This is a genomic window from Candidatus Solirubrobacter pratensis, from assembly GCF_000425945.1.
GTDB lineage: Bacteria > Actinomycetota > Thermoleophilia > Solirubrobacterales > Solirubrobacteraceae > Solirubrobacter > Solirubrobacter pratensis.
Map to the genome: position 1 here is coordinate 112,881 of NZ_KE384481.1, position 57,671 is coordinate 170,551.

Below are 57,671 nucleotides of genomic sequence, written 5' to 3' on the forward strand. Positions count from 1 at the left end.
GCGCACCTTCGCGTGGCCGAGCCGCAGCGGCCGCTTGTACGGGCGCGCCTTGCGGCCGCCGACGCGGACCATCGTGACGGCCACGCGCGAGGCGTCGCGCGCGCGCAGCGTCAGCTTCCCGCGGCGCAGCTTCGCCTTCGTCCGCGGCGCTCGCCGGTCGGCGGCCCGCGCCGGCGCGCTCGACGCGCTGCGCGAGCCGGCGGCGCTGACGTCCACGCCCGCCGGCGCGAGGTCGTAGAGCTTCGCCGCGCCGGTCTTCGCGTCGCCGATCAGCGGCGTCACCTCGAGCTGCCCCGTTCCCGCCGCGTGGACGGTCAGCGGCTCCGTCGTGGTGGTGACGAAGACCGTGCGGTCCGGCTCGCGGATCACGTCGACCAGGCCGGCCTTCTCGGCCTCGTCCAGCGTCATCGGCGCGGCCGCGGCGCGGGCACGGACGCGCGCGGCGCCCGCATAGGCCTCGGCCTGCTTGGAGATCGCCACCGACTTCGCGTCCTCGTCCTTGGTGACGACGAACTGCGACGCGTTCAGCGGGCACGGATTGGCCCACAGTCCGGCGCCATAGGCGGGATCGCGGCCGTCGGTGATGAACCCCTGCGTCGCCTGCTGCAGCACGTCGCTCTCCATCTCGCCCATGTGCCTGGTGTTGCAGAAGTTGTACGTCGGGACCTTCGCACCCAACTGCGGGTCGCCCTTGCGCGCCGACTGGCGCTGCGAGAACAGCGGCACGGTGCCGTCGCCATTGACCCACGAGTACTGCACGCGGTCCGAGCCGCTCCACGCGCGCACGTGGCCGAGCGTCGGCAGGCCGGAGCCGATGAACGTCCGCCAGTCCACGCCGTTGCGCTTGAAGCCGTCGATGTGCTCGGCATGGTTGCGCGCGATCGTCGTCGCCAACGCGCCGTTGCCGCCGAACGCGCGGATCGCGTCGACCGCCTGCGCGACGCTCGTGACCGGCTTCTCGTCGATCTCGAGCCAGCTCCGCAGCAGCTCGGGCGCGTGCTCGAACCATGCCTGCGGCGGGAACAGGTAGTACAGGCCGGCGAGGTTGCGCGTGAAGACGCGGAAGATGTCGTTATTGACCGCCCAGTCGAGGCCCGGCGTCGGGTCGGGCGTCTCGTAGCCGTAGGCCATCGCGAACCACGCCTTCGGCGCGCCCCACCACGGCGAGCCGAAGTTCGCCACGCGGGCGACCTTCTGCGCGCGGTCCGGGTCGTCGATGTACCAGCGCGAGAGCAGCCCGCCGTAGGAGTGGCTGACGATCGCCACCTTCGAGACGCCGTGTAGCGCGCGCACCTTGTCGATCAGCTGGTCGAGCCGCTCGATCGACTGGTCCGGGCCCTTGCGGAAGTCCCAGCCGAACTGGTACGCGTGGCCGGCCGCGATGCGCTGGATCCAGGCCCATGAGGCCTTATGGATGTCCTGGCCGGCGGCCTCCTGCAGCACCGCGCCGGACGGGCCGGAGGACTTCGCGCACGCGTGGTCGTAGAGCGGGCTGACGCCCTCACGTCCCAGCGCCATCTCGTAGAACTGCGCGTTGTTGGTGATCGCGCTCGGCCACAGGTTGCCGATGCCGAACGGCGTCGTGCACTCCAGCACCGAGGCGCCGAAGCCCGGCACCATGATCACCGGGGTGACACCGCACTGGTCGGGCTGGGTCGCCGCCAGGCCGCACGTCTGGTCGCCGTCGCCGAAGCCGAACGCGAGGCTGCGCGCGACGCGCACGGCCGGGTGGGCGGCCTTGTTCGCCTGCACCCAGTCCTGGCCGCCGTGCGAGTAGCGCACCTTGGCGTCCAGCGCCTGCGAGACGTCGGAGAGGAGCTGGTCGTGCGAGAGCCCGGCGTAGACGGTCTTGTGCGCGGCCTCCATGCCGACGGCCCGCTCGGCAGGCACGACGGTGTCGGCGTCGGAGCCGACCAGCGACCAGTCGGTGCCTCCGGCGCCCTGCGGGTTCGCCGCCGCGGTCGAGCCCGCGTGATCGGTCCCGAGCGTCACGACGTCCTCGACCTTCAGCGACGGCCGCTGGTGCAACGCCGAGCGGATCACGAGGCCGCCGCCGCCTTCAGCGACGACGTCGACCGGCTTGCCCTTGTAGTGCTCGGCGATGTAGGTCGCGAGGCCCTCGGCGGCCCGAGCGCCGTCCAACCGGTGCGAGCAGTCGGCGCCGAAGCCGATCGTCTCCATCCCCGGCACCGGCCCGAGCCGCTCGGAGCCCGACCGGATCGTGTACTCGGCGAGGAACGCCGACAGGTCGTCGAAGGCGCCGCACGAGCCGCGCTCCGGCCCCGCGACGAGCAGCACCGGCTTGGACAGGTCGTCGGTGCGAGCGTGCGCCGCCGGGGCGGCCCCGAGCAGGGCCGCCGCAGCGGCGAGCGCGATCACGGCGCGCCTCATCGACGGCCTCCCTTCTTGATCTTGATGGGCTTGGACTTGTGCGGGGCGAGGTTCGGGCGGCGCGTCGCCTTCACGCGCACCCGGGCCGCGCGGCCCACGCTGTTGTCGGCGCGCAGCCCGCGGACGGCGACGCGCACCGTCGTGTCGCGCCCGGCGGGCACGCGCAGCCCGGTCCGGCGCGGCGAGAACGTGAGCCGCCGCCCGTCCGAGGTCGTGACCACCGCGTTGTACCCGCTCGCCCCGGCGACCGCCTGCCAGCGCACGAGCAGGCGCCCGCCGGCGCGGCGGGCGCGCAGCAGCCGCGGCGCGCCCAGCGAGCGGTCCTTCGGCGCGACGTATGTCGCGACCGTGACCTCGGCCCGCGGCCGGCCGTCCTGCTGCACCATCGCGACGATCTCGCGCCGGCCCGCGCCGCCGCGGGCGGGCGCGAACTTCAGCTTGCCGCAGGCGACCTTGCGCTCGCCCTTCACAGCCTGCTTGCAGCGGCCGTCCTTGGCCACACCGAGCACGTGCGCCGTCTTCGGCCCGCGCTCGACGAACGTGACCTTCTGACCGGGCTGCGGCGCGAACGCGTAGCCCAGCGTGCGCTTGTAGCCCGTGCCGGTCACGCCCGCGCCGATCGCCGGCTCCGGCTGCGCGAGCGCGTGCTCGACCTCGGTGATGCGCGCCGAGCCGGCACGCGGCTCGACGCGCCACTCGCCCGCCGCCGGGGAGGCCACGAATACCGTGGTGGTGTTCTCGCTCGGGCGCTCGGCGATCATGTGCGACCCCTTGACGATCTCGCCGCCGGCGCGGTCGGGCACCGCGATGCGCCGGCCGTGCGGGCCGACGAGGTCGAACTTCGGCGGCGCGCCGTCGCCGTGGACGCGGAACGTCGCCGCGGGCTGATCCGCCGGGATGGCGACGACCTGCACGCCGCCAGGCGCCTGCGCGCTGCGCGCGAGCACCCACTTGCCGATCGAGCACGAGCCGACCATCAGGTCGAGGTCGCGGTTGGCCCACGTGTAGCCGGCGCCGCCTGACACCTTCACAGGCCGCATCTCCCAGTGCATGCGCCACGGGGCCCACACGTGCCAGTCCTTGTCCTTGACCAGCATGGGGATCGAGACGACCTTCACCGAGACGCACGCGGCGGCGCCGATCGTCGACGCGACGGCGTGGCCCTCGAGGCACGCGAGCCAGTCGACGCACACCTCCAGGTCGCCCTGGACGTTGAAGCGCGACGGGCTGCGCGTCTCGACCCAGCCGTCGAGCTTGCCGAGGATGCGCGCGGAGTCGCCGAACTCGATCCCGCCCTCCATGCCGAACTCGATCAGCCCCGAGCCCCAGTACGTGAAGTACGAGCTCGCGACCTGCTTGTCGAACAGGCTCAGCCGGCCGTCGGCGCGGATGAACCAGGGCGTGCCGTTCCATGCGTCCGAGTAGTGCATGTCGGCGTCGATGCGGACGGCCGCGACGCCGTTGACGCTCGGGCCGAGCGCGATCGCCGCGCCGCCCTTGACCTGGAACGGCGGCGGCTCGAGGCAGACGCCGAGGCGCACGCTCTCGAGGAAGATGCCGGGCGCCAGGGGCACGGCCGTGCCGAGGCGGTCGACGTAGGCGCCGGCGTGGCTGAGCCGGCCGGCGCGCAGGCCGCCCCACATGCCGAGCTCGGTCTTGGACGCGGTCGGCAGCACGATCGCGATCGCGCCGTCCCAGCGGTCCTCGAGGTTGTCGGAGCGGCACTCGAGGTACGGCTGCGGCTTGCCCGGGCCGATGCTCGGCGCCTGGCAGGGCGCGACGGCGCTGGAGCCGGCCGCGGCGAAGCTGAGGCAGACCGACTTGACGCCGAGCTTGCCGATGTAGGCGTTGTTGACCTGGATCTTGATGCCGTCGACGTGGACGCCATCGTTGTCGACATTGATCGCCACGTCGCCGGTGACGCCGCCCGCGCCGCTGTCGGGGCCGGACTTGAACACCTCGGGCAGCGCGATGTGCAGCGCGAAGACAGAGCGGTAGGCGCCGCCCTCGGTCGGAGGGCGCCGCAGCCGCAGCGCCGCGTAGCCCTCGACCTTCATGCCGAACAGCTTCTGGCCGGCGCCGGAGAGGTCGACCTTCTTGAGCTCCTTCTCGTCGCCGGCGCCGCCCTCGGGCAGCTCCCACTTCAGGCCGCCCGTGTAGACGGTGACGCCGGAGATGACGATCTTGGCGTTCTGGACCTCGAGCTCGCCGCCCTTCTTGTCGGGCGTCGGCGCGCGCAGGATCGTCTTGGAGCCGCCGATCGTCGGGATCGGCAGGCCGTTGAGCCTGATCGGCGCGTTCGACTCGTAGATCGCGGCGTCCTGCGTGCCGATGTTGGCCAGGCAGTCGCCGGTCGCCTCGATCACTCCGAAGCGCACGACGCGCTCGCAGTCGCGGACCGTGAACGATCGCGTGGCGGGCGAGCGGTCGGTATTGCCGGCCGGGTCGGTCGCGCGCACCTCGAGCGTGTGCTGGCCGCCGGCCAGCTTCGGCGCCTTCCAGCTCTGGGCGCAGTCGGTCCACGCCTTGAGGTCGACGTTCTCCTTGGTCGTGTTGTCGAAGCGGCACTCGTAGGTCGTGCTCGGCTCGGAGGCCGAGAAGGCGAACGTCGGCTCGGTGTCCGGGGTCTCACCGCCGGCCGCCGGCCCGTCGGCGATCTGCGTGTCGGGTGCGTCGGCGTCGACCTTGAAGGCGCGCTCGGAGGGCGTGGAGTCCAGCCGGCCCTCGGGGCTCTTCGCGCGCACCCTGAGCACGTAGTCGCCGGAGCGCAGCGTGGGCGCGGTGAACGGCGAGGAGCAGCCGGTGTAGGTGGGCACGGAGCTGCTCGGGCCGTCGATGCGGCACTCGAACGTCGAGCCCGTCGTCGTCGAGGAGAACGTGAACGACGGGGTCGTGTCGCTCGTCAGGCCGTCCGGGCCGGACTCGAGCGTCGTGTCGATGAACGCCGTGTCGACGGTGAACCCGCGCGACGGCGGGTCCGTCTCGACGTTGCCGGCCTCGTCGGTCGCGCGGACCGAGAAGACGTAGTCGCCGTCGGCGAGCTGGATGCTGTACGGCGACGCGCACGGCTTCCAGTCACTGACCGGGGCGACCTTGCACTCGAAGCTCGCGCCCGGCTCGCCGCGGAACGTGAACGTCGGCGTCGCGTCGGTCGTGGTGCCGCTCGGGCCGCCGGTGACGTCGGTCCCGTCGGCCGCGAACGCGGGCGAGGCGAGTGCCAGGACGGCGGCGACGGTGGCCATCAGGATGCGCATCAGCGGTTCCTTCCGCTCGTGATTGCCGCCGGACCCGCGACGTTGTCCGCGCGCAGCCCGACCACCCGGACCGCCACCACTCCGCGGGCGTCCGGGACGCGCACGACGCGATCGTCCGCGTCGCGCAGGAAGAACAGGCGGCGGCCATCCTCGAGGGCGACGCGCACGCCGTAACGGGCCGCGCCCTTGGCGGGCCGCCAGGTGATGGTGGCGCCCTTGGCCGCGGCGGCGATGCCCGCCCGAGCCGCGCCCGCGCGCGTCTTCGCCCCGCCCAACGCGCGCACCTCGACCTTCACGCCCCGGGGCGTCCCTGGGCGCGCGGCCCCGCGCGCCTTGAACGTCGCGACGGTGATCCGCTTGCGCGGCAGGCCGTCCTGCTCGACGAGCGCGACGATGCGGCGGCGCCCGCCGGGGCCGCGCGACGGCGTGAACGTCACGCTGCCGCTGCGGGTCGCCGTCGCGATCGAGCGCGAGACGCCACGGCCGCGCTCCTCGAACGTCACGCGCTGGCCCTTCACCGCGGCGACGCGGTAGCTCAGGCGCTTGCCGCGCAGCCTCGCCGACACCTTCGGCGCCGGGCGCATGCCCGCCGTCTTGAGCTCCACGACCGGCTCCCCGGTCACCGTCCAGCGGCCGCCGCGCGGGTGCACGAGCAGCACGTAGGTGGTGTCGAGGGCGTCGTTGGTCCAGGTCAGGGAGTCGCCCCTGCCGCCCGGCCCGCGCAGGCCGACCTTCGGCGCGTGGCCGATGCCGCGCGCCGAGACCAGGACGGCACGCTGGCCGCCCTCGACGCGCACGACCCGCTCGCCCACGGCGGAGGCGCTCGCGACCGCCCGCCACGGCTTGAGATCGCAGGCCCCGGCGAAGACCTTCAGGTCGTCGCCCCACTTGTAACCCGCGCCGACGTAGCCGAGGTCCTTGCCCTTGAAGGCCAGGCCGCCGCAGATCGCCATGCCGTACGTCGAGACGACGCCCTTGACCTTCGGGCAGATGTCGCTGAACGAGATCGGCAGCGTGTCGGCCACCGTGAACTTGCCGGCGAAGCAGCCGGTCGCGTCGAAGTCGGCGTTGAAGCGGTCGCTCGTGAACCACCCGTCGACGCCCGCGTCGACGGTGACCGCCGCGTCGAGGTCGCCGCCCGGCACCGGCCCCTTCAGCCCGAGCGAGAAGTTCACGCGGCCGCCGAAGTCGACCGTGCCCGACGATGAGTAGCCGACGCGCACGTTCGTGAACTTGAGCGGCTTGCCGACATTGAGCTCGGCCTCCGGCGCGAGGACCTTCAGCGTCCACGGATCGGTCGCCTTCTCGCCCTCCTCGTAGAGGACGCCGGCGTTCGGGATCTTCAGCCCCGGGCCCTTGTCCCCCGGCAGCGCGGTCAGCGCGATCCGGCCCTCGACCTTCGCGGGCGGGCCCGCGCAGACCGCGATGTCGATCTTCTGCACCTTGATGCCGGCGCCGATCGAGACGCCCTCGCCGGCTGCCGTCAGCACGCCCTTGGCGTAGTTGAAGCCTCGGTCGGCAAAGCCGAGGCCCACCTGCGTGATCGTCAGCTTGTCCGGCGTCGGGAGGACGATCTTCTCGGCGCCGCCGTCCCACTTCAGGCCCGGCGAGCCCTGGTTGCACGACGGCTTGGCGTCGTTGTTGCGCTCGCCGTTGTAGGTGGCGAAGAAGTTGTGGACCTCGACCTTGCCGACGAACGCCAGCGGCGCTTTGACGGTGATGCCGCCGAGCTGGATTCCGCGGTCGTTGTCGGCGGTCAGCGTGACGGTGCCGGTGAGGCCGTGGCCCTCGGCGTCGCTGAGCAGCTTCGGCAGCTCGACGGTGCCGGTGAGGATCGTCTTGCCGCCCTTGGCCAGCTCCAGCTTCGCGGTGCCGGTGAGCGGGAAGCCCTGCACGTCGGCGCCGTCGTCGCCTTCCAGGTCGAGCGCCGCCTCGCTGTCGGCGGGCTTCTCGTCCTCCTTGGAGAAGGTCGAGAGGTTGAGGTTGGCGAGCGTGACGCGGTCGCCCTCGGGAATCGACCAGTTCAGCCCGCCCTTGTAGAGGACGATGCCTCCGATCCGCAGCTGCGTCCTGCCGAACACGAGCTTGCGCTTGGCCACGTCGATCGCGAGCTGCTGGCCCTTGTAGGCGTTGAAGGTGATGCCGTTGACCTTCATCGTCCCGTTGTCCGAGACGTACTTGCCGTCCTGCTTGACGAAGCAGTCGGCGATCGCGGTCACCGCCCCGATCTCGAGCTTGGAGGTGCAGTCGCGCACCTCCACGTCGCGGCCTGCGGGCGTCGGGTCCACGTTGCCGCCCGCGTCGGTGGCGCGCGCCTGGATCGTGTGCGCGCCCGGCTCCAACGCCGGTGTCGTGTAGGCCTCGCCACAGGTGGCCCACTCGCCGTCGTCGATCTTGCACTGAAACGTCGAGCGCGCGCGGCTGGAGGACACGGCATAGGTGGGCGAACGCTCCTTGATCGCGCCCTCCGGCCCGTCGAGCGACGTCTCCGGCGGCGAGGCGGCGAGCTTGACCAGCCGCGTGGCGGTGCCCGTGTTGCCGGCGCCGTCGGTCGCGCGCACGACGACCGAGTACTGCCCGTTGGGCAGGTCGGGCGTGCTCCACGGCGACGTGCACGGCTGCGGCTCGCCGCTGTCCTGGGCGCACCTGAGCTCGACGCCGGGCTCCGGCGAGGAGAACGTCACCGAGGCGGTGGTCGCGTCGACCTTCGCGTCATCGGCGCCGTCGATCGTCACCTGCGGGGCGACGGTGTCGACGGTGAAGGAGCGGAACGCGCTCGCGCCCGACGCGTCGCGAACGCGGAACAGGTGCCCGCCGTCGGTCAGCTCCGGCGCCGTGAACTCGTCTGCGCACGCCTGCCACGCGGCGTCATCGACGCGGCACTGCAGCGCGCCGTCGCCGGACACCGCGAACGTCGGCGTCGGGTCGTTGGTCAGGCCGGAAGGCCCGGCCAGGATGGCGATCGCCGCCGCCAGCTGCGCGATCATCGACGGACCTCCTTTGCCCTCAGGGTCACGGTCAGGCGCTTGGTCAGCGCCGGCTTGGTGGTGACGCGCACGGACTGCGTTCCGCGCTTGCCGCCGACCCGGATCCGGACCTTCATGGTCCGGCCGGAGAACTTCGCGCTGCGGCCCGCGAGGGCGACCTTGCCCATGCACTTCGCCGCGCACTTCAGGCGCAGCGTGACCGCGCCCTTGACGACCTTCAGCTCGCGACCCGCGTCCAGCAGGCGAGCGGTGCGCGGATCGGGGATGAGGACGACGTCGTCGCCGCGGACCGGTCCGCCGCCGAGGTCGAGCGTCGGGAACACGGCCATTCGGCCGACCCGCTCCACCTGGTTGCGCGTCGCCTGCGGCAGCTCGAGGCGGACGGTCACGGTCTCGCCGGGCTGAGCCGAGAAGGGCGTGCGGGCGAGCGTGATCGCGTCGCGCGGCACCACCTTGGCGATGCCGGCCCTCACCCTCTCCATCGCCAGCCCGACCGTGCCGTTGCAGGCGGGGCCGGACGCCGGGCAGGAGACGGCCAGCGCCGCCGCGCCGTCGGTCCCGAGCGCCAGCGCGGAGCCGCCGGCCGCCGCCGCCGAGGCGGCGCCGCTCGGCCGCACCACGCGCCCGGTGACGCCGTCGATCACCGTCACCGGCGGCGCGGTGTCGACGCGGAACGTCCACACGGCGGGCGACGGGTCGACGTTGTCCGCGGCGTCGATCGCGCGCGCCTGGAAGCGGTGCTCCCCGTCCGCCAGCGCGTCGGTCGTCCACGGCGACGTACACGGCGTCCAGGCGCCGTCGTCCAGCCGGCACTCGAAGCGCGAGCCGGGCTCGCCGGCGCGCAGCGCGAAGCCCGCGCGGTTGACGTTGGTGACCTGCTTCGGCCCGGACGCGATCACGGTGTTGGGCGCGACCGTGTCGACGGTGAACGTCCGCGTGGCGGGCGTCTCGTCGGCGCCGAACGCGTCCACCGCCCGCACCTCGAGCTGATACGTCCGGTCGGCCAGCGGGCCCGGGCGGAAGTCGCTGTCGCACGCCTCCCACGCGGCGGGGACGAAGCGGCACTCGTACGTGATCCCGTGGTCCTTGGAGGCCACCAGCTCCAGGCGCGGCTCCGGCCCGTTGGTGGGGCCGGTCGGGCCGCCGTAGATCGCCGTGTTCGGCTTGGCGCCCTCGATCGGGCGCGCCGTCACCGAGGCCGTGGTCTCGCCGAGGTCGGCGATGCCGGTCGAGGTCACGCCCGCGGCGGGCGCGGCGGTCGCCGTCGTGATCGCGACCCGCTCGCCGTTGCGGTGGGTGATGCCGAAGTGCAGCTCGCCCATGCCGTGGCCGGCGATGCTGAACGGCCCGTCCCACTTCCCCGCCACCGGGTCGGCGGTCGTGAGGCCGGTCGTCGAGCCCGCGTCGTAGTCCCACGCGGCGCCGGAGTCGGCGACGATCGGGCCGGCGTCGCGCGCGACGCCGTTGGCGTTGCGGACGGTGACGGTGAAGCCGTTCTGGTCGAGCGGCTGCACCTCGGCCTTGTCGGGCTCGAGCCTGACCGTCAGCGGGATCGTGCCGTCAGGGCCGAAGGCGCCGAGCGAGCCGCGCGTCGCCTCGCCGTGCGCAGGCACGCCGACGGCCCAGCCGATCGCCGGCTCCGGGTCGGTCGCGTCGCAGGCGCAGGTGTCGTCCAGCGGCTGCCCGAGCCGGGCGAGCACGTCGCCGCCGGCCTGGTGGCGCGCGCCCGGGGTGAGCGGCAGCAGCGCCGCGACCGTGCCGGTGACGTCGCAGCCCGCCATCGCCGTGCCGGCGTCGTGCACCGGATGGCCCGGCTTGCAGCGGGCGGCGCGGTACACGATCGCGTCGCGCGCGGCGTCGCCGCCGTTGACGAGCGCGACGTCGGTCCGATACCAGGCGGCACCGGCGACGTACTGGTCGGTCTGGCGGACCTGGACGCCGGTGTCGCCGAGCGCGACGACCGTCACCAGCGTCGCAAGATCGCCGTCCTGCGACACGTCCTGGCGGACCGGCGTGTACGGCGTGACGCCATCGACGTGCTCCGGCGGGCCGTAGACCTTGCCGCCGAGCGCGACGAACGTGCCGCAGGCGCCGCCGCCGGCGGCGAACAGCTCCTTGCCACGCACCGCGCTGCAGCGCAGGTTCTTGTCGACGCCGAGGAAGTCGAGCGGCTGCGTCCCGGCCGTCAGGACGCCCTTGATCGCGACGACCTCGCGCTCGTAGGTGACCGCGTTGGAGCCGTCGTCCTCGACGGTGAGCTTGACGACGAAGCTGCCCTCGTCGGCGTACATGTGGCTCGGCTTGATCTCGTTCGAGCCCTCCCCATCGCCGAAGTCCCAGCGATAGGTCAGGATCTCGCCGTCGGAGTCGGTCGAGCCGGAGCCGTCGAACGCGAGCGCGAGCGGACCCGTGATGCGCGCCGACGCGTCGGCGACCGGCGGCTTGTCGAACCAGTCGTAGACGTCGCCGGACTCGTCGCCGTTGCCGTCGGCGAAGTCGTCGATCATGTTGGCGGAGGTCGTGTCGAACGCGATCCGGCGGCCGTCGGCGCTCATCGAGACGCCGAACAGGCCGGCCAGCGGCGACGACGCCACGGCCGAGACGCGGTCGCGCAGCAGGTCGGTGCGGCGCAGGTCGCCGCGCGGGTCGTCCGGCTCGCTGTCGGCGTCGAGCTCCCACAGGCCGTAGAGCACGAAGCGGCCCTCGTCGTCGATCGCCTGCACGGTGGGGTGCGTAGGGACGCCGTCCTGCGGCGTGTCGCCGTGGGCGACGAGGCGGGCGGGCTCGTTCCGCCTGCGGGCGTACAAATCCTCGCCGGCGACGCCGTTGTGGTCGGCGAACCCCGCGATCACGTCGTCGGCGGCGCTCTGCCAGGTGGCGGTGGCGCCATCGCCGCTCAGGCGGGCGGTGGCGATGTGGCCGCCGGTGCCGGCGGCCGGATCGTCGTGCGCCGAGGTCACGAGCGTCGCGCCGCCGGCCGTCATGTCGATCCGGTAGAGCTGCTCGCCCTCGCCGTGATAGGCCTCCGCGACGTTCGGCGCGGTGCTGCCGAACAGCACGGTCGCGCCGTCGGCCGAGAGCAGGCCGCCGGTCGCGGCGCCGCCGGCCGGGTCGGCCTTGCCCCACGCGTGGTCGACGAGCCGGGTCGCGCCGGCGTCGTTCCAGTAGAGGTGGCCGCTGGAGAGGTACAGCACGCGCGTGCCGTCGGCCGAGACCTGCGGGTGCGCGGCGTCGGCGGCGAGCTTCGCGCCCTCGCGGTAGACGGCGCCGCCGGCGGTGTAGACGACGGTCGAGCCGTCGCGCGAGATGGCGTGCTCGGCGGCCTCGCCGACGTGCACGACGCGGGTCGACTTCTCCTGCACGTCGCGCACGACGAGCGCGGGCCTGGTCACGCCGTCCTCGGTGACGGTGGAGCGCAGCGCGACGTAGCGCCCGTCGGCGCTGATCCGCGGGTCGGTGCCGTCGGCGACGTGCTCCGTCGCGCCAGTGCGCAGGTTGCGCCGGTAGACCTTGCCCGCGGACTCGTACGCCACGTAGTCGCCGCCGAGGACCGCGGCGCGGCTGCCCTGCGCGTTCGACACGCCGCCCTCGCCGCTGACGAGGCGCAGGTGGTCGTTGGCGAGCGCGACCCGATACACGACGGTCCGCGTCGTCGTGTTGCCGGCGCGGTCGGTCGCGGTGACCGTGAACTCCTTCCGGCCGACCGTGTCGGTGTCGATCGGCGCCCCCGCGCCGGCGCTGCCGACGCATTGATCCAGGCCCGAGCCGCCGACATCGCGGCACGTGAACTGGGCCTCGTAGATGCGGTCCTTGCGGTAGATGCCGCCCTCGACGGGGTTGCGGATCGTGATGTCGGGCGCGATCACGTCGGCGTCGCTGATCGTGTGGTCGACCCACGCGAAGGCGTCGGAGCCCTGGTCGTTGGCGTCGAGGAAGCCGTCGAGCAGGTTGTCGGCGTCGGTGCGGTAGGCGACGGTCTGGCCGTCGCCGCTGATCGCGCCGTCCACGACCTCCTGCTCGGGCCCGTCGCCGGCACGCTCGCTGACGAGCGAGACGTCGTGACCGGTGAGCTCGACCCGGTACAGCACATCGTGGCCGTGGCGCGCCGCCGGGACGCCCAGATCGCTCGCGGACGAGCGCACCACCGCGTAGCGGCCGTCGGCGGACAGCGCTTCCAGCGCGCTCGCGGCGTCGCCGGTCCAGGACGAGCCCTTGCCGCCGACGCTCACGAGCGTCGCCTGCGTCTCGGGCTGGGCGCCGAACCGGCGCACCCATACGTCGGTGCCCGCGGCGCCGCGCCCGTTGGCATCGTTGAAGCTCTCGGACAGCCACTCCTGATCGCTCGTGAAGGCCACGACGGTGCCGTCGGCGCTCAGCGCGGCCGTGGTGAGGACGCTGCCCTCGGCGCCCATGCGCGGCGATCCGTGCTGGGCGCTGACGAGGTGCGCGGCCGGCTCGGCCGGGCGGCGCAGGTAGAGGTCCGGTGCGGCGCCGTTGCGGTCGGCGAACTCGGAGACGGCGTCCGGGGCATCGGTCGCGAACAGCACGGTGGCGCCGTCGGCGCTGAAGCCGCGCAGGCTCGAGCCGGTCTCGCCGGCCGTCGAATCGGACGGGCTGCCCTCCGCGCCGTCGACGAGGACGGTCGCGCCGGTCTCGAGATCCCGCCGGAACAGGCTCGGCGCGGCGCCGTTGTGGTCGGCCCAGTCCGGCACGAGCGTGCTCGCGCCGGACGCGAACGCGACGTAGCGGCCGTTCCCGCTCATGCGCGCCTCACCAGCGGGCGCGTCGGCGCCGGCGTCGACCACGACGGTCGCGCCGGTCTGGCGGTCGAAGCGGTAGAGATGGCGGCGCTTCGTCTCGTCCTGGTTCGGCAGGACGTCGGTCGCGTCGGTCGCGAAGAGCACGTAGCGGCCGTCGTCGGAGATCGCGAGCGGCTCGGCATCGCCCTCGGTGCCGAGCTTCGGCTTGCCCAGGTGGCGCGAGACGAGCGCGATGTCGCCGCTGGTCATGTCGCGCAGGTAGACGGCGGCGTCGCCGCCTTCGAACCCGGCGATCAGGTTGCGCGCGGTCGAGCGGAACGCGACGAAGCGGCCGTCGGGGCTCGCGACGGGCGTGTCGGAGGCGCCGTCGGCGGTCTTGTCGTCGTCGCCTGAGACCAGCGCGATCTCGCCGGACGCGATGTCGCGCCGGAAGACGTCGGACGCGCCGTTGGTGTCGGCGGCGAACTGGGCGAGCACGTCCGTCGCGCGCGTGGAGTAGAAGGCGTAGCGGCCGCCGCGGGCGAGCACCGCCGCGTCGGTGTCGCCGTCGCCGCCGCGCAGCTCGGAGTCGTGCGCTCGGCTCACGAGCCGCGTCTCGCCGGGCTGCGCGCGCACGCCCCAGTCGAGCTGCTCCTTGCCACCGGCCTCCAGGCAGAGCCCGCGCGTCCCGAGGCCGGCCGCGTCGACGTCCTTGATGCGGATCTCGCCGCCGCACCAGTAGTCGGTGCCTCCCGGCACGTCGACCATCACGGCGATGCGCCGGCCGGAGGGCGACCACGCGGGCGTCCCGGTGACATACGTCGCCTGCTCATCCCGCGGGTCGCGGTACAGCAGGTCCTCCGCGCCGCCCGTCGCGGGGCGCGCGCCGACCTGCGCGTGCTCGCGCCCTTCGGCGGGCGTCTTGACGTAGGCGATGCGGTTGCCGTCGGGCGACCACGCGGGCGCCTCCGCGTCGGCGAGGCCGGTCGTGAGCGGGAAGGCGCCGCCGCCGTCGGCCGGCGTCACGAAGATCCGGCGGACGACCTCGTCGCCGGCGTCGGCGTTGGCGTCGAAGGCGATCCGCGTGCCGTCCGGCGACCAGGCCGGAGCCGCGGGGAAGCTGACCTCGTCGGACAGGGTGAGCCGCTGCGGCGTGCCGCCGCTCACCGCGACGACGTAGAGGTGCTGCTCGCCCTCGTCGTCGGTGCCGGCGAATGCGAGGCGCTTGCCGTCGGGCGACCATGCCGCGCTCGAGAGGAAATGCGGTCCGCGATCCTCCTCGTCCTCGAAGACGACGATCGGCCGCCCGCCGTCGGCGCTCATCACGGCCAGCCGGGCGCGGTCGTGCTCCGCGCAGCCGTCGCACGTGTACGTGGCGGCGAACGCGATCCGCTCACCGTCGGGCGAGACCGCGACGCTCCTCGGTTCGTACTGGTCCCATGCGTCGAGGCCGGTGCTCGCGTAGACGACCCGATCGCCGCTGCCGTCCGGCAGCGCGACGCGGATGTCGTTGTTGTGGTCGATGTAGGCGAGGCGGCCGTCCTGGCCGGGGAAGGCGGCCCGGGCGGCGACCGGGCTGAGCGCGGCGGCGAGCAGCAGCGCCGCGAGCAGGGAGAGGCCCGTGATGCGCGCGAGCCGTCGTGAAGTGAGTCGTCCGTGAAGCACGGCGCGATCCTCATGGGCCCGCGTTGCCGCGACCTTGCCCGCGGGCTTGCCGGCCTTGCCGCGTCCTTGCCGCGGCAACGCGCCAACCCCGAGAGGTGCGGCAGCCGCGCCCCCGGCGCGCGTAACCCTCTCGGTCTACTTGAGCGTTAGTCCACGCTGGAGCGATCGGGCCGCGTCAGGCGGCGCTTGCGCGGGCCGCGTGAGCGGCGGCGCGCTGCCGGGCGAGGTCGGCGACGCCGATCTGGCCCCGGACCAGCGCGGGGATCTGCTCCGCCTGCACCGGCGGCGAGTAGTGGAAGCCCTGGGCCATGTCGCAGCCGATCGCGGCGAGGACGGACGCGGAGGCCGCCGACTCGACGCCCTCGGCGACGACGCGCAGGCCGAGCGCGCGGCCGAGGGCGGCCGTCGACGCGACGATCGCGCGGTCGGCCGGGTCGCGGTCCATCGCCATGACGAAGGACTTGTCGATCTTGAGCTCGTGCACGGGCAGCCGCTTGAGGTGCTCCAGCGACGAGTAGCCGGTACCGAAGTCGTCCAGCGCCAGCCCGACGCCCATCTCCTGCAGGTCGCGCAGCACCTCGCCGGCCCGCTGGGGATCGTGCAGCAGCAAGCTCTCGGTGACCTCCAGCGTCAGCACCGACGGCTCCAGCCCGTGCGCCGCCAGCAGCTCGCCGACCTGCGCAGGCGTGCGCAGGTCGAGCAGGTTCTGGACCGCGAGGTTGACCGCGACGCACAGGTCGAGTCCGTCGTCGCGCCAGCGCTTGAGGTCCCCGAGGGCGGTCCGGAGCACGTGCAGCGTCAGCGGCCGCATCAACGCCGTGTGCTCGGCGTGCGGGAGGAACGCGCCCGGCCCGCGCAGGCCGTGCACCGGGTGCTGCCAGCGCACGAGCGCCTCGACGCCGGCGACGCGGCCCGACTCGAGCTCGACCTTCGGCTGGTAATGGAGGATGAGCTCGTCGCGCTCCAGGGCGCGCCGCAACTCGGCCATCAGCGCCAGCCGCTCGCGCGAGTGGCGGTCGCGGCCGGGGTCGTAGGCCTGGAAGCCGGTGCGCGCCTGCTTGGCCTGGTACATCGCGACGTCGGCGCGCTGCAGCAGGCACTCGGCGTCCGCGCCGTGCTCGGGGAACAGCGCGGCGCCGATGCTCGCGTCCATCACGACCTCGAGGCCGTCGATCTCGAACGGGTCCTGGAGGGCTGCGCCGACGCGGCGGCCGATCTCCGCCGCCCGCGCCAGGCCGGCGCCGGGCAGCAGCAGCGCGAACTCGTCGCCCCCGAGCCGCGCGACCAGCCCGGCGTCGGCGACCGCCTCGGTCAGCCGCGTGCCGAGCTGCTCGAGCAGCAGGTCGCCCGCGTGGTGGCCGAGCGTGTCGTTGAGCTCCTTGAAGCGGTCGAGGTCGACCATCGCGACCGCGAGCCGCTCCTCGTCCTCGACCGCCGCCCGCAGGCGGTCGTTGAACAGGCGCCGGTTGGGCAGCCCCGTCAGCTCGTCGGTGACCGCCTGGTGGCGGGAGGCCAGCAGCAGCTGGTTCTCGCGGAACGTCAGCGCGACGCGCGCCATCAGCACGAGGAGGGTCGCCGCGGCCAGCCAGACCGCCAGGTCGCCGCCGTCGTGGAAGTGGTCGAGCACGAGCACGCCCAGCGCGGCGGTGCCTACGACGGCCGGCGTGACGAGCATCCGCAGCCCGGCGAGGCGCGCCACGCGCGGCGGGGTCGGCGGGCACCACGCGGCCGCGGCGATCGCGACCAGCGACAGGATGCCGATCGGCCGCACCCACGGCGAGACGGCGCCGTTGGCGATCTCCGCCCATGCGTGGATCGTCCCCGAGACCACGCGCAGCAGGAACCCGGCGCCGAGCAGCAGCCATGCGCGGCCGATCGGCCGGCCGCGCAGCGCGAGCGCGACGACCACGAGGATCGAGAGCAGCAGGTGCCCGAGCGGGAAGCTGAGGGTGAGCAGCGCCGGCGCTCCGCCGCCGACCGCCTCACGGACCGGCTCGCCCAGCACCTGCGCGACGAGCGCCGCGGCGCCGAGCGTCCCGATCGCGCCGTCGAGCCACAGCCCGGCGCTGAGGCGGCCGATCCGCGCGTGCGCCAGCCACAGGCCGGCCGCGAGGACGAGCGGGAAGTACGCGAGGTACAGCCCGTCGGCGAGGGAGGGGAAGTGCGGAAGGTGCCCGGCGCTGCGTGCCTGGCCGCTGATCGAGCCGCCGGCGCCCGTCAGGGCGACGGCGAGGCCGAGCAGCATCCACACGACGCGGTCCTGCGGGCGCCGTATGACGCGCAGGAAGATCGCCCCGGTCGAGCCGAAGACCAGCACGGCGTGCAGGAGCCGGGTCGGGACCGCGGAGTGGAGCCCGAGGGCCGGCACGGCGAGCTCCGCCGCGGCCATCGCGGCGAGAATCGACAGAAGGACTCGTGACGCGGGCGCGCTCACGTCCCTCCGATCGGCATTCCGGCCGGTTGCTTTACGGAATGGACAGTTGTACGGCGGCGTCAGTCGACGATCGCGCGCAGCTGGCGCACCGCCAGCGTGAGCCCCGCAAGGTCCGGGTCGCCCTCGCGCGCGAGCGAGCGCAGGAACGCGTTCAGCCGCGAGACGCGGTCGGCGCGCTCCTCGAGGAAGCGCTCGACGTCGCCGTCCGCCTCCGCCAGCACGGCGCCGGCGATCTCCCGCCGCACCTGGTTGGCGTCCTCGCGCACGGCCTGCAGCGCCCAGCGCTGCATCCGCGACGTCGCCGGGATGCGCTCGAGCTCGGCCTGCATCCAGTCGAGCCGCAGCTGCTCGCCGACCGCGAAGAACGCGCGCGCGACCTCCTCGATCGGCCGGCCGGTCGCGCCGGAGACGACGATCATGTCCGGCGCGTAGACGAGCTCCGGCCCGACGGCGTGCTCGCGCGCGAGCGGCTCCGGCACGCCCTGGCCGAGCAGCCGCTCGACGACCTGCTCGCGCCGGCGCCGGTGATCGTCGGTCCCCAGCTCGCCGATGATCGCCGCGAGCCGCTCGAAGCCCTCGCGCCCCGCGGCGACCTCGTGCCGGATCTCGCCGTCGGAGTTCAGGTACCAGCGCGTCGTCGTCTCCACGAGCGAATCGAGCCCGCCCATCAGCTCCAGCTGGGCCGCGCGATCCGCGCCCTCGAGCTGCTCGACGCGCTCCCAGTGCGCATCCGCGCCGGTCACCTCGCGGGCGATCCGGAACGCGCGCACGATCTCCGCCGGCCGCACCCCGCGCTCCCCGACCAGCTGCGAGATGAACGTCGGGCCGAGCGAGTTGACGACCGCGTTGGAGTTGACCATGCAGATCAGCTCGCGCCGCAGCGGGTGCTCGGACAGCAGGTGCCCGAAGCGCTCGACCACCGCGGGCGGGAAGTAGTCGCGCAGGTCGCGCTCCAGCCACGGCTCGTCGATGAAGTCCGACGTCTCGAGGGCGCGCGCCAGCAGCCGCTTGCCGTAGGCGACCAGCAGCGCGAGCTCCGGCCGCTCCATCCCGCGCCCCGCGCGCCGGCGCTCGCCGATCTCCTCCGCCGTCGGGAGGTCCTCGGCCGCGCGATCGAAGATCCCGTACTCCTCGAGCATCGCCATCAGGTCCTCGTAGGCGAACAGGCGGCTCGCCGAGCGATCGACCTCCTGGGCGATGATCTGCGCCTGTAGGAACGAGTCGTAGAGGACGTGGGCGACGACGTCGTCGGTCACCTCGACAAGCAGGTCGTCGCGCTGCTCGCGCGTGAGCTCGCCGCGCCGCTCGGCCAGGCCGAGCAGGATCTTCAGGTTGACCTCGTGGTCGGAGCAGTCGACGCCGGCCGAGTTGTCGATGAAGTCGGCGTTGATGCGGCCGCCGCGGACGCTGTACTCGACGCGCGCGCGGCGCGTGAAGCCGAGGTTCCCGCCCTCCCCCACGACCTTCGCGCGCAGCTCGTTCGCGTTGACGCGGATGGCGTCCGACGAGCGGTCCGCGGCGTCGGCATCGCTCTCGGTGGAGGCCTTCACCACGGTCCCGATGCCGCCGTTCCACAGCAGGTCCACCTGCGCCCGCAGGATCGCGCGGATGACCTCGGTCGGCGCGAGGGCCTCGTCGGTGACCCCGAGCGCCTCGCGCGCCTGCGGCGAGAGGTGGATCGCCTTCGCCGTGCGCGGATAGACGCCGCCGCCCTCGGAGATCAGCTCGCGGTCGTAGTCGTCCCATGACGACGGGTGGGCGGGACTCATCTCGAACAGCCGCCGCCGCTCCGCGAACCCGGCCGCCGCGTCCGGATCCGGGTCGATGAAGATGTGCCGGTGGTCGTAGGCCGCGACGAGCCGGATCTTGTCCGAGAGCAGCATCCCGTTGCCGAACACGTCGCCCGACATGTCGCCGATGCCGACGACGGTGAACGGGTCCCGCTGCGTATCGACGCCCAGCTCGCGGAAATGGCGCTTGACCGACTCCCACGCGCCGCGCGCGGTGATGCCCAGCGCCTTGTGGTCGTAGCCGGCCGAGCCGCCGGAGGCGAACGCGTCGTCGAGCCAGAAGCCGTGCTCCTGCGAGACGCGGTTCGCGAGGTCCGAGAACGTCGCCGTGCCCTTGTCGGCCGCGACCACGAGGTAGGTGTCGTCCTCGTCGTGCACGCGCACGCGCTCCGGGTGGACGACCTCGCCGTCGACCAGGTTGTCCGTGACCGACAGGAGCGCGCGGATGTACGTCACGTACTGGCGCTCGACCTCGGCCTTGAGCGCATCGCGCCCCGCCGGCGGGCTCTTGAGATAGAAGCCGCCCTTGGCGCCCGCCGGCACGATCACGGCGTTCTTGGTCAGCTGCGCACGCATCAGGCCGTAGACCTCGGTGCGGTAGTCCTGGCGGTCCGACCAGCGCAGGCCGCCGCGCGCGATCTTCCCGCCGCGCAGGTGGATGCCCTCGACCTCCGACGAGTAGACGTAGATCTCCACCAGCGGGGCCGGCTGGGGCATCGCCGGGACCTCGGCCGAGCGGATCTTGAAGGCGAGCGCGTCCTTCTCCGCCACGTAGGTGTTCACGCGCAGCGTCGCGTCGATCACCGTCAGCTGGTTGCGCAGGATGCGGTCGTGGTCGAGCGAGGCGACGTCGTCGAGATCGGCCAGGATCTCGTCGCGCAGCTTCGTCTCGGCCTCCCCGTCGGGCTCCAACTCGGGGTCGAAGCGCAGCTGGAAGTAGCGCACGAGCTTGGCCGTGATGGCGGAGTTGGCCACCAGCACGTCGTTCTGGTAGCTCTCGGTGAAGCGCGAGCCGACGCGCTGGCGGTACTTGCGGTACGCGCGCAGCATCGCGACCTCGGGGCGGTTGAGCCCCGCCGTGATCACGAGCCGGTTGAGCGTGTCGGTCTCCGCCTCGCCCCGGTGGACCGCGGCCAGCATCTCCGCCACGCGGTTGCCGGAGGCCGCGAGGTCCAGCGGCGCGCCGTCGGGGCCGAGCACGCGGAACTCCTGCACCCACCGCTCGTCCTCGCCGACCAGGCGCGTGGAGATCTCCTCGATCACGCGCAGCCCGAGATCCTCGAGCATCGGCAGCACGCCGCCCAGCTCGACCTTCGGACCGCGCTTGTAGAGCGCCACGCGCGTCAGGCCGCCGAGCGGCTGCAGCGAGACCATGAAGTCCGACGACAGGTGCGACAGGAGCTCGACGTCGTAGGCCGCGGTCTCCGGCGTCGTATAGCCCTTGTAGTGGTCGGGGAGCTGCGGCAGGCAGGCCTCGGAGAGCATCCGCCCGCGCGCCGGGCCGTAGCGCTCGGTCAGCACGTCACGCAGCTCGTCGTCCCACGTGCGCGCCAGCTCGAGCACCTCGCGCTCGAGCTCGCGGTTGTCGAGCTCCGGCAGGCCGCCGGGGCGGTGCACGAGGAAGTGCACGCGCGCGCGGGCGCCCTCGTCGAGCACGTGCTGGGACTCGACGCTGTCGGTCCCGAAGCGCTGCCGGAACAGCTCACGGATGCGTTCCACCAGCGCCGCCTCGTAGCGGTCGCGCGGGAGCGCGAGCACGAACGAGGCGCTGCGCCCGTCGTGGGAGCGGCGCCCGAGCAGGCGGATGCGGTCGGTGCCCTCGAGCGCGAGCAGCGCGACGACGCCGCGGCGCAGGTCCTCGACCGGCGCGGCGAACAGCTCGTCCTTCGGGAACGTGTCGAACAGCGCGACGGCGCCCTTGTAGTCGTGCGAGCCCTCGATCAGGTCCTCGGCCTCGAGCACGCGGCGCAGCTTGCGGTGCAGCACCGGCGTCTGCGACGCCGGCTCGGTGTAGGCCTTGGTCGTGAACAGGCCGAGCAGCCGCGACTCGCCGGCCATCTCGCCGTCCGGCGTCACGCGCCGCACGCCGACGTAGTCCATCCGCTCAGGACGGTGCACGGGCGCGATCGCGTTGGCCTTGTCGACGATCAGCAGGTCGCCCGTGGTGGCGCGCCTGCGCACCGCCTCGGGTAAGGACGAGAGCGCGACCGGCTTGGCGTAGGCGGAATGCTCCTCGTCGGCCAGGATGCCGAGGCCGGAGCCCGGGATCACGCGGTACGCGTCGTCCTTGAGCTCGTATTCGCGCGCCCCGAGCAGCACGAAGTTGCCGCGCAGCAGCCAGGCGAGGAAGTCGACCGCCTCACGGACCTCGTCTGAGTCGTAGCGCGCGCCGCCGTTGCGCGCGAGCGCGATCATCGACTCGACCCGCTGCGTCATCGCGCCGAAGTCGCTGACGACGTTGCGGACCGCCGTCAGCACGCCGCAGACCGCGTCCTCGAGCGCCTTGAGCTGCTCCTCCTCCAGGCGGCGCTGGAGATCGAAGTGCATGACCGACTCGCGGTGGATCGCGTTGCGGGCGTGGCGGACGCCGGCGATCCTCCCGTCCTCGCGCGTGATCCCGACGATCGGGTGCACGAGCCTCACGACGCGCTCATGGCGCTCCTCGAGCGCCGCGCTGACGGAGTCCACGAGGAACGGCCAGTCGTCGGTGTTGGTCTCCAGCACCGAGCCGAGCGGCTCGTATCCGTCGCGCTCGCGGGTCGGGTTGAAGGCGCGCACCGCGATCGGCCTGCGCCCGCGCGCCGAGCTGAACTCGAAGACGCTGATGACCTCGGCCGCGAGGTCCTCCGGCTTGATCCCGTCCGTTCCGTCTGCCGCGAGCCGGCGGACATAGGCCTCGGCGAATGCGCGCACGACCGCGCCCTCACCGTCCGGCGCCCGCTGCTCCACCAGCCGGAGCAGCGCCTCGCTCGCCTTGCCTGAGCCGGCCTCGGTCTCCTGCGCGAGGCTCATATCGGCCATCATTTCACCACGGCGGCGACGCCGTCGGATCGAGCCCGTGCGGCGGCCTGTGCCGGCTCGCCCGCGCCGGGTGCGGCGAGGGCGAGCGCGGCGAGGGCGATGCGCACTAGTCGACGAGCCGGGCCTTCAGGGCCTTGAACTGGAACCGGATCGCCGACGGCAGGTCGTCGCCGAACCGCGCGAGGTGCGCCTGCGTCTGCTCGAGCTCGGCGCGCGCCTCGTCGAGGTCCACACGCAGCGCGGCCTCGATGCGCTCCGGATCCAGCCCGCCGATCTCGAGCGCGCCGGCGGCCGGGACGAGGCCGATCGGGGTCTCGCGCGCCTCCGCCTCGTCATCGCAGCGGCGGAAGATCCACGCGAGCACGCGCGAGTTCTCGCCGTAGCCGGGCCACAGGAACTTGCCCTCGGAGTCCTTGCGGAACCAGTTGACGTGGAAGACGCGCGGGAGCCGGAGGTCCTTGCGCTTGCCGAGCTCCAACCAGTGCGCGAAGTAGTCGGCCATGTTGTAGCCGCAGAACGGCAGCATCGCGAACGGGTCGAAGCGCAACTCGCCGACCGTGCCGGCCGCCGCCGCCGTCTTCTCCGAGCTCATCGTGGCGCCGAGGAAGACGGCGTGCTCCCAGTCGAACGCCTCGCGCACGAGCGGCACGCCGGTCGAGCGGCGGCCGCCGAGCAGGAACGCGTCGATCGGCACGCCGGCCGGGTCCTCCCAGTCGTCGGAGATCGACGGGCACTGTGCCGCGGCGACCGTGAAGCGGGCGTTCGGGTGCGCGGCAGGCACGTCGGACTCCGGTGTCCAGTCGTTGCCCTTCCAGTCGATCAGGTGCGCCGGCGTCTCGCCGGTCAGCCCCTCCCACCAGATGTCGCCGTCGTCGGTCTTCGCGCAGTTGGTGAAGATCGTGTTCCGGCGGATCGTGTCGACCGCGTTCGGGTTCGTCGTCGCGCTCGTGTTCGGCGCCACGCCGAAGAACCCGGCCTCGGGGTTGACGGCGTACAGCCGCCCGTCCTCCCCCACCTTCATCCACGCGATGTCGTCGCCGACGGTCTCGACCGTCCAGTCCTCGAGCGTCGGCACGAGCATCGCCAGGTTGGTCTTGCCGCAGGCGCTCGGGAACGCGCCGGCGATGTGCTTGACCGTGCCCTCCGGCGAGGTGAGCTTGAGGATCAGCATGTGCTCGGCGAGCCAGCCCTCGTCGTGCGCGATCACCGACGCGATGCGCAGCGCGAAGCACTTCTTCCCGAGCAGCGCGTTGCCGCCGTAGCCCGAGCCGAAGGACCAGATCTCGCGCGTCTCGGGGAAGTGGACGATGTACTTCTCCTCGTTGCACGGCCATGCGGAGCTCGTCTCGCCCTCGGCCAGTGGAGCGCCGACCGTGTGCAGGCAGGGCACGAAGTCCCCGCTGTCGCCCAGCACCTCCAGCGCGCCCTTGCCCATGCGGGTCATGATCCGCATCGACACCGCGACGTAGGCGGAGTCCGTCAGCTGCACGCCGATCTCGGAGATCGGCGAGCCGAGCGGGCCCATCGAGAACGGCACGACGTAGAGCGTGCGGCCGCGCATCGAGCCCTTGAACTTCTCGTGCAGGAGGTCGCGCATCTCGGCCGGGTCGCGCCAGTTGTTGGTCGGCCCGGCGTCGTGCTCCTGGAGCGAGCAGATGAACGTCCGGTCCTCGACGCGCGCGACGTCGCCCGGGTCGCTGCGCGCGAGGTAGGAGTTCGGGCGCTTGGCGTCCGACAGGCGCTCGAACGTGCCCGCGTCCACGAGCTCTTGGCACAGGGCGTCGTACTCCTCGGCTGATCCGTCGCACCAGTGGACGGAGTCCGGCTCCGTCAGCGCTGCGACCTGCTCGACCCAGGCGACGAGCCTGCGGTGCTTCGTGGGAACGGGCGTTTCAATCGTCACGGGGCGACTCGACCTCTCTTGCCTTTTTCCGTCAGTGGAGGTTTGCCAGATAGGAACAAACCGGGGCGCCGGATGGATGGCCGGGGCAGTCGGAAGCGCCGGAGACGACTGCCGACGCGCCAAAACGACCATCCATCACCTCCGTAAGGGTATGCCTTCCCGTGGCAAACCGCTACCGCCAACTGAACTTTTGGCCCGGCCGGGTTTTGCCAGTGACGTACAAACTCAGGCGACGTTTCGCTTCGGCACAAGCACGAGCCGCTTGAACTCGGCGACCAGGACGCCGTCCTGGTTGAGGACGCGCGTGTGCACCTTGACCGTTCCCCGGTCCGGCTTGGAGCGCGACTCGCGCACCTCCAGCACCTCGGTCTCGGCGAACAGCGTGTCGCCGTGGAACACCGGCGCCGGATGGCTGAGCTCCTCCGTCGCGAGGTTCGCGATCGCCTTGCCGGAGATGTCGGAGACGCTCATCCCGAGCGCGAGGCTGTAGACGTACGGACCGACGACCACGTTGCGCCCCTGCTGGGAACCCGCGGCGTAGACGTCGTTGATGTGCAGCGGGTGGTGATTCATCGTCAGCAGGCAGAACAGGTGGTCGTCGTACTCCGTGACCGTCTTCGCGGGCCAGTGCTTGTAGACGGCGCCGGCCTCGAACTCCTCGAAGTAGCGGCCGTAGGGATGCGCGCCCGAGGCTTCGCGGGCGGACTGATCGGTGTCGACGGGAGTCATGGAGCGCCATGATGCCCGTGATGCGCAACCCTCGCTCCCACTTCAAGCCGCTCGCCATCGGGGCGCCCGAGCCCGTGCGCGAGATCCCCGTGACGCCGATGCGGATGATCCACTTCTTCGATCCGTCGAACGAGAAGCTGGTGGGCCGGCTGCCGGAAATGGCTGCTCAGGCGGACATCCTGCTGGGAAACCTGGAGGACGCGATCCCGGCCGATCGCAAGGAGGCGGCGCGCGCCGGACTGGTGCGGGCGGCGCGCGAGACCGACCTCGGCGGCACGCCGCTGTGGACGCGCGTGAACTCGCTCGAGAGCCCGTGGGTGCTCGACGACTTGGTGACGTTGGTCACAGAGGCCGGCGACAAGCTCGACGTCGTGATGGTCCCGAAGGTCGAGGGCGCGTGGGACATCCACTACGTCGACCGGCTGCTCGCCCAGCTCGAGGCGCGCGCCGGGCTGGAGCGCCCGATCCTCGTGCACGCGATCCTCGAGACGGCGCAGGGCGTGGCGAACGTCGAGGAGATCGCCACCGCGTCGCCGCGAATGCAGGGCATCTCGCTCGGCCCGGCCGACCTCGCGGCATCGCGGCGGATGAAGACGACGCGTGTCGGCGGCGGCCACCCGGGCTACCGCGTCGTGGCGGATCCCGATGGGGACGCCGCGCGTCCGTCCTTCCAGCAGGACCTCTGGCACTACACGATCGGCCGCATGGTCGATGCCTGCGCGGCCGCCGGGATCTTCCCGTTCTACGGCCCGTTCGGCGACATCAAGGACGTCGAGGGCTGCGAGGCGCAGTTCCGCGCCGCGTACCTGATGGGCTGCGTCGGGGCGTGGTCGCTGCACCCGGTCCAGATCGGGATCGCCAAGAAGGTCTTCTCGCCCGACCCCGAGGAGGTCGCGTTCGCCAAGAAGGTGCTCGAGGCGATCCCGGACGGCCGCGGCGTGCACATGATCGACGGCAAGATGCAGGACGACGCGACGTGGAAGCAGTCGAAGGTCATGGTCGACCTCGCCGAGCTGCTCGCGCGCAAAGACCCGGAGCTGGCCGAGGCGTACGGGCTGTAACGCGGCGGCGGCGCCGCGTCATGTCACGGTCGTGAGAAGCGACGCCGACCTGCTCGCGGCGGCCCGGACGGATGCCGGTGCGTTCCGCGAGCTCTATGACCGCTACGCGGACCGCGTGCTCGGGTACCACCTGCGCCGCAGCCGCGACGACGACGCCGCGCACGAGCTGACCGCCGAGACGTTCGCCCAGGCATGGCTCGTCAGGGCCCGCTTCCGCGACGAGTGCGGCGGCTCGGCCGGCCCGTGGCTGTTCGGGATCGCCCGCAACGTGCTGCTCGCCTCGGTGCGGCGCCGCACGCTCGAGGCGAGCGCCCGCGAGCGGCTCGGGATGCCGGCCGCGCCGGTCGCCGAGCCGGACGAGTCGTGGCTGGACGGCCTCGACGAGGCGCTCCACGAGCTGCCCGAGTCGCAGCGCGAGGCGATCCGCCTGCGCGTGCTGGACGACCTCGAGTACGCGGACGTCGCGTCCGCGCTCGGCACCACTCCCGCCGCCGCCCGCGTGCGCGTGCACCGCGGGCTTTCGACCCTTCGCGCCCGACTTGGGAAGGACACCGCCAGATGACCGACCGCCTGATCCTGATCGGCGACGAGCTCGAGCGCGCCGCCCGGAAGGACCTCGCCGCCATGCGCCGCTCCACGCGCCGGCGCCGCGTCCTCGGCGGCGCCGCCGCGATCGCGATCCTCGTGCCCGGCGCGGCGCTCGCCGCCGGCCTGCTCTCGACCGGGGACGTCGAACGCTCGCTCCCCGCCGGCACGCGCTTCCTGGTGGGTACGACCCCGCGCTGCGAGGTCGTCGAGGAAGGCGTCTCCTACCACTGCACGATCGAGGGCGAGTTCCAGTCGGAGATCGCCGACCTGAAGGGCACGCTCGAGCCGACCGTCGACGCGACCAAGCACGTCAACGGCGGCTGCCGCTCCCTGCGCTCGGACGGCACCGAATGGAACTGCTACATCGGCCGCGCGGCGGTGGACCAGAAGATCATCGGCGCCGGGTTCCTCGGCGAGTACGCGCCGTCCCCGGGCGTGGGCTAGCAGCGGACGGTCAGCAGCAGCGGTGCGAGCCGGGCTCGAGCGCGGCTCGCATCGTCTCGGCGGCAAGGTCGCCGAGCGGCCACAGGAGCTCGCGCGCGGCGGCCAGCGGCAAGCGGTCCTCGTCGCGCATCCACTCGGCCTCGTCGCGGCTCTCCACGAACTGGGTGAGCGCGTTGCGGTACGCGGACAGGCGCGCGGGGCGGAGCACGACGGTGCTCACGCCAGAGCGGCTCGCGAGGTCGGACAGCTCGTCGGCCAGCGCGGTCAGCTCGCGCAGCTCCAGCACGTCGTCGACCGACATGCTCACGGTGCGGAAGCGCTCCGACGACACGGCGCGGACCGCGTGCGCCGAGGCCGCGATCTCCTCGTCCCCGAGGTCGAACAGCGCCAGCACGACGGGCTCGCCATCAAGACCCTGCGTGATGTCGATGCGAGCGTGGAGCATTGGCACGGCACACGGTATCGGCAGCGGCTAAGCCGGGCCTGAATCCTGCCTACCCAGTGGTGGGGTTCCTCGCACATACCCTCCGTGCCGATGCAACTCGTCCCGCTCTCCCACGAGCACCTCGGGCCGATGGCCGAGGTCGCCGAAGACCCCGCCGTACTGCGCTTCACGCGCTTCCCCGACCCTCCGGAGCACGACTTCCTCCCCGGTTGGCTCGCCCGTTACCAGCGGGGGCGCGCCGACGGCACGTGCGCCGGCTTCGCCGCGATCGGCGACGCCGGAGAGTTCCTGGGCGTCGGGCTCGCGCCGCAGATCGATCGTGCCGCCCGCGAGCTGGAGCTCGGCTATCTCGTCGCGCCCGCCGCCCGCGGCCGCGGCATCGCCACCTGGATCGTGCGCGAGCTGACGCGCTGGGCGTTCGAGGAGGTCGGCGCCCTGCGCGCGACGCTGCTGATCGACGTCGACAACATCCCGTCCCAGCGCGTCGCCGAGCGCTGCGGCTACACGCGCGAGGGTGTGCTGCGCTCGACCTACCTCAAGGGCGACCGGCGCATCGACACCGCGGTGTACGCGCGCCTTCCGAACGAAGGTTCGCCGGAAGATGCGGGCTGAACGCGCCGCCGGCCGTTGACCGGGCCGGCGGGCGCGGCGTACGGTCTTCCTAGACGCGGAACCGAGCCGCAGAGAGCGAGGCCAGGGGATTGAAAGGCCCGCCGCTCTGAAGCCAGGCGAGCCTCCTTGCGGGGCGCGCCGGCGGAGAGCATCCCAAGCGGCCCGGTCCCGCGTCCTTTTCGTCCTCGAGGGTCGCGGCGCCCGAGCGACCCATCGGTTGAGCAGCGGGCATAATGCCCGGCGATGGAGGCGTCCGCCGCCACCGGGCCGGCGCTCGGGACGACCCGTCCGCGAGTTGCCGTGCGCATGCTCGCGATCGCGTCCGACGAGCGGCTGGTCGCCGCCGTCCGGGGAGGCTCCGAGCGCGCCTTCGAGGCGATCTTCGATCGCTACCAGCGCGGCCTGCTGGGGTTCTGCCGGCACATGCTCGGCTCGGTCGAGGAGGCTGAGGACGCCGTCCAGCACGTGTTCCTCGCCGCCTATCGCGACCTGACGGCGTCCGAGCGCGCCGTCGACCTGCGCCCGTGGCTGTACGCGATCGCGCGCAACCGCTGTCTCACGGTGTTGCGGGCGCGGCGCGACCGGCCCGCCGAGCTGCCCGCCGACGCGGCCACGGATCACCTGTCCGCCGAGGTCCAGCGCCGCCACGACGTGCGCGAGCTGCTGGAGGACGTGGCGAAGCTCCCCGAGGAGCAGCGCGCCGCCCTCGTGCTCGCCGAGCTCGCGACGATGCCGCACGCCGAGATCGCCGCCGTGCTGGGCTGCCCGCGCGAGAAGGTCAAGGCGCTCGTGTTCCAGGCGCGCAGCTCGCTCATCGCCACGCGCGCGGGACGCGAGACGCCGTGCAGCGAGATCCAGCGCCAGCTTGCGACCGAGCGCGGCGGAGCCCTGCGGCGGACCGTGCTCCGCCGCCACCTGCGCGACTGCGCCGCCTGCCGCGAGTTCCGCTCCGCGCTGCGCCGCCGGCGGCGTCTGCTCGGCGTCGCGCTGCCCGTCGCTCCCTCCGCGGCCCTGAAGGGCGGCGCTCTCGCCGCGCTGCTCGGCGGCGAGACGCTCGCGGGCGGCGGCGCGACGGCCCTGGTGGCGAAGGCGCTGACGGTCGCCGCGGTGGCGGGAGCCGGAAGCGCGACGGCGATCGAGGTCCGCGATCACGCTCCGCCGCCGCCGCGCGTCGCGGCGAACCTGCCGGCGCGCGCCGCCGCCGCACCGAGCGCGACGCCCGCCGCGCTGAGCGTGAGCGCCCGCCGCTGGATCACCGCGCCGCGCGCCGGGGTGAGGCCGGCGCCGTCGCACGGCGAGCGCGCGACGGCGGCGCCCCGTGAGCGGCGCGCCGGTCGCCGCGCTGACCCGCAGGTCAGCGTCGCGCAGCCGGCGGCCGGACCGGAGCGGGCGGTCCCGACGCCGGGCAAGCGCGCTTCCCACGGCGCCGCGACGGCTCGGCGGCCGCGACCCGAGGCCGCCGGTGCAGTGAATTCGCGGAAGCCTGCGGCACCGGCGCCTTCGCGCACGCACGCGCCAACGGGGAAGCCGCCCTCGCGCACGCATCCGCCGGCCCGCGCCCGGCTTCCCCGGACGCCGCCGCCGGCCGCCAAGCCGCGCACGCGCACCGAGCGGCCGGCCCACGCCCCGGTTCCACGGACGCCGCCGCACACCGCGAAGCCGCCCGAGCGCACCGAGCCGCCGCCGGCCGCCTCCCCCGACGCCGGGACGCCGCCGCCGCGAACCGGGGCCCCGGCGCGCCGCGGCGCCTCACGCTGACGCGGGGCGCGGCCCCCCACGGCCGCGCCCCGCCATCGGCCTCCTCCCTCGGCTCAGCGCCGAGTGACCGGGGCCTTGCGGCCCTGACCGGGGTCACCGTCGCCGCTGCCGTGGTCCCCGCCGCTCTTCCCGTGGTCGCCGCTCTTGCCCCCGGGGTTCACGTGATCGTGGCCCTTGCCCTCCGGCTTGCCGCCGTTGGCGCGCGACCTGCCGTCGCCGCCCTTGGGCCGCTTCTTCTTCGTCGTCAGCTGCGCACACGCGACGAGCCGATCGGGCTCGCCGGATGCGCTCCGCGTGAACACGCCGACGTAGTACTCGACGTCGCGCTTGACGGTGAACCCGCGCGCGCGGGCCCAGGAGTTGGCCACGCCCTTGCGGCTCGTGACGAGCAGCCCGGACCGGTGGTAACGCCAGCCGGGCACGTCGGTCCCGGCCGGCGCGCCCGCCTCGCACGCGGTCGCGGAGGACTGCAGGCGGAAGACGTACTTCGCTCGCGATCCGAGCTTGCGCACGTGCACGCTCAGCTGGTCGTTGCGCCGTCCGTCGACGAGCTGCGCCTTGCCGAACGTGTCGCTCGTGTACGACCCGTCCGCGCCGACGAGCTTGAACGTGGCCTTGTAGACCTTGGCGCGCGGCTTGGCGCTTGCGGCGGCCGGCGTGACCGCGACCGCCGCAACGGCCGCGAGTGCTGCAACCTTCTTCATACAGGGCACAACGCCATCCGCGGCGCATGGTTGGAGAGTTGTGCGCGCGGGGTGGACTATCGTTGACGGCGATGCCGCTGCCCAAGGGCCTGGCGCGCTTCAACCGCAAGGTCACGAACCCGATCCTGCGCCACCTCGCCGTCCGCGCGCCCGGCTTCGCGGTCGTCCATCACACGGGCCGCCGCTCCGGAACGCCGCGCACGACCCCCGTGAACCTGTTCCGCGATGAAGACCGCTACGTGATCGCGCTGACCTACGGCCGCGACAGCCAGTGGGTCAAGAACGTGCTCGCCGCCGGGGGCTTCGAGGCCGTCACGCGCGGCCGGACGGTGCACCTGGCCCGCCCGGAGATCGTGCACGACCCCACCCGCTCGCTCGTCCCCGTCCCGGTGCGGGTGCCGCTGGCCGCGGCCGGCGTCGAGGACTTCCTCGTCGCCTACAGCGCCCGGCCGGACTCCGGATCGAAGTAGCGCAGCCCCTCGGGCACGAGCCCGAACTCGATCCGCTCCCCCACCTCGGCGGCCGCGCGGCCCTCCTCGAACACGACCAGCCGGGAGTCCGCGACGTCGACGCCCAGGAACGTCTCGCGCCCCAGCGCCTCGACGTAGGCGACCGTCCCGTGCAGCGGGCCGAGCAGCCCGTGCCGCCACCGGCGCGCGTGCTCGGGCCGGACGCCGATCGCCGCGTCGGTCCGCGGCAGGCCGAGCGAGGCGGCGGCGCGCGGCTCGAGGAAGCTCATCGCCGGGCTGCCGATGAAGCCGGCCACGAAGCGGTTCGCCGGCCGCTCGTAGAGCGCCTCCGGCGTGCCGACCTGCTCCAGGACGCCGTCGTTCATGACCGCGATCCGGTCGCCCATCGTCATCGCCTCGACCTGGTCGTGCGTGACGTAGACCGTCGTCGTGCGCACCTGCAGCTGGAGGCGGCGGATCTCACCGCGCGTCTGCGTGCGCAGCTTGGCGTCGAGGTTCGACAGCGGCTCGTCCATCAGGAAGACCTGCGGCTCGCGCACGAGCGCGCGGCCCAGCGCGACCCGCTGCGCCTGCCCGCCCGAGAGCTGCCCCGGCTTGCGCTGCAGCAGCGACCCGATGTCGAGCACCTGCGCGGCCTCCCCCACGCGCCGCTCGATCTCCGTGCGCGGCACCTTGCGCCGCCGCAGCCCGAACGCGAGGTTGTCGAACACCGTCATCTGCGGGTACAGCGCGTAGTCCTGGAAGACCATCGCGATGTCGCGCTCGCGCGGCGCGACGCGATTGACCACGCGCCCGCCGATCGACACGTCGCCGGCGGTCACCGACTCCAGCCCCGCGAGCATCCGCAGCGCCGTCGTCTTGCCCGACCCGGACGGCCCGACGAGCACCATGAACTCGCCGTCGGCGATCTCCAGAGACAGCTCGCGCACCGCCTCGACCGCGCCGAAGCGCTTCCACACCGCGTCGAAGACCACCTGAGCCATCAGCCCTTCACCGCCCCGCTGAGCATCCCGCGGATGAAGTGCCGCTGGAGGAACACGTACACGACCACGACCGGCAGCGCCACGATCACGGCGCCCGCCGCCAGCAGCGTCAGATCCGCCTGGTTGCGGCCCTGGAAGAAGCTCAGGCCCAGAGGGGCGGTGCGGAGATTCTCGTCGGAGACCATCACCAGCGCCAGCAGGAACTCGTTCCAGGTCCACATGAACAGCAGCACCGTCATCGTCAGCACGGCCGGCCGCGCCAGCGGCAGCAACACGCGCCACAGCGTGAACCACGAGGACGCGCCGTCGATCCGCGCCGCCTCCACGAGCGAGCGCGGGACGCCGCGGAAGAACGCCCGCATCCAGAACGTCCCGAACGCGACCGACGCGCCCATCTGCGGCAGGATCAGCGCCCAGTAGGTGTCGGTCAGGTTCATGTCGCGCAGGTCGTAGTAGAGCGGCACGATGACGGCCTCGATCGGGATCGTCAGGCCGAAGAGGAAGACGTAGAAGAGCGCCTGCGAGCCGCGGAAGCGCATCAGCCCGAACGCGTAGCCGGACAGGATCGAGAGGAAGCCGGCACTGACCACGACGGCGACCGCGACGATCACGGACGAGCGCAGATAGGAGCCGAAGTGGCCCTCCTCCCACGCGGTCTTGAAGTTGCCGAGGTGGATGCCGTCGAAGCTGCCGAACGACGCGCCCCCGCTCGGATCCTGCACCGCGGTCGCGAGGATGCCGACGATCGGCGCCAGCGCCAGCAGCGTGAAGAGGCCGAGGACGGCGTAGGTGACCGTCTGCTCGTTGCGGCTCGTCACCGGTCCACCACCCGGTTGATGACCAGCGTGATCGCGAAGATCAGCAGCGCCAGCGAGATCCCGATCGCCGCCGCCGAGCCGACCTTGCCGGTCTGGAACGCGCGGTCGTAGACCTGGTAGGCGGGCACCGAAGTCGCGTTGCCGGGACCGCCCTTGGTCGTGATGTAGACGAGGTCGAAGTTGCGCAGCGCGTAGACCGTCGTCAGCGTCAGCGTGACCGCGATCTCCCCGCGCAGCGCCGGCAGGGTGACCGCGAAGAACTCGCGCACGGGCCCGGCGCCGTCGACCCGCGCGGCGTCGAACAGGCTCTGCGGGATCTTCTGCACGCCGGCGGTCAGCAGCACCATCGCGAGGCCGAAGTACACCCACGTCCCGACCAGGCCGACCGACGGCAGCGCCCAGCCGAAGTCGCCGAGCCATGCCTTGCCGTCGATCCCCACCACGCCCAGCAGCTTGTTCAGCGCGCCGCTGGACGGGTCGTAGATCATCCGCCACATGACCGCGACGACGACCATCGCGATCACCTGCGGCAGGAACAGGATCGTCCGGAACAGCGCCTGCCCGCGCACGCGCCCGCGCGCCAGCAGGCCCGCGAGCAGCAGCCCGATGAGCAGCGGCAGCCCCGCGTAGAACAGCAGCAGGATCAGCGAGTGGCCGAACGCCGCCCGCAACGCGGGGTCCGAGATCACGTCGCGGTAGTTCCCGAGCCCCACCCACGTCCCGACCGTCAGCCCGTCCCACGCGAAGAACGAGATCCAGACCGCGTGCAGCAGCGGCAGCAGGACGAACAGGAAGAAGACCGCGAACGCGGGCAGCAGATAGAGGTAGCCGACCCGGCGCGGAGCGCCGGGCGGCAGCGTCAGCTCAGCGATCGTTCGCCCACTTGTCGAAGTCCTTCTGCACCCCCGTCGTGAACGCCTGCGGGCTGCTCTTGCCGTCGAGCAGCTCCTGGATCGCCGCCGAGACGTCGTCGAAGAACGTCGGCGTCGTGTAGTCGAGGTACGGGATCACGCCGTCGGCGTCGTTGAGCTTCTTCCAGGCGGCGGCGACGTCGGCCGAGACGCCGCCCTCCGGCACCGGCGCGCCTTTCATCGCCGGCAGGTTGTCCGTCTCGGTCAGCACCTTGGCCGCGTTGGCGTCGGTGATGAAGTCGATGTACGCGGCCGCGACGTCGGGGCTCTTGGACGCCGACGTGATCGCGAACGGGAGCGACTCACCGCCGAGCGAGACGGGGTGGCTCGGATCCTTGCCGGGCATCAGCGTGAAGCCGACCTTCTCGCCCATGCGGTCCGCGAGGTCCGCCGTGACCCACGTGCCCGCGATCAGGAACCGGCCCTTGCCCTTGGCGAAGCTCTGCCACGCCGGGTCGTATCCCGTCCCGTTGAACCCGGGCGTGAAGTAGCCCTTCTTGACCCAGTCGGTGATCTTCGCGGCGGCGTCGGTGAACTCCGGCGTGTCGAACCTCGCGCCGTCGCGCGCGAACACGAAGTCGCGGATCGCCTGCTTGTCGGCGACCTGGCCGAGCACGCTCTCGAAGTCGTGGATGCCGGGCCACTTGTCGAGGTTGCCGAACTGGATCGGGACGTCCTTCTGGGCCTTGGCGCCGGCGAGCTGGGACTCGAAGTCCGCGAGCGTCGCGGGCGGCGTCGAGACCTTGTCCTTGTTGTAGAAGACGCCGACGATCTCGCCCATCTGCGAGAGGCCGTAGAGGTCGCCGGAGCCGAACTGCTTGCCGTCGGACGAGAACCTGTTGAGGTCCAGCAGCAGCGGCGAGTAGCGGTCCTCCCACCCGTAGAGCTTCGCGTAGTCGGTCAGCGGGCGCAGCATCCCCGCCTTGACGAGCTCGCCCATGATCGGGCGCCCCTGGTTGGCCTCGACGACGTCCGGCGCCTTCGGGCCGGAGACCGCGAGCTTCAACGTCTTCTGGAGATCATCGAACGACTTCGACACGCGCTTGATCGTGACGTTCGGGTACTTCTGCTCGAACTGGAGGTTGAGCTGCTTCATCTGCTTGTTCTGGCCGCCGCGGACCTCCTGGTCCCAGACGGTCAGCGTGACCGGGCCGAGCTTGGCGATGTCCGGCTTGGCGTTCGCGGTCGCCGACGGCTTGGCCTTGCTCGCCGCGTCGTTGCCGCTGCCGGGCGACGCGCCGCAGCCCGCGGCGAGCGCCGCGGCCAGCAGGCCCGCGCCCAAGCGTGTGATGACCCTCACTGCTCCTCCTTCATCGCGGCTGACGGCTCTCGCACCGGCGACGTCAGCCCGTGTTCCACGCCCTCCTCCAAGAGCGCCTTCAAAGACACCGCGCCCGCCACGGCGGTCGCGACCCTGACCGAGAGCGCCGCATAGAGGACCGACCACCGCAGCCGCTCGGGCAGCGCCTCGCCCCAACGGTCCGCCCACGCGTAGGCGGCCGCGAACAGGTCCCCGGCACCCGTCGTGTCGACCGCCTCGACGGGCACGCCCTCGATGTGCACCGTCCCCTCCACCCCTGTGGCCAGCGCACCCCGCTCGGCCAAGGTCACGACCGCGACCGGCGCCATGCGTGCCAGCGCCTGCGCCGCGCGCTCGGGGTCGGCGAGCCCGGTCAGCATCTCCGCCTCGCGCTCGTTGACGAGCAGCGCGCGCACGTGCGAGAGCTCGGGAAGCGGGCGGCCCGACAGCGCGCGGGCGTCGACGTCCCCGACCGTGGCGTAGACGTGGGCGCCGGCCGGCGCGAGCCGCAGTCGCGGGATCGAGAGGACCACGGCACGCGGCGCGACGGCGGCGAGCTCGGCGGCGGTGACCTCCTCGCCCGGGTCGAACGTCGCCATCGCGCGGTCGCCGTCGGCCGGCATCACGACGGTGAGCGGCGTACGGGCGACGCGGCGGCCCGCGAAGCGGACGTGATCCTTGCGCAGCATCCCGAGAAGCAGCTCGCCGACCGGGTCGGTGCCGATCGGCGACACGAGCGCGCTGGAGAGGCCGAGCCGGGCGGCGCCGACCGCCGTGATCGCGCCGCCGCCGGGGGAACGCAGCAGGTCGTTGGCCAGCCGCTCCTCCCCCGGCCGTGGGACCCCCTCAAGGCCGGCGAAGGTGAGATCGAGGAACGCGGGCTCCGCGCAGGCGAGGTCCACTTTCACGACGTGAACGTCTCCTGCAGGGCGGGCAGGCGCGCGCGATAGCCGTCGAAGATCTCGCGCGCGGTGCTGACCGACGGCACCAGCGGGTGCAGCGCGAGCGCCTTGATCGCCAGCTCACGGGAGCCGAGCAGCGCCGCGTCGATCGTCGTGCGCTCGACGTCCTTCATCGTCTCGACCAGCGCGCGCGTGTGCGCGGACGCGCCGCCCATCGCCATCGGCACCGGGCCCGCGCGGCCGACGACGCACGGCACCTCGACGACCGCGCGCTCGTCGAGGAACGGCAGCGCCGAGCGGTTGGCGGTGTTGAGGATCAGGACCGCACGCGTATTGAGCGCGATCGCCTCGAGCACCGCCATCGCCTCGCTCTCGTAGCCGCCGTTCGCGTCCATCTCGTGATCGTGCTCGTCACCGGCGGCGTCGCGCGCCTCGGCCATGTACGTGCGCTCGCGATCGTGACGGGTCGCCCGCCAGGAGGCGAGGGCGTCGTCGCCCGCGCCGGCGTAGAAGGCGCGCTGCTGCTCGAGCAGGAAGGCGCCGCGCGAGTGCGCGCCGCGGCGGATCGCCCTGACCGTGTCGGCCGCGTAATAGAAGTAGTAGAGGTACTCGTTGGGGATCATCCCGAGCGAGCGCAGCCACTCGCCGCCGAACAGCCGCCCCTCCTCGAACCCGGCCAGCGCCGCGTCGTCGTCGAGCAGCCGGTCGAGCAGCTGGTTGCCGGCGCCGTCGCGCACGCCCTTGAGCCAGCCGAGGTGGTTGAGGCCGAAGTAGTCGAACCACAGGTCGGCGGGGTCGCGCCCGAGTGCGGCGGCGACGCGCCGGCACATACCCGACGGTGAATCGCAGATGCCGACCACGCGGTCGCCGATGACCTGCTGGACCGCCTCGGTCACCATCCCCGCCGGATTGGTGAAGTTGATCAGCCACGCCTCCGGCGCATGCCGGGCGATCGTCTCCGCGAGCCGGACCATGACCGGGATCGTGCGCAGCGCGAAGCAGATGCCGCCGGGACCCGTGGTCTCCTGGCCGAGCACCCCGAGCCCGAGCGGCACGTCCTCGTCGACCACGCGGCCTTCGAGCTGGCCGACGCGGATCGCGCAGAAGACGTAGTCCGCGCCCTCGACCGCGTCCACGAGATCGGTGGTGGTGCGGAACGGGAGGCGCACGCCGTGCTCGGCGGCCAGCCCGTCGAGCACGTGCCCGATGCGCTCCAGGCGCGCGGCGTCGATGTCGTGGAGCACGACCTCCTCGAGGCCGAGCCTTCCGGCCCTGGCGAGCAGCGCGCCGTAGACCAGCGGAACGCGGAATCCCCCGCCGCCGACGATGGTGAGCTTCATGCGATGGTGACCTCGATCGACGCGGCGGCCAGGGTGGTGCGGCTCGCCTGCGGAAGCGGCGCGTCGGTGACGATGTGGTCGAGCGACTCCGGCCCACACACCCGCACGACGCCGGTCATCGAGAACTTCGCCGCGTCGGCCAGCAGCACGACGCGCTCGCTGTTGGCGATCATGATCCGCTTGATCGGGACCTCGACCATGGTCGTGTCCCACACGCCGACCTCGGCGTCGACCGCGCTCGTGCCGAGGAAGGCGATGTCGGCGCGCAGCTGGCGCAGCGAGTCCTCCGCGACGACGCCGACCAGCGAGCGGTAGTTGCGGCGCACGATGCCGCCAGGCAGCACCAGCTCGATCTCCGGGTCGGGCAGCAGCTCCTCGAGCACCGCCAGGCTCGTCGTGACGACGGTCACGCGGCGGCCGTGCAGGTGGCGCGCGAGCTGCAGGGTCGAGGTGCCGATGTCGATCATCACGGTCTGGCCGTCGTCGACCATCGCGGCGGCCGCCGCGCCGATGCGGTCCTTGACGTCGAAGCGCTCGACCTCGACCTCGTGGAACGGCTCCTCCTTGCCGACGTCGACGGCGCCGCCGCGGACGCGCTCGAGCTTGCCGTCGCCGGCGAGCAGACGCAGGTCGCGCCGCACGGTCATCTCCGACACGCCGAAGCTGGCGGCCAGCTGGGCGACGTGCGCCTGGCCGCCGCGGACGGCGCGGAGGATCTCTTGGCGCCGCTGCGCAGGCAGCAGCGAGCTCATGGATGTTCGGACCTGTTCAAGAGCGATAGAACGACTTCTATCAGCTTCGAACGCCGAAGTGTTAGAACCGCAGGTGCACCTTGGGGCAGCTGGCGAGCGGCTCGCCCATGCCCGAGCCGGGCGAAGTGCGGAAGCAGCTGCCGAAGCGGAAGCGCCCCTTCCAGGAGCCGGGGAGGTGGACCGTCGCGATCGCCGTGAAGTGGCCCGCGGACGTGCGCTTGGTCTTGGCCGCCACGCGCCGTGAGGACCGCGTGGCGCTGCGCGAGCCGATGTAGAACAGCGTCGGCGCGCTGAGCTTGACCGACTTGGGCACGGTGTAGCGCTGATACAGGCGCGCCACGCCGGGCTTGAGCGGGCGGAACGACAGCTCGAACGAAGGCAGGACGTACGCGCGCACCGGCTGGGAGACGGCGCCCTGGGCGGGCGCGGCGACGCGCAGCTTGTGGTTGCGGTCCAGGGCCGGCTTGAACGCGAACTCGCCGTTGGGGCCGGTCGTCGCCCGCGCCAGCTCGCGGAACGAGCCCTGGAACGGATAGCGCTGACCCTCCAGCACGATCGGCTGGCCGGGCAGCGGCGTCGTGCCGTCGGTCAGCGTGCCGGTGACGGTGTGGGTGGCGCCGTAGCGGACAGCCGGCTTGCCGAGCTTCAGCTCGATCGTGGGCGCCGCCGACGCCGAGGCCGGGAGCGCGAGCAAGACGGCGAGAGCGAGGATGAGCCGCATACGGTCAGCGTAGTGGGCTGCCACCGAGTGTTTGAACGTGTCCGCTTGACACACGGTTCGCTTCGCACGTAAAGTGAACATCTTCGATCATCGGTATGTTCGATGTCGTCCGTTGAGGGGGGAGAGGGTGTGAAGCGATTCGGGTGCCTCGTGGCGTCGATGCTGGCGCTGGCGGCCGCCGCGGCGCCGGCGCGCGCGGCGCAGTACACGGCGAGCAGCGCCGTGAAGATCAACGTGATGGGCGAATGGGCCCATCCCGACGACGACACGAGCATCATCGGACCGTGCGGGGTGTGGCACCAGCGCTACGGCGTGCGCTGCGGGATCATCATGGTCACGCGCGGCGAGGGCGGCGGCAACGCCGTCGGCTCTGAGATCGGGCCGGCGCTCGGCCTGCGGCGCGAGAACGAGGACCGGGTCGCGCACTACCGCTCCGGCACCGTCGACATCTTCAACCTCGACCGCGTCGACTTCTTCTACAACCAGAGCGCGCCGCTGACCCAGTACTTCTGGAACCACGACGAGACCCTGCGGCGCGTCGTGCGGATCATCCGCATGACGCAGCCGGACGTGTACATCGGCTTCACGCCCACGCTCGGCGCCGGCCACGGCAACCACCAGCAGGCGGGCCGGTTCATCTGGGAGGGCATGCTCGCGGCCGCCGACCCGAACATGTTCCCCGAGCAGCTGACCGGGCCGCACGCGCTCTCCACGTGGCAGGTGAAGAAGGTCTTCTCCGGCGGCGCCACGGCCGGCGCCGGCGGGACGACGACGGCCGCCGGCTGCACGACGGGCTTCTCGCCCTCCGGCCTGGACACGGTCGCCGGCGTGTGGACCGGCTACGACTCGCCGTTCGCGTGGCCGGCCGGCAACGTCCAGGGCAAGACCGGCGCCAAGAGCTGGGCGCAGGTCGCGGCCGAGGGCTCCTCGGCCTACCCGACCCAGAGCCGCGTGATGAGCATGCGCGCCGCGGCGCCGGCGTGCTCGCGCTTCGGCATGACCGACTCGTTCGTCCCGTTCCAACCCAACGGCAGCCCGGACGCCGGCAAGGACGACGCGATCCTGGACGGCGCGGTCAAGCCGGACCCGGGCGGGCTCCCGCTCGGGACGCTCGAGTACCTCACGTTCTCCCGCTTCTACAACGCGCCGGGGGCGCCGTTCATCGCGACGCTGCACGTCAAGTCGGGTTCAGGGACCCTGCCGGCGGGAACCGTCGCGCTGACGGTGCCGGCCGGCTGGACGGTCGGCGCGCCGAAGGCGATCGGGCCGACCCCGGCGGGCTCGGAGTCGACCGCGACGTTCACGGTGACGCCGAGCGCGACCGCGGCCGTGAACACCAACTTCAAGGTCTCGGCCCTGCTGTCGAGCGGCTCCGCGACCGGCTACACGGATGACGTCGTACGGGTCGTCTCGCCCGTCGAGGGCCGCTTCCACCGCTGGGGCAACTGGGCCGAGTACGACAGCTGGCTCGAGCAGACCGCTCCCGCGGCGCGCCGGCTCGGGCGCTCGGCCGCGATCCAGACGGTGAGCGCCGGCGAGACGATCACCGTCCCGGTCGACGTCCACAACTGGTCCACGACGTCGCAGAGCGGCACCGTCTCGCTGACGCCGCCGTCCGGCGTGACGGCCGACGCCCTGTCGAAGCCGTACGGCCCGCTGGCGCCCGGCGCCGACGCGACCGTCGACTTCCGCGTCTCGAACTCGTTCACGAACTCGACGCTGCCGATCACCGGTGCGCCCGCAAGCTCGCAGAGCACGAACGTGAACGTGCGCATCACGACCAGCTACGACGGCGGCTCCGGGTTCGAGGACCTGACGCTCGGGATCGTCCCGAAGACGATGGTTCCCGAGGCGGCCGCCGCGCCGTCGGTCGACGGCGTCGAGAGCCCCGGCGAGTACACCGGCGAGGCGCTGGACATCGGGCGCAAGTGGGAGCCGGGCGGCACGACGCGCGACTGCTCGCCGGCCGGCGTCGACTGCGGCTCCTCCGGCGCGCCCGGATCGCCCACGAGCACGTACGCGAAGGTGACCTGGCGCGACGACGCGCTGTACTTCTTCGTCCACGTCCGCGACGAATACCAGTCCTACGCGGTCAAGCCGGAGGAGTGCGTCGCGCACTGGCTGGCGGACTCGGTCGAGATCCTGATCGACCCGCGCGGGAACGCGTCGCAGGTGCTCAAGGACACCGCGAACACGTTCAAGCTCGGGATCTTCCCGTTCACGAACGACCCGAGCGGCTCCAACGGCAACGGCGCCGACGGGCCGTGCTGGGAGCGCGACGCCGACAACCACCAGGGCTACTCGACCGGTCCGCTGGCCGCGACGGTCGACGGCGCCCCCAACGCGCCCGGCGTCGTGGTCAAGTCGACGGCGGCGTGGGTCGGGTCCAACGACACCGGCGTCGACCACTCGTATGGCGCGACCGGCGGCTACGACCTCGAGGTCAAGATCCCGATGGCCGACCTGCCGGCGGCGGTCGACCCCGCCAACATGGGGCTGAACATCACGCCGTACGACGAGGACAACACGGCGGCCGCGGGCACGACGACGCTGCGCCACATCGATCAGAGCACGCGGCTGGCGTGGTCGACGTTCGGCAGCGTGCAGTCGGATCCGTACCGCTGGGGCCGCGCCGTGCTCAGCGGCTACACGCCGCCCGCCGGCCGCTCGACGACGCCGGACGCGCCGAACGTGTCGCATCCGAACCTCGACGGCGTGGACTCGCCGCAGACGATCGCGCAGTCGGCGCGCAACGGCGTCCCGATCTCGGGGCGGACGCCGGCCTCCGGCGTGTCGGTGTCCAAGGTCGTCCTGACGCCGGGCGTGTTCAAGGCCGAGATCGACGCGCCGAGCGCGGGCACCGCGCACGTGTTCCTGTGGAAGGGCGAGAAGGGCTACATCCCCGTGTTCAAGACGAGCTGCACGCCGGCCGCCGACCCGCCACCGGACTTCGGGCTCACGGCCTGCGCGCTGACGGACGGCTCGATCCCGGCGTGGTCGCCGGACATGGGCGGGCACGTGGTGCGCGACCTGAAGGTCGGCGTCAAGGCGGGGCACAACGCCGTGACGATCCCGCTCGACCGCGCGGCGTTCGACAGGCTCGCCGGCGGCGACGGCTCGGCGCTGGTCTCCTACGAGAGCGGCTCGGACGAGGTGGCCGCGTTCGATGTGCCGTTGAAGGCGACGTCGAGCGACCGGTCGGCCGGGGGCACCGCCGGCCACACGACACCTTGAGGGGGTCCGGGGGCGCCCTCCGGGGCGCCCCCGACGGGCTCACGCGTATCCCGCGGCGCGACCGGCGCGGGCGACGCGCTCGGCCATCTTGCGGTTGGCCTCGTCGATCATCTCGCCGTCGTACATCGCGGCGCCCTGGCCCCCGGCGTGCGCGGCGTCATAGGCCGCGAGCATCGCCTCGGCGCGCTCCCACTCCTCGCGCGCGGGCGCGAAGATCTCGTTGACGGTCGCGATCTGCCCAGGGTGGATCGTCCACTTGCCGTCCATCCCGAGCGCGCGGGCGAGGCGCGAGCGCTCGCGCAGCCCCTCCTCGTCCCCCACGCGCGCGTACGGGCCGTCGATCGCCTGGATGCCGGCGGCGCGGGCGGCGACGACCAGGCGCGAGTAGACGTAGTTGAGGTGGTCGCCGGGATAGCCCTCGGGCGCGCCGCCGATGGTCGTGATCGGGATGCCGACGGCGGCGCTGTAATCGCCGGGCCCGAAGATCAGCGTCTCCATCCGCGCCGATGCGGCCGCGATGGCCTCGCACGCGACGAGCCCGGTCGCATCCTCGATCTGGGCCTCGATCCCGATCCGGCCGGGCTCGAGGCCGTGCGCGAGCTCGATCTGCGTGAGCAGCTTGTCGGTCATCTCGACGTCGCCGGGCGTGCGGACCTTCGGCAGCATGACCGCGTCGAGCTTGGCGCCCGCCTGCTCGACGACGTCGATCAGGTCGCGGTAGTAGTGCGGCGTGTCGGTCCCGTTCACGCGCACGACGACGGTCATCCCGTCGCGGAAGTCGAGCGTGTTGAGCGCCTCGATCACCCGCCCGCGCGCGCTCTCCTTCTCGTTCGGCGCGACCGCGTCCTCGAGGTCCAGGAAGACCTCGTCGGCCTCCAGCCCGGGCGCCTTGGCGAGGAACCGCTCGCTCGAGCCGGGCACGGCGTGGCACGTTCGGCGGGAGCGCATCGGGGGAGGGTAACGTCGTCCGGACGCCGGCCTGCCGCTTGGGGGCCGACCCACGACGAGTCGCCGCCGCAGGCGACGGGAGGACGAAACTCACTTTCCATGCCCGAGCTGCCGGAAGCCGAGCGCGCGCGACAGGTGATCGAGCGCGCGCTCGGGCGCGAGATCGTCGCGGTCGACGACGCCGACGCCTACGTCTGCCGCCCGCACTCGGCGGGCGAGCTCGCGGCCGCGCTGACCGGCCACACGCTCACGTCCGCCCACCGGCGCGGGAAGTTCCTCTGGGTCGAGACCGACGGGCCGGAGCTCGGCCTGCACCTCGGCATGGCGGGCCGGATCGTCGTCGACGAGCCGCCTGAGCCGCACGGCTGGGACCGCTTCTCGCTCGAGTTCGCCGGCGGCGGCCGGCTCGCGCTGCGCGACAAGCGCCGGCTCGGCCGCGCGGTGCTGAACCCCGACTACTCGCACGTCGGCCCCGACGCCGCCGAGGTCTCGCGCGACGTGTTCCGCGAGCGCGTGAGCCGCAGCGGCATGCCGATCAAGGCGCGGCTCCTCGATCAGGGCGCGATCGCGGGCGTCGGCAATCTGCTCGCCGACGAGTCGCTGTGGCGCGCGAGGATGTCGCCGCTGCGCCCGGCCAACTCGCTCTCGACCGACGAGCTCGACGGGCTGCGGCGCATGATCCGCGCGGCCGTCCGCGACGCGGTGCGCAACGGCGGCGTCCACACCGGGCGATTCATGCCCGCGCGCGTGCGCGGGGGCGCGTGCCCGCGCGACGGGACGCCGCTGTCCCTGGACACGGTCGGCGGCCGCACGACGCTGTGGTGCCCGACGTGCCAGGTGTGATCCGGGGCTAGCGCGCGAGGGCGCGGAGTCGCTGCTCGGACGCGCTGCCCGGGGCGGCGTGCAGGACGACGAGCCGCTGGCCTGGGGCGCCGCTGACCTCGAAGACCTCGGCGTCGAGCTCGAGCGCCCCGGCGTCGGGATGCCTGAAGCGCTGCGTGCCGGCCCGCTTCTCGATCACGTCGTGGGAGGCCCACAGCGCGGCGAACTCCGGGCTGGCCATCAGCTCGTCGACGAGCGCCTCGGTGCCTGCGGCGCCGCCGCCCCGCGCCGAGCGCAGCGTGGCGACGCCGTCGCGCAGCAGCTCGGGGAGGTCGCCGGGGTCGTAGCCGGCGCGCGCGTGCGGATCGAGGAAGGCGTCGCGCAGCAGGTTGCGGCCGGGCCGGTAGCTGGGGTGCAGGGCCGTCGCGAGCCGGTTGGCGGCCAGCACGCCCGACAGGCGGTCCATGACGAACGCCGGCACGTCGACGTGCCGGTCCAGCAGCCGGCGCAGCTGCTCGCGGACGCCGGCCGGCTCGGGGGCCGCCGCGGACCGGGGCGCCAGGCCGGCGAGCGCGCGCAGGTGGCGCGCCCCGGCATCGTCGAGCCGCAGCGCGCGCCCGAGCGCCTCGACCACGTCCCCTGACGGCCGCCTGTCGCGCCCCTGCTCGAGGCGGACGTAATAGGTGACGCTCATCTCGGCGAGCATCGCGACCTCCTCGCGCCGCAGGCCGGGAACCCGCCGCCGTCCGCCGTCGGCGAGGCCGACCTCCGCCGGCATGAGCCGGGCGCGACGGGCCCGGAGGAACGCCGCGAGGCTGTTGTCGTCGCCGCGCGCCGGCACCCTTCGACGGTACCCCGCGTGCGGCCCGCGGCGCGCGCCGATCACAGGTGAATCGCGCTCGCCGGCACGCCGTTGACCGTCGTGTCGCCCTGGATGAAGCCCGGGCCGACCGCCTGCAGGTGATCGGTCAGCGGGTACTCGAGCGTCGGGGTCGTGAGCCCGTCGAGCTCCGCGCTCTGCTCGGCGGTCAGCTCGACCCGGAGCGAGGCGAGGTTGGCGTCGAGCTGCGCCAGGGTGCGCGCCCCGACGAGCGTCGTCGTCACGAGCTGCCGCCGGCGGACCCAGGCGAGGGCGACGGAGGCGACCGATCCCCCGGCCTCGCCGGCGATCCGCTCGAGCACGTCGAGCAGCGCGAAGGTCTCCTCGGTGAGATGCGGCTGCGCCGCCGCTGCGCGTCCGGAGCCGGGCGCGGGCCGGGCGCGCGAGTACTTGCCCGAGAGGACGCCGCCGGCGAGCGGGCTCCAGGGCGTGACGCCCAGCCCCAGCTCGCGGGCCACGCCGAAGGTGCCGCCCTCGGCCGACCGCGCGAGCAGCGAGTACTCGGCCTGGAGTGCGATCGGCGCCGCGCGCCCGCGCAGCTCGGCGATCGCGCAGGCGCGGGCGACCGCCCAGGCAGGGACGTTCGAGAGCCCGATGTAGCGGACCTTGCCGGCGCGGACGAGATCGTCGAGCGTCGAGATCGTCTCGTCGAGCGGCGTGTGCGGGTCCCAGTTGTGCAGCCAGTACAGGTCGACATAGTCGGTGCCGAGGCGTCGCAGCGAGCCGTCGAGCGCCTGGAGGATCGCCTTGCGGCCGTTGCCTCCGGCGTTCGGATCGTCAGGCACGAGGTTGCCGCCGAACTTCGTGGAGAGCACCAACCGGTCGCGCAGGCCGGCGTGCCTCGCCAGGTACGCGCCGATCAGCTCCTCGCTGCGCCCGCCGGTGTAGAGGCTGGCCGTGTCTATGACGTTGCCTCCGGCCGCCAGGTAGCGGTCGATGATCCGCCAGGACTCCTCGTCGGAGGTGCCCCAGCTCGGGTTGCCGAAGGTCATGGCCCCGAGGGTCAGGGGGCTCACCCGGAGCCCGCTCGGACCGAGGGTGCGAAAGTCGGTGAGTTCCATCGCCGCCGACGCTAACGCCGCTCCGCGAGATATCCAGACCGGCTCGAGGGTGGTACCGGCGGCACCAGGATCGCCCGGCTCCGCGCGGCTGCGCGATCCGGCGAGGGCCTGGTCGCTCGGCCGCGGGTCCCGGCGCCCGGCCGCGCCTTCGTTCCGCGTGGCTGCGCGATCCGGCGAGGGCTTGGCCGCTCGGCCGCGGGTCCCGGCGCCCCGCCCGCCTTCGTTCCGCGCGGCTGCGCGATCCGGCGAGGGCCTGGCCGCTCGGCCGCGGGTCCTGTCCTCGCGGGTCCCGGGTCGGCGCTGAACTGACACCCGCGCTTGAGCGCCCTGCCGCGGGAGCTCGACATCGCGCGTCGGCGCTGCTGCCACGTCAGCCCGGCTTCGCGCGCCAAGCGCCCTGCCACGCCATTCAGCCGCCGACCCCCAAACGCCCACGAGGCCACCCGCGGGTGGAGCGGTTACGGCGCAGCGGCGAGGCCGTCGCTCGCTCCGCCGGCGCTCGCGGGAGCCTCACTCGGCCCCGCAGCCACCCGGATCGAGCGTCTAGGTGCCATAACGATCACCCGCCCAAGGGGTGCGTCACCTTTGCGGGCTATGGGTCGACAAACCTGACACACCCCCCGCGCGCCGAGCGCGTTCTTGATCGCATACGATCGTTTTCCCGCCTGACGCGCTCGAATACGGTCGCCAGCGCCGATCGCGCGTGATCCGTGGGACCCTCCGCGCGCAACCCTGCGCCAGAGCCGACACGCACGCCCTTACCAGCGCACTTCCGATCCCCGATCACCGCCGGCACAAGATCCGCGCACGACCTGCACCAGAGTCGACACGCATCCCTTACCAGCGGAGTTCCGGTCCCTGCCGCCGCGGCCGCCGGCTACGCGCGCTCCTGCGCCGCGCGCACCGCGGCGCGCACGGCGTCCACCGCCGCCGGCGGGTCCATCCCCGAGCCGGTGAGCAGGTCCACGGCGGTCGACCGGATCTGCCCCACGATCACGCTCACCGACAGGTTGCCCGTGCGCTCGAGCACGAGCGTCGCGGTCGCCGCGGCGCGCAGCGCCGGCTCGCGGACGGCCTCCGGCGACCCGTCGTCGGCGAGCGTCCGCTCCAGCGCGATGACGGCGTCCGCCAGGTCCTCGAGCGCCTCCGGCACCTCCTCCGGCACGTTCTCCTTCAGCGTCAGCGCGCGAATCGCTCCGCGCGCGAGCACGCGCACGTTGCGGACCGCGAGATCGATCTGGGCCGCCGCCCCCGCGAACGCCTCGATCGTCCCGCGCGCACCGCGGCGCGCGACCGAGTAGCGCGCCGTCTCGCGCCCCTCGCGCACCGCGTCGGCGAACTTGCCCGAGAGGTCGTCGATCCCGCGGGCACGGTCCAGGGCGGCGCCGGCGGCGTCGAGGTCGCGCGCCGCGAGCGCCCGGGCGACGTCGCGCAGCGTCGCCGCCAGCTCCTCCAGCACCGGCCGCGACGCGTCGCGCAGTATCCGTTGCGGATCGGTCGGCAGCAGCAGCGCGGCGACCGCGAGCGCGATCGAGCCGCCGGTCAGCGCGTCGACCGAGCGGGCGAACGTGATGCCGCTCGACGGCGGCTGGATGGTCGCGACCAAGGCGGCCGACACGGCCGCCTGGTTGACGAACAGCTGGCTGGAGGTGAAGAGCAGGCCCATGCCCATCGCGAGGAACACGACGATCGCGAGCTGGATCGTCCCGGTGCCGATCTGGGAAAGCAGGACGTCGGAGAGGGCGATGCCGAGCGAGACGCCGATCACGAGCTCCGCGGCCCGCCGCCCGCGCTGGTGGTAGCTCTGGCCGAGCGCGATGATCGCCGAGACCGGCGCGAAGAACGGTGCCTGGTGGCCCCACACCTCGGTCGCGAACAGCCACGCGAGCGCCGCCGCGACCGAGGCCTGCACCATCGTGCGCCAGGACACGCGCAGGCGCACAAGGCGCGAGCGCATCGAGACGCGCGAGCGCTCGGTGGCCTCCTCGATCAGCGGCTGGAACACAGCTCGCGCCGGTATTCCACCAACGGGAGGCCCAGCATCGGCTCCTCGAACGGCCGCCCCTGCAGCGACCAGCCCTCGCGCGCATAGAACGCGCGCGCGCGTGACTGACCGGCGGGCGTGTAGAGCCGGATCGTGCTGTAGCCCTGGCGCCGCGCCTCCTCAAGCCCGAGCCGGTGCAGCCGCGTCGCGAGGCCGGTGCCCCACCACGGCGGGCGCACGAAGAGCATCCACAGGTGCGCGCGACCGGGGATCCGCACGTGCGAGCGCTCGGGCTCGCTCGCGGAGGTGATGCCGACGTGGCCGGCGGGCTCGCCGCCGGGCTCCAGCGCCATCGCGCACCAGGTCGAAGTCTGGCGCAGGCGCTCGCGGATCGCCCGGATCTCGACGGCGCGCGGCGGCGGCTGCCACCCGGGCGGCGCCCAGTCGAGATAGGACTCGAAGCCGAGGCGGGTGGTGTTGGCCAGCGAGGACGCGTCGTCGGGACCGGCGATGCGGATCTCCAGCGAGGCGGCGTCCACGCGGCGAGCGTAGCGATCGGCACGCCAAACACCGACCCTAAGTCTGTGGTCGAGGGTGAGAGACGCGGGAGATCGGGTCTCAACCCCACGCCCACCGCTCAAGCGGCCGCGCCGGGCTGCCGACACCGGGAGGGAGCCGGAGATCCCGCCACCGGCCGCTCCCTCCCCTTGACCCGCAGAATCCTCGCCACCGCCTTCGCCAGCGCGACCGTGTTCGTCGCCGTGCTCGGCGTTCCTGCGCTGTCCGACGACCCCACGCCGACGCCTTCGCCGGACAACTCCGCGACGCAGACGCCGGAGGCGACGGCGACGGCCGCGCCCACGCAGGCGCCCACGGAGACGGCGACCGAGGCGCGGACGCAGGCGCCGACGCAGGCGCCGACCGAGGCCCCCACGCAGGCGCCCGCCACCGACACCCCGGAAGCCGATCCGACCTCGACGCCGACCCAGGCCCCCACCGAGACGCCCTTCCCGTCGCCGGTCGACACGACGATCCCGACCTCGGACGCGACCGGCACCGCCGCGACGGCGACGCCCACGCCGACCGCGACGCCGGCCAGGAAGGCCGCGCGTCCCGCGAACGTCAGCTCGCCCAAGAAGGGCCAGGCACGCGTGTGCGGAGGCGGCGACCAAGCCTCGACTTCTGCTTCAGGGTGCGTGAAGGCGCCGGAGAAGGTCAAGACGGTTCCGGCCCCGGCGCTCACCAACCACGACGGCTCCCCCGCCCCGAGCAACCCGAGCTACGCGCTCTCGATCCCGGGGCCGGCGAAGGTCGGGGTGCCGAACTTCTTCATCGACAAGTTCCGAATCCCGCCGTTCCTGCTCCCGATCTACCAGGCCGCCGGCATGCAGTACGGCATCCGCTGGGAGGTCCTCGCGGGCATCAACGAGATCGAGACCGACTACGGCCGCAACCTGAACATCTCCTCCGCCGGCGCGCTCGGCTGGATGCAGTTCATGCCCTCGACGTGGAAGCAGTACGGCGTCGACGCCAACCAGGACGGTGTCAAGGACCCGTTCAACCCGGTCGACGCGATCTTCGCCGCCGCGCGCTATCTCAAGGCGGCCGGCGGCGACAAGGACCTGCGCCGCGCGATCTTCGCCTACAACCACGCCGACTGGTACGTCGACTCGGTCCTGATGCGCGCCCAGGTCATCGGCGGCATCCCGGGCGACCTCGTCGGCTCGCTCACGGGGCTCACGCAGGGCCGCTTCCCCGTCCGCGCCAAGGCGACCTACGCCGGCGCGCTGACGAAGGCCGACCGCAAGCGCAAGGGGTCCAATCCCGCCATCACGGTCGAGTCCAAGGCCGGCCGCAAGGGCATCGAGATCTTCGCCAAGGCCGGCTCACCGGTGATCGCCGTCAACGACGGCAAGGTGACCAAGCTCGGCAGGACCAAGCGCCTCGGCCGCTATCTCGTGCTGCAGGACGTCTACGGCAACTCCTACACGTACGCGCACCTCAAGACGGTCGCCAAGACCTATCCCTCGCCCAAGCCGCGCAAGGCGACGGCGCAGAAGAAGGCGTCCAAGCGCCGCGGCCTGGTGCACGCGCCGTCCGCGCCGCCGGTGCAGCCCGCGGCGACCCCCGCCGCCGCGACCGCCAAGGTGCGCTTGTTCGCCCATCCCGAGCGCACGAAGGCGCGCGACGCGGGCGGCGAGGCGCAGCTCAGCGACGCCGGCGCGTCCGCCGGCGCCCCGCTCGGCCTGGATCCGAAGGACTTCCGCGCCAAGCCGCTCGTGAAGGGCGCCCCGGTGCTCGGCGGCACCACGCTCGGCCGCATCGGCACGCAGCCCGGCGGCAAGGCGCCGCACCTGCTGTTCGAGATCCGCCCGGCCGGCCGCGGCGCGCCGCGCATCGATCCGAAGCCGATCCTCGACGGCTGGAAGCTCCTCGAGTCGACGGCGATCTACCGCGCCAAGGGCAAGAACGCGCTGCTCGCGAACGAGGGCGAGGAGCTCTCGATCGGCCAGATCATGCTGATGAGCAAGCAGGCGCTGAGCAAGCGCGTGCTCGAGGACCAGCGGATCGACATCTACTCGTGCGGCCGCGCGGACATCCGCGCAGGCGCGATCGACCGCCGCGTCCTGGCGACGCTCGAGTACCTCGCCGTGAGCGGGCTCAAGCCGACGGTGTCGTCGCTGGAGTGCGGCCACGGGCTGATGACGACCTCCGGCAACGTGTCCGAGCACACGACCGGGACGGCGGTCGACATCGCCGCGGTCAACGGCATCCCGATCTACGGCCACCAGGGCCCGAACTCGATCGCGGACGTGACGATCCAGCGGCTGCTGACGCTGCAGGGCACGATGAAGCCGCACCAGATCATCTCCCTGATGACGTTCAAGGGCGCCGACAACACGCTGGCGATGGCCGATCACGACGACCACATCCACGTCGGTTGGCGCCCGCTCTACGGCGACAACAAGCAGGCCGCGCGGCAGATCGACGCGATCCTCAAGCCGAAGCAGTGGATCAAGCTGATCGATCGCCTGGGCGAGATCGACAACCCGAAGGTGGCCGCGCAGCCCTCCAAGTACGCCGTCAAGGACAAGCCGCGCGAGGCCGCCGCCGGCTCAGGCGACTAGAGCTCGGCCAGAGGGGCGCGCACCGAGGCCGCGAGCTCGACCGGCACGCTGGTCGCCGTCGGCGCGGGCCGCGGCTGGGAGGTGCGCGCACCCCGGGATTCGGCTCGATTCATGATCGCCGAGACGCGCCCGGGCAAGTCCGGGCGGGCGCCGGAGAGTCGCGGGTCTCCGTGTCGTGCCTTCTCACAGCCGGCGAACTGCGCTGGTAAGAGTGAGTCAGTTTGCCTGCGCGGTTCGCGAGGGCGCGTGATCGAACAGGGCGGGCGTGGCGAGGCAGTGCACGACGAAACTTCAAATAGTTCGAAGGTTCGTAGGGCACCCCCTCCGTCCCGTGCGCGAAGATGATCCTTCGCGCGCGCATCGACCGCACCGGTGATCGAGCGTGACCGTCGGCCCGCCGCGCCCCGCGCCGGCCGCGAGTCCGCGATTCCCGGCTCGCGCCGTCACCGCTCGCGCGCCGGTCGGGACGTCGTCCCCGCCGGTCAGCCCTCCGACGCAAACCCGGGAGTAGAATCGACAGTCCATCCGCCGGAAGTTGAGCCGCGTGCGGAGCTGCGCGACCGGGAAGCGGACGGATAGCGGCAACTGTGCTCCAGACGGCTCCCCCACGCCGCAAGACGCGACCGCCGGAGAGCGGGACGGGCACGCTCTCTGAGCGGAGTGATCATGAACACGAACGACCATTCGGTGCACTTCGCCGGGGGCACTCTCGGCCGGCACCGTCACATCTGCGCGCTCTTCAACAGCATCGACGAGGAGCACCGGGTGCTTCGCTCGTTCATCAAGGAAGGCTTTGAACGGGGGGAGAAAGCGCTCCACTTCGTGGGCCCCGGGCTACATGACGAACATCTGAAGCGGCTCGCCGAAGCAGATATCGATGTGGAGGGGGCAATCGGTTCGGGCCAGTTGGACGTGCGGCTCTGGCAGGACGCCCAGCTCCGGGAGGATCGGTTCGACCAGGACGCCATGCTCGCCTTGATCGAAGAAGTGCTCCAGGCGGGCAAGGCGGCGGGCTATCCGCTGACGAGGTTTCTCGCGCATATGGAATGGGCGCTGCAGGACACTCCGGGCGTCGAGAACCTGGTCGAATTCGAGACACGCGTCAACTACGTGCTTCCGAAGTACGACGATCCGGTGATCTGTGCGTACGACCTGTCGAAATTCAGCTCGAGTGTCGTCATCGACATCATGCGGACGCACCCGGTCGTAATCATCGGCGGGGTGCTGCAGGAGAACCCGTTCTTCGTTTCGCCCGACCAGTTCCTCCTCGAGCTGCGGGAGCGACGGTCGACTCGCGAGAGCGCAAGCGCGGAGCGCTAGATGGCCGTGGATCCCGGTGCCGAGATCGCCCGGCTGCGGGCAGCGGTCAGGGATCTCGTGGCACTTTCCAGCATCCCGGCGGCGTGGGTCGGAAGAGAACCGCCCGACATCGCCGCCGGGCTTGCCGGCGCGCTGGTCGGATCGCTGCAACTCGATTTTGCCTTCGTGCGTCTGTGCGATCCCAGTGGCGCGGGCGCAGTCGAGGTCACGCGGGGGAATACATGGAAGACGTTTCCGGAATGGCTGGAGCGTCACCTCACGAGCGGCCAGCTCTCGTGTAAGGAGGTCGTCGCCGACGTCGCCGACGTCGCCGGCGCCGTGGAGCCATGCCGCGGCGTCGTCATTCCCATCGGGATCGATGCCGAGGGAGGGCTGGTCGCAGCAGCCTGCGATCGCACCGACTTTCCCACCGAGATCGACCAGATGCTGCTTTCGATCGCTGCGAATCACGCCGCGACGGCATTTCAGAATGCCCGCCTCATAGCCGAGCGCATCCGGGCCGAAGAAGAGCTTCGCAGAGCCGGCAACGAGCTCGAGATGAAGGTGGCCGAGCGGACGGAGGAACTGCGCGCCTCGCGCGCGCGGATCGTGGCCGCGGCCGACGAGACGCGCCGGCGCATCCAGCGCGACCTGCACGACGGAGCCCAGCAACGCCTCGTCCATACCGTCATCACGCTGAAACTGGCACGCCGCGCGCTCCAGCGGCAGGACGAGGACGTCCCCGCGCTCGTGACCGAGGCGCTGCAACAGGCAGAGCGTGCGAACGACGAGCTCCGCGAGCTCGCGCATGGGATCCTCCCGGCCGTGCTCACGACCGGCGGGCTGCGCGCGGCGGTGTATGCGCTGGCTTCGCAGATGCCGATGCAGGTTGAGATCGGGGTGGGTGTGGGCCGGCTCCCCGCGGCGGTGGAGGCGACCGCCTACTACGTCGTCGCCGAGGCCCTGACCAACGTCGCCAAACACTCGCGAGCAGGCCGCGTCACGGTCACGGCGGGCATCGAGGACCGCACGCTTGAAGTCCTCGTACGCGACGACGGCCGGGGAGGCGCGCGACCCGACGGCAGCGGTCTCATGGGGCTCGCGGACCGGCTTGCCGCCCTCGACGGCCGGCTTCGGATCGAGAGCCCCGCCGACGGCGGGACGCTGGTCGCGGCCGCCCTCCCCCTCGCCGGTTCATTCCCGCCGTCGCAAACGTAGGCCTCTCCTAGAGCACTTCACTGTGCCGGCCGCTGGTCCGCGCCAGGGTGAGCGGTCATCTCACCGGCGTCACGGCCGAGCCGACTCCCTGTCGTTCCGCCAGCAACGCGTCGATGAGCGCCTCGAGATCCTCACGGTACGTGTCGCGGTCGTCTGCCGCCGTCCACGCCGCGGCGGCCGCCGCCAGCATCGGGTAGCGCTCGGGATCGGGGGCACCGCGAAGCTCCCGCTGCCGGCTCGGCCCTTCAGAGCTCGCGCCGGCGCGCACGAGCAGCGAGCCGAGCGTGAAGCTCCACATCAGCCGGTACGCCCGCACCGCCGCTTGGATCGACAGCCCCGCGTCGCGCAGCGCCGCATGGATCTCCTCGATCGCCCCGAGCACCGACGGCGCCATCATCCGGCGGCGCGCCAGCACCTCAGGGACCCAGGAGTGCTCCGCCAGGCTGTCGTAGATCGTCGACCACAGCACCAGCATCGCGCCCTTCGGGTCTTGCGGCCGCGACGGGTACACGAGCCGGGCCGCGAGGCGGTCGACCAGCACCATCAGCAGCTCGTCCTTGCTGCCCACGTGCCGGTAGGGCGCCATCGCGGAGACGCCGAGCTCGCTCGCGAGCCGGCGCATCGTCAGCGCCTCGACGCCCTCGGCGTCGAGCAGCCGGATCGCGGTGTCGAGCACCGCTTCGCGATCGATCGTCGGCGGGCGACCCCTGCCGCGCTTGGCGGACCCGCCGCCTGGCGGCCGTTTCGATGAGTGCTCTGCAGACGAGGTTCCCGACATTTGCTTTACATGTATATTAAGCCGATGGCACCCGGACCCCCCACACTGGCAACCGGCAAGATCTGCTACCTCGAGATCCCCGCAGCCGACGTCGGGCGCTCGTCGCGCTTCTACCGCGACGCGTTCGGTTGGGAGGTGCGCACCCGCGGCGACGGCGCGATCGCATTCGACGACGCGGTCAAGGAGGTGAGCGGCTCGTGGGTCACCGGCCGGCCGCCGTCGGCTGAGCCCGGGATCATGGTCCACATCATGGTCGCCGACCTCGAGGCAGCCCTCGCGGCCGTCCGCGCCGCGGGTGGCGAGGTGCTGAACGAAGACGCGGAGCCCGGCGAGCGCGTGGGGCACGTTCGCGACCCGGCCGGCAACGTGATCGGGATCTACCAGGAGCCCGGCCTGGCTGAGCGCGAGCGGACGGTCACGCCGGTGCCCGAGCACCTCCACACAGTCACACCGCGGCTCGCGTTGAGCGATGGCGCCGCCGGGATCGAGTTCTACAAGGCCGCGTTCGATGCCAAGGAGCTCGGCGAGCGCTACCACTTGGCCGACGGGACGCTCGTCCACGCGGAGCTGCTGATCGGCGACTCGGTGGTGATGGTCAAGGACGCCCAGGACGACGAGTTCAACGCGCTGCTGTGCACGTATTGGCCCGACGTCGACGCCGCATGGGATCGTGCCGTTCGCGCCGGCGCCGAGGTCATCCACCCCCTCGCCGACCAGTTCTACGGCGAGCGCGGCGGCCGCCTCGGCGATCCGTTCGGCAACCAGTGGATGCTGGCCGCCCGGATCGAGACCGTCACGCCGGCCGAGCTCGCCGCGCGGGAGCCGGCGTAGCGCCGGACCCGCCTGCATGTCACCACGGGCACCGGCGTAGGCCATGCCCCGGCTCCGGAGCAGCTCGCGAACCTCGCGCCAGCGGCGGGGGACGACGGACGTCGTGACGACGCGCCGACGTCTACCGGATCGTCGTCAGCACCGGCGGCTCCGCCCGCAGCTCGGCGATGCCGCGGTTCGGCGACGCCGAGCTGAGCGTCTTGCGCTCCTCGGCCGTCTTGGTTCAACGACGCCCGCGGGCGGGCGGCCGCCCGCGCGTGCAGGCAGCGGGCAGCGCGTGGCGATCGCGCTAGCCCCCGGCCGCGCGTGCGAGGCTGAGCTCGCGCGTGAAGTCGCGTCGCTCGCCGAGCCGCTCGCTGTCGGCGGCGCTGTAGTAGGTCGCCTGCGAGTCGTCCTGCGGCCGCGGCTCAATCGAGTCGAGGATCGGCATCGTCTGCTCGAACAGGACGTAGCCGTAGGCCAGCGCGCGTGCATACACGTCGCATACCTCGTCCCGCGCCGGGTAGATCGAATACTGGAGCTGGGCGACGATCGGCCCGTCGTCGATGCCCGGCGTGATCTCGTGGATCGTGACGCCATGCGAGGACTCCCGGTTCTTGAGCGCCCAGTTGATCGGCGCGACACCTCGGTAGCGCGGGAGCGGGCCGTTGTGAAGGTTGAGGATGCGGTCGCAGCGCTGGATGAACGACGGCCGGACGATGCGGTCGTAGAAGACCGAGACCGCCAGGCCCGTGCGTGGCCCGTCCGCAGCCCCCGGGTGATCGCGGTAATCGCCGGTCTCGACGACGTGGACGTCGTGGTCGCGCGCCCAGGCGGCGAGCGAGTCACTCCACGCCGGCTCGGGGACCACCGGGATGACCTCCACAAGCTCAAACTCGGGGCTGGCGCGGAACCACTCGCCGATGCGGATCGCCAGGGTGCCTTTGCCGAGCAATGTCACTTCGACCATCGGGTTCACCTCGCAGCGTTAGACGATGCCCAGGCTCCGGAGCTTCTCGTCGATCAGATCGATCCCGAGGCGGTAGCCCGGCCGCGGGAACAGATCGAGCGCGTGGAGCCTCCTCCCTTCGTATTCGACGTCCTTGACCAGCAGGACTCCGTCGCCCGTCTTGACGAGCACGCCGCGATCCTCCAGTCGGTAGACCACGTGCCCGGAGATCTCCTCGTAGGGCACGGTGCTGAACAGCTCGGCTGACAGGATCACCAGCTTCTTGTCCTGGAAGACGGTGAAGGCTCCAGGCGCCGCGGGAGGCGACAGCGCGCGGACGAAGCGCTCGATCTGCTCCGACGACCGTCCCCATTCGATGTAGCAGTCCCGCATGTAACGCCGGCCCACGAACGTAGCGTCCCGGAGATCCTGCGGCAGCTCGATAAGCGCGCCCCGCACGAGGGCTCGGAGGACCCGCGGGAGCGTCTCCACTAGATCTTCGACAAGCTGCGACTTCAGGCCCGAGAACGTGGCCTCCGGCGTGATGGGAAAGCGCCGCTGGAAGATGATCGGCCCGCCGTCGAGCGTGCTGTCGACGCGGTGGACCGTATAACCGATTTCGGTCTCGCCGTTGATGAACGCCCAGCCGTTGCCGTGCACCCCGCGGTACCTCGGCAGCAGGCCGCCATGGCAGTTGACGACCGTACCCGCCCGCACGAAATCCGCGGGCAACAGTCGCTGGTAGTCGCAGACGAGGCAGAGGTCCCAGGTGTGCGAGGCGAGCTCGTCGAGCGAGCGGACGAAGCGAATCGGCTCGGGGCGGCCGTTCCTGCCGGAGTCGGCAGCCGGGTCGCAATCGAGCGCGGCGACGACATCGAAGCCGGAGCGGGCGAGCGCCGGTACGACGCGATCGAACACCGGCCCTGTGCCGAGCGCCGCGACCCTCATCGCCGGTCCTCGTTCGATCGGTTCCAGACATAGCGCCGCCTGAGGAACGTCTGGCCCCCATGGCTCTCCTTGAAGCGAGTGAGCGTCATGTTGAGCATGAGGCGGAACGAAGACGGTCCGAGGTCGACCCATCGAATCGAGTGCTCGAGCGCCCACCGATAGAGCTCGACGAGCAGGAGGTCCATGGCCCTGAGGTCACGACCCCTTGGGCTGTCGGCCGGATAGAACGCGTTGAGGACGGACGGCGTCGCCTGAAAGGCGAGGATCCCGGCGAGCGCGTCTGCGTCGGCCGTCGCGAGAAACAGGTGCATGCCTTCAGGAGCGAGGTCATGAATCCTCAGCAATTCCGTGCACGAGTGCGTGGGTGTGGCGCCGAAGCGCTTCCTGTTGTCGGCGAGGATCGGATAGAACCGCTCGAGATCGGCGGTGAATTGCGCGGAATGGCGTACGGTGACGCCCCGCGTCAGCGCCTGCTTTGCGTTCCGCCAGGCGCTCGCCCGAACCAGGTGCCTGGGAAAGTCAGGATCGGCCTCGATGGGCACGATGAGACAGAGCTCAGGCTGCCGAAGCACGAATCCCAGCTGGTTGAGCTTGAACTCGATCGCTTCCGAGTACGCCGCCTCCTCCCAGTAGGGCGCGGGGGCGAGGACGATCTCCGCGCGTGTGCAGCCCAGCCCCTTGATGTCCTCCCACCAGAGATTCAGGCACTCGTCCAACTTGGCGTAGCTCAGAGCTTCATGCACCAGCCCACCATGTGACGAGCCGAGTGGACTGTGGAAGGTCGGGTCGCCTCCGTTGGTGACGGCGCCGGGAAGGAAGGCGACGGGGCTGCCGTTCCAGGAGAAGAGGTAGTGGCGCCACTGAGCGTCGGGGAACTTGTCGGCGCCGTG

Annotated in this window: 39 protein-coding genes (2 of these 39 cut by a window edge); 12 read left to right on the forward strand and 27 right to left on the reverse strand. The window is 72.4% G+C overall.

Annotation, left to right across the window (positions count from 1 at the left end; translation table 11 throughout):
• The 8 genes from H958_RS0130140 to H958_RS41400 all read right to left on the reverse strand — a co-directional run.
• Nucleotides 1-2,391 carry the 5' portion of a lipase/acyltransferase domain-containing protein gene (locus H958_RS0130140; RefSeq protein ID WP_028061388.1) on the reverse strand. The gene continues 63 nt to the left of window position 1, outside the view, so the window shows 2,391 of its 2,454 coding nt (coding positions 1-2,391); it begins with the start codon at nucleotides 2,389-2,391; its stop codon lies beyond the left edge, outside the window.
• Nucleotides 2,388-5,645, reverse strand: a complete 3,258-nt coding sequence (locus tag H958_RS0130145; RefSeq protein WP_028061389.1) for an Ig-like domain-containing protein — start codon at nucleotides 5,643-5,645, stop codon at nucleotides 2,388-2,390. The genes H958_RS0130140 and H958_RS0130145 overlap by 4 nt, the downstream gene beginning before the upstream one ends.
• The gene (locus H958_RS0130150; RefSeq protein WP_028061390.1) at nucleotides 5,645-8,632 is read right to left on the reverse strand and encodes an Ig-like domain-containing protein; all 2,988 of its coding nucleotides are present in this window, start codon (nucleotides 8,630-8,632) and stop codon (nucleotides 5,645-5,647) included. The genes H958_RS0130145 and H958_RS0130150 overlap by 1 nt, the downstream gene beginning before the upstream one ends.
• The gene (locus tag H958_RS0130155; RefSeq protein WP_156028410.1) at nucleotides 8,629-15,036 is read right to left on the reverse strand and encodes a PKD domain-containing protein; all 6,408 of its coding nucleotides are present in this window, start codon (nucleotides 15,034-15,036) and stop codon (nucleotides 8,629-8,631) included. The genes H958_RS0130150 and H958_RS0130155 overlap by 4 nt, the downstream gene beginning before the upstream one ends.
• A gap of 175 nt (nucleotides 15,037-15,211) precedes the next feature.
• Nucleotides 15,212-17,425, reverse strand: a complete 2,214-nt coding sequence (locus H958_RS41390; protein WP_051325013.1) for a putative bifunctional diguanylate cyclase/phosphodiesterase — start codon at nucleotides 17,423-17,425, stop codon at nucleotides 15,212-15,214.
• A gap of 104 nt (nucleotides 17,426-17,529) precedes the next feature.
• Nucleotides 17,530-22,272 (reverse strand): NAD-glutamate dehydrogenase, encoded by a 4,743-nt coding sequence (locus H958_RS41395; protein WP_037412337.1) that lies wholly within the window; start codon nucleotides 22,270-22,272, stop codon nucleotides 17,530-17,532.
• Nucleotides 22,273-22,387: 115 nt separating this feature from the next.
• Entirely contained in the window at nucleotides 22,388-24,184 is a 1,797-nt protein-coding gene (locus tag H958_RS0130175; RefSeq protein WP_028061392.1) for a phosphoenolpyruvate carboxykinase (GTP), read from the reverse strand.
• A gap of 225 nt (nucleotides 24,185-24,409) precedes the next feature.
• Nucleotides 24,410-24,913 carry a MaoC family dehydratase gene (locus H958_RS41400; RefSeq protein WP_037412083.1) on the reverse strand — a complete coding sequence of 168 codons (504 nt, stop codon included), beginning with the start codon at nucleotides 24,911-24,913 and terminating at the stop codon, nucleotides 24,410-24,412.
• 20 nt (nucleotides 24,914-24,933) lie between these two features.
• On the opposite strand from H958_RS41400, the gene H958_RS0130185 reads away from it, so the two are divergent.
• From H958_RS0130185 to H958_RS0130195, 3 genes are read left to right on the forward strand one after another with little or no spacing between them, the layout of a single operon-like run.
• On the forward strand, nucleotides 24,934-25,974 hold the full coding sequence (locus tag H958_RS0130185; RefSeq protein WP_028061393.1) for an HpcH/HpaI aldolase/citrate lyase family protein: 1,041 nt from the start codon (nucleotides 24,934-24,936) through the stop codon (nucleotides 25,972-25,974).
• Nucleotides 25,975-26,005: 31 nt separating this feature from the next.
• Nucleotides 26,006-26,536 carry an RNA polymerase sigma factor gene (locus H958_RS0130190; protein ID WP_028061394.1) on the forward strand — a complete coding sequence of 177 codons (531 nt, stop codon included), beginning with the start codon at nucleotides 26,006-26,008 and terminating at the stop codon, nucleotides 26,534-26,536.
• Nucleotides 26,533-27,006: a hypothetical protein gene (locus tag H958_RS0130195; protein WP_028061395.1), complete on the forward strand. Its 474-nt coding sequence runs from the start codon at nucleotides 26,533-26,535 to the stop codon at nucleotides 27,004-27,006. The genes H958_RS0130190 and H958_RS0130195 overlap by 4 nt, the downstream gene beginning before the upstream one ends.
• A 10-nt stretch (nucleotides 27,007-27,016) precedes the next feature.
• On the opposite strand, the gene H958_RS0130200 is transcribed toward H958_RS0130195, so the two are convergent.
• Complete coding sequence (locus tag H958_RS0130200) at nucleotides 27,017-27,451, reverse strand: hypothetical protein (RefSeq protein ID WP_028061396.1); 435 nt, start codon at nucleotides 27,449-27,451, stop codon at nucleotides 27,017-27,019.
• 90 nt (nucleotides 27,452-27,541) lie between these two features.
• Here H958_RS0130200 and H958_RS44380 point away from each other — a divergent pair, with 90 nt between their 5' ends.
• A complete protein-coding gene (locus tag H958_RS44380) occupies nucleotides 27,542-28,063 on the forward strand; it encodes a GNAT family N-acetyltransferase (RefSeq protein WP_051325015.1) in 522 nt (173 codons plus the stop codon).
• A gap of 243 nt (nucleotides 28,064-28,306) precedes the next feature.
• Nucleotides 28,307-29,821: a sigma-70 family RNA polymerase sigma factor gene (locus tag H958_RS0130210; protein WP_028061397.1), complete on the forward strand. Its 1,515-nt coding sequence runs from the start codon at nucleotides 28,307-28,309 to the stop codon at nucleotides 29,819-29,821.
• A 53-nt stretch (nucleotides 29,822-29,874) separates the two neighbouring features.
• Here H958_RS0130210 and H958_RS0130215 read toward each other — a convergent pair whose 3' ends face one another.
• Nucleotides 29,875-30,525, reverse strand: a complete 651-nt coding sequence (locus H958_RS0130215) for a hypothetical protein (RefSeq protein WP_028061398.1) — start codon at nucleotides 30,523-30,525, stop codon at nucleotides 29,875-29,877.
• A 71-nt stretch (nucleotides 30,526-30,596) separates the two neighbouring features.
• Between H958_RS0130215 and H958_RS0130220 the strand changes: the two genes are divergently transcribed.
• Nucleotides 30,597-30,995: a nitroreductase family deazaflavin-dependent oxidoreductase gene (locus tag H958_RS0130220; RefSeq protein WP_028061399.1), complete on the forward strand. Its 399-nt coding sequence runs from the start codon at nucleotides 30,597-30,599 to the stop codon at nucleotides 30,993-30,995.
• Here H958_RS0130220 and H958_RS41410 read toward each other — a convergent pair.
• The 8 genes from H958_RS41410 to H958_RS0130260 all read right to left on the reverse strand — a co-directional run bounded on the left by H958_RS41410 (nucleotide 30,962) and on the right by H958_RS0130260 (nucleotide 38,722).
• Complete coding sequence (locus tag H958_RS41410) at nucleotides 30,962-31,978, reverse strand: ABC transporter ATP-binding protein (protein WP_037412084.1); 1,017 nt, start codon at nucleotides 31,976-31,978, stop codon at nucleotides 30,962-30,964. The two genes, H958_RS0130220 and H958_RS41410, sit on opposite strands and share 34 nt — an antisense overlap.
• Nucleotides 31,978-32,796, reverse strand: coding sequence for a carbohydrate ABC transporter permease (locus tag H958_RS0130230; RefSeq protein ID WP_028061400.1), 819 nt, complete (start codon nucleotides 32,794-32,796; stop codon nucleotides 31,978-31,980). Before H958_RS0130230 ends, H958_RS41410 begins: the two co-directional genes overlap by 1 nt.
• Entirely contained in the window at nucleotides 32,793-33,659 is an 867-nt protein-coding gene (locus H958_RS0130235; protein ID WP_028061401.1) for a carbohydrate ABC transporter permease, read from the reverse strand. Before H958_RS0130235 ends, H958_RS0130230 begins: the two co-directional genes overlap by 4 nt.
• A 1-nt stretch (nucleotide 33,660) precedes the next feature.
• Complete coding sequence (locus tag H958_RS0130240; RefSeq protein WP_028061402.1) at nucleotides 33,661-35,007, reverse strand: extracellular solute-binding protein; 1,347 nt, start codon at nucleotides 35,005-35,007, stop codon at nucleotides 33,661-33,663.
• Nucleotides 35,004-35,915, reverse strand: a complete 912-nt coding sequence (locus H958_RS0130245) for a carbohydrate kinase family protein (RefSeq protein ID WP_081686437.1) — start codon at nucleotides 35,913-35,915, stop codon at nucleotides 35,004-35,006. The genes H958_RS0130240 and H958_RS0130245 overlap by 4 nt, the downstream gene beginning before the upstream one ends.
• Nucleotides 35,912-37,249, reverse strand: a complete 1,338-nt coding sequence (locus H958_RS0130250) for a family 4 glycosyl hydrolase (protein ID WP_028061404.1) — start codon at nucleotides 37,247-37,249, stop codon at nucleotides 35,912-35,914. Before H958_RS0130250 ends, H958_RS0130245 begins: the two co-directional genes overlap by 4 nt.
• Complete coding sequence (locus H958_RS0130255; RefSeq protein ID WP_028061405.1) at nucleotides 37,246-37,992, reverse strand: DeoR/GlpR family DNA-binding transcription regulator; 747 nt, start codon at nucleotides 37,990-37,992, stop codon at nucleotides 37,246-37,248. The genes H958_RS0130250 and H958_RS0130255 overlap by 4 nt, the downstream gene beginning before the upstream one ends.
• A gap of 70 nt (nucleotides 37,993-38,062) precedes the next feature.
• Nucleotides 38,063-38,722, reverse strand: coding sequence for a hypothetical protein (locus H958_RS0130260; protein WP_028061406.1), 660 nt, complete (start codon nucleotides 38,720-38,722; stop codon nucleotides 38,063-38,065).
• Nucleotides 38,723-38,851: 129 nt separating this feature from the next.
• Here H958_RS0130260 and H958_RS41415 point away from each other — a divergent pair, with 129 nt between their 5' ends.
• Nucleotides 38,852-41,956, forward strand: coding sequence for a PIG-L family deacetylase (locus H958_RS41415; RefSeq protein WP_051325016.1), 3,105 nt, complete (start codon nucleotides 38,852-38,854; stop codon nucleotides 41,954-41,956).
• A 39-nt stretch (nucleotides 41,957-41,995) separates the two neighbouring features.
• Here the strand turns inward: H958_RS41415 and H958_RS0130270 are convergent, their stop codons facing one another.
• The gene (locus H958_RS0130270) at nucleotides 41,996-42,904 is read right to left on the reverse strand and encodes an HpcH/HpaI aldolase/citrate lyase family protein (protein WP_028061407.1); all 909 of its coding nucleotides are present in this window, start codon (nucleotides 42,902-42,904) and stop codon (nucleotides 41,996-41,998) included.
• A 99-nt stretch (nucleotides 42,905-43,003) separates the two neighbouring features.
• Between H958_RS0130270 and H958_RS0130275 the strand changes: the two genes are divergently transcribed.
• Nucleotides 43,004-43,747, forward strand: coding sequence for an Fpg/Nei family DNA glycosylase (locus tag H958_RS0130275; protein WP_028061408.1), 744 nt, complete (start codon nucleotides 43,004-43,006; stop codon nucleotides 43,745-43,747).
• A 7-nt stretch (nucleotides 43,748-43,754) separates the two neighbouring features.
• On the opposite strand, the gene H958_RS0130280 is transcribed toward H958_RS0130275, so the two are convergent.
• From H958_RS0130280 to H958_RS47945, 4 genes are all read right to left on the reverse strand, one after another.
• Nucleotides 43,755-44,567: a helix-turn-helix transcriptional regulator gene (locus H958_RS0130280; RefSeq protein WP_028061409.1), complete on the reverse strand. Its 813-nt coding sequence runs from the start codon at nucleotides 44,565-44,567 to the stop codon at nucleotides 43,755-43,757.
• 41 nt (nucleotides 44,568-44,608) lie between these two features.
• Entirely contained in the window at nucleotides 44,609-45,667 is a 1,059-nt protein-coding gene (locus H958_RS0130285) for an aldo/keto reductase (protein ID WP_028061410.1), read from the reverse strand.
• Nucleotides 45,668-46,544: 877 nt separating this feature from the next.
• A complete protein-coding gene (locus H958_RS0130290) occupies nucleotides 46,545-47,672 on the reverse strand; it encodes an FUSC family protein (RefSeq protein ID WP_051325017.1) in 1,128 nt (375 codons plus the stop codon).
• The gene (locus H958_RS47945; protein ID WP_028061412.1) at nucleotides 47,657-48,190 is read right to left on the reverse strand and encodes a GNAT family N-acetyltransferase; all 534 of its coding nucleotides are present in this window, start codon (nucleotides 48,188-48,190) and stop codon (nucleotides 47,657-47,659) included. Before H958_RS47945 ends, H958_RS0130290 begins: the two co-directional genes overlap by 16 nt.
• 168 nt (nucleotides 48,191-48,358) lie before the next feature.
• Between H958_RS47945 and H958_RS44385 the strand changes: the two genes are divergently transcribed.
• From H958_RS44385 to H958_RS44390, 3 genes are all read left to right on the forward strand, one after another.
• Nucleotides 48,359-50,779: a lytic murein transglycosylase gene (locus H958_RS44385; RefSeq protein ID WP_196807638.1), complete on the forward strand. Its 2,421-nt coding sequence runs from the start codon at nucleotides 48,359-48,361 to the stop codon at nucleotides 50,777-50,779.
• A gap of 666 nt (nucleotides 50,780-51,445) precedes the next feature.
• Nucleotides 51,446-52,099, forward strand: coding sequence for an MEDS domain-containing protein (locus H958_RS0130305; RefSeq protein ID WP_028061413.1), 654 nt, complete (start codon nucleotides 51,446-51,448; stop codon nucleotides 52,097-52,099).
• Nucleotides 52,100-53,296, forward strand: coding sequence for a GAF domain-containing sensor histidine kinase (locus H958_RS44390; RefSeq protein WP_051325019.1), 1,197 nt, complete (start codon nucleotides 52,100-52,102; stop codon nucleotides 53,294-53,296). It begins immediately after the preceding gene.
• Nucleotides 53,297-53,351: 55 nt separating this feature from the next.
• On the opposite strand, the gene H958_RS41430 is transcribed toward H958_RS44390, so the two are convergent.
• Nucleotides 53,352-53,972 carry a TetR/AcrR family transcriptional regulator gene (locus H958_RS41430; RefSeq protein WP_051325020.1) on the reverse strand — a complete coding sequence of 207 codons (621 nt, stop codon included), beginning with the start codon at nucleotides 53,970-53,972 and terminating at the stop codon, nucleotides 53,352-53,354.
• Nucleotides 53,973-54,098: 126 nt separating this feature from the next.
• Between H958_RS41430 and H958_RS47950 the strand changes: the two genes are divergently transcribed.
• The gene (locus H958_RS47950) at nucleotides 54,099-54,905 is read left to right on the forward strand and encodes a VOC family protein (protein WP_196807639.1); all 807 of its coding nucleotides are present in this window, start codon (nucleotides 54,099-54,101) and stop codon (nucleotides 54,903-54,905) included.
• A gap of 289 nt (nucleotides 54,906-55,194) precedes the next feature.
• Here H958_RS47950 and H958_RS0130330 read toward each other — a convergent pair whose 3' ends face one another.
• The 3 genes in view from H958_RS0130330 to H958_RS0130340 are tightly spaced (at most 18 nt apart) and all read right to left on the reverse strand, a layout consistent with a single transcriptional unit that may run on beyond the window.
• Complete coding sequence (locus H958_RS0130330; protein WP_037412087.1) at nucleotides 55,195-55,854, reverse strand: formyltransferase family protein; 660 nt, start codon at nucleotides 55,852-55,854, stop codon at nucleotides 55,195-55,197.
• An 18-nt stretch (nucleotides 55,855-55,872) separates the two neighbouring features.
• Nucleotides 55,873-56,781 (reverse strand): methionyl-tRNA formyltransferase, encoded by a 909-nt coding sequence (locus tag H958_RS44395; protein ID WP_028061415.1) that lies wholly within the window; start codon nucleotides 56,779-56,781, stop codon nucleotides 55,873-55,875.
• On the reverse strand, nucleotides 56,778-57,671 hold the 3' portion of the coding sequence (locus H958_RS0130340; protein ID WP_081686441.1) for a GNAT family N-acetyltransferase. 171 nt of this gene lie beyond the right edge of the window; only the last 894 of its 1,065 coding nucleotides appear in the window; its start codon lies beyond the right edge, outside the window; it ends in the stop codon at nucleotides 56,778-56,780. The genes H958_RS44395 and H958_RS0130340 overlap by 4 nt, the downstream gene beginning before the upstream one ends.

Bases quoted from the DNA above. Each gene is read 5' to 3' on its own strand.
- H958_RS0130285 (WP_028061410.1), bottom strand. From the start codon at position 45,667: ATGGAACTCACCGACTTTCGCACCCTCGGTCCGAGCGGGCTCCGGGTG.
- H958_RS41400 (WP_037412083.1), bottom strand. From the start codon at position 24,913: ATGACTCCCGTCGACACCGATCAGTCCGCCCGCGAAGCCTCGGGCGCG.
- H958_RS41395 (WP_037412337.1), bottom strand. From the start codon at position 22,272: ATGAGCCTCGCGCAGGAGACCGAGGCCGGCTCAGGCAAGGCGAGCGAG.
- H958_RS41390 (WP_051325013.1), bottom strand. From the start codon at position 17,425: ATGGCCGCGGCGGAGCTCGCCGTGCCGGCCCTCGGGCTCCACTCCGCG.
- H958_RS0130305 (WP_028061413.1), top strand. From the start codon at position 51,446: ATGAACACGAACGACCATTCGGTGCACTTCGCCGGGGGCACTCTCGGC.
- H958_RS0130215 (WP_028061398.1), bottom strand. From the start codon at position 30,525: ATGAAGAAGGTTGCAGCACTCGCGGCCGTTGCGGCGGTCGCGGTCACG.
- H958_RS0130200 (WP_028061396.1), bottom strand. From the start codon at position 27,451: ATGCTCCACGCTCGCATCGACATCACGCAGGGTCTTGATGGCGAGCCC.
- H958_RS0130195 (WP_028061395.1), top strand. From the start codon at position 26,533: ATGACCGACCGCCTGATCCTGATCGGCGACGAGCTCGAGCGCGCCGCC.
- H958_RS44395 (WP_028061415.1), bottom strand. From the start codon at position 56,781: ATGAGGGTCGCGGCGCTCGGCACAGGGCCGGTGTTCGATCGCGTCGTA.
- H958_RS0130270 (WP_028061407.1), bottom strand. From the start codon at position 42,904: ATGCGCTCCCGCCGAACGTGCCACGCCGTGCCCGGCTCGAGCGAGCGG.
- H958_RS0130330 (WP_037412087.1), bottom strand. From the start codon at position 55,854: ATGGTCGAAGTGACATTGCTCGGCAAAGGCACCCTGGCGATCCGCATC.
- H958_RS0130220 (WP_028061399.1), top strand. From the start codon at position 30,597: ATGCCGCTGCCCAAGGGCCTGGCGCGCTTCAACCGCAAGGTCACGAAC.
- H958_RS0130185 (WP_028061393.1), top strand. From the start codon at position 24,934: ATGCGCAACCCTCGCTCCCACTTCAAGCCGCTCGCCATCGGGGCGCCC.
- H958_RS0130150 (WP_028061390.1), bottom strand. From the start codon at position 8,632: ATGATCGCGCAGCTGGCGGCGGCGATCGCCATCCTGGCCGGGCCTTCC.
- H958_RS47950 (WP_196807639.1), top strand. From the start codon at position 54,099: ATGGCACCCGGACCCCCCACACTGGCAACCGGCAAGATCTGCTACCTC.
- H958_RS0130210 (WP_028061397.1), top strand. From the start codon at position 28,307: ATGGAGGCGTCCGCCGCCACCGGGCCGGCGCTCGGGACGACCCGTCCG.
- H958_RS0130145 (WP_028061389.1), bottom strand. From the start codon at position 5,645: ATGCGCATCCTGATGGCCACCGTCGCCGCCGTCCTGGCACTCGCCTCG.
- H958_RS41410 (WP_037412084.1), bottom strand. From the start codon at position 31,978: ATGGCTCAGGTGGTCTTCGACGCGGTGTGGAAGCGCTTCGGCGCGGTC.
- H958_RS44390 (WP_051325019.1), top strand. From the start codon at position 52,100: ATGGCCGTGGATCCCGGTGCCGAGATCGCCCGGCTGCGGGCAGCGGTC.
- H958_RS44380 (WP_051325015.1), top strand. From the start codon at position 27,542: ATGCAACTCGTCCCGCTCTCCCACGAGCACCTCGGGCCGATGGCCGAG.
- H958_RS0130260 (WP_028061406.1), bottom strand. From the start codon at position 38,722: ATGCGGCTCATCCTCGCTCTCGCCGTCTTGCTCGCGCTCCCGGCCTCG.
- H958_RS0130250 (WP_028061404.1), bottom strand. From the start codon at position 37,249: ATGAAGCTCACCATCGTCGGCGGCGGGGGATTCCGCGTTCCGCTGGTC.
- H958_RS0130275 (WP_028061408.1), top strand. From the start codon at position 43,004: ATGCCCGAGCTGCCGGAAGCCGAGCGCGCGCGACAGGTGATCGAGCGC.